Source organism: Burkholderia sp. AW33-5 (genome assembly GCF_053427615.1).
The window spans coordinates 56,885-114,555 of record NZ_JBSAXA010000019.1; the positions used below are offsets into that span (position 1 = coordinate 56,885).

Sequence of the window (57,671 nt, forward strand, 5' to 3'; positions counted from 1 at the left end):
GCCGACGCGATCGCGCTGCACCGGCAAGGCCGCGCGTGGCTGGAAGCACGGCTCGCGACGCCGTTCGACGGCCGCACGATCGTCGTCACGCATCATGCGCCGCACCTGCGCTCGCTCGCCGAGCGTTACGCGGAAGACCTGGCGTCGGCGGGATTCGTCACGGACATGGCGGAACTCGTGCGGCCGCCCGTGGACCTGTGGATCCACGGCCACACGCATACTTCATTCGATTACGTGACCGACAGCGGCACGCGCGTGGTGTGCAACCCGCGCGGCTATATCCACCGGCGCACCGGCGAACTGGAAAATCCCGCGTTTGCGTGGGACAGAGTGGTCGAACTCGGCTGAGCGCCGGGCCATCCGGCCGCGTGATGCGGCCCTTCCCGATCCGAAAGGCCGCCCGATCAGCGATCGGCGCGGCGCGATCCGTTCGCCGACGGGCGTACCCGCACCGGCGCCGGCTTCATCCGTGCCTTCATCGCGCGCAGCAGATCGCGCGTCGCCGCGGCGGCAGCAGCCGCACCAAGCAGAACTCCAAGGCCGATCATCAGTTGCGTATCCATTGCGACTCCGGGTATGGGCAGATCCAAATCTCTCTGATTTGAACAGTATCAAACTGTCCGCCGTCCGAGGGTAAAAAAATGTTGCGCGAAGGACAAATCTCGTCAGATCGGGCTCGACCGCGCGCTCATGTCGCAGCCGTGAACTGCGCGAGCGCGGCTTCGTCGGCTTCGAGCGTGGCCGGCAACTCATCGCGCAGAAAATCGACCCAGGTGCGGATTTTCGCGTCGAGATACTGGCGCGACGGATACAGCGCGTAGATGTTCATCACGTGCGACCGGTATTCGGGCATCACGCGCACGATGTGTCCGCTGCGCAGCCCGCCGATCGCCGAATAGAGCGGCAACCCGCCGATCCCCATCCCTTCCCGCACGGCCACCGCGAGCGCCTCGGCGACGTTCACGCGGAACGGCGGCGCCGTGATCGGAATCACCTCGTCGCCGTGTGGCCCCGACAGCGACCACTCGTCGAAGTGAAAGCCCGGCGCGACCATCCCGAGACAGACGTGGTGCTCGAGATCCGCGGGCGTCCGAGGCACGCCGTGCGTGTCGACATAGCCCGGCGACGCGCACACGACGCTGTAGCTCTCGCCGAGCCGCTGCGACACCAGCCCCGAATCGGGCAGGTCGCGGCCGACGACGATCGCGACGTCGTACCCCTCGTCGAGCAGGTCGGGCATCCGCTGCGCGAGCGTCAGCTCGACGTGCACGTCCGGATAGCGCTGCCGATAGCGCGCGATGGCCGGCACCAGGTAGTGCTGCCCGAGGCTCGTGAAGCAATGGACCTTCAGCTTGCCCGACGGGCGCGCGTGCGCGTCGCCCGCTTCGGCTTCGGCCTGGTCGACGTACGCGAGGATTTGCTCGCAGCGCTGCAGGTAGCGCTCGCCTGCCTCGGTCAGCGCGATCCGGCGTGTCGTCCGGTTCAGGAGGCGCGTGCGGAGGTGCGCCTCGAGATCCGACACGGCGCGCGATGCATAGGCGGTAGTCGAATTCATCTGCTGGGCGGCCGCGGTAAAGCTTCCCGCGTCGACCACACGGACGAATACCCGCATGTTTTGTAACGTATCCATCCCATTACCCGTTTGAATCCGGAGGGATTGTTGCACAGGGGCGAACAAATATTATCTCAGGATTCGTAAAAATGACTTGCACCCTTGTCCATTTATTCAGGAATCACTGAAAAATATAATCGCATCCGACTCATCTATATCCGAAAGGGAGAAAATCGTGCGGTCTCCGGCAACAAAAGGGACGCTGGCACTGGCGGTTCTTGCAGTCTCATTAATAATGGCCGGATGCGCGAGCATGGGCGACAACAAGCCGCAGTCCGCGCGCATCGAAGCGAACACACTCGATGCCGGTGCCGCCATCCGCGCGGCGGACCACGACGCGGGCTGGCCCGCGTCCGACTGGTGGCGCGCGTACCGCGACCCGCAACTCGACGCGTGGATCGCCGCCGCGCAGGCCGGCAACCCCACCCTCGCGGCCGCCGAGGCCCGCGTGCGCGAAGCGCAGGCGATGGCGCGCGTGGCCCGTTCGGCGGAACTGCCGCAGATCAACGGCAACCTGTCGCTGATGCGCCAGCACTGGCCCGACAACGTGTACTACGGCCCGGGGCCGCTCGCCGACACCGACACGTGGAACAACACCGGCACGCTCGGCCTGTCGTACCACCTCGACCTGTGGGGCAAGGACAAGAACGCGACCGAGCGCGCGCTCGACACCGCGCATGCAACGGCGGCCGACGCACGGGCGGCGAAGCTCGAGCTCGAGGTCAACGTCGTGCGCGCGTATGTCGGCATGTCGATGAACTACGCGCTGCTCGATCTCGCGCACGAAACGTTCGAACGTCAGCGCTCGCTGGCCGATCTCGCGCGCAAGCGCCTGCAGGCCGGCCTCGGCACGCAACTCGAAGTCAGCCAGGCCGAATCGACGCTGCCCGACTACGAGCGCCAGATCGACAGCTATGAAGAAGCGATCCAGCTCGCGCGCCACCAGCTCGCCGCGCTCGCGGGCAAGGGCCCGGGCGCCGGCGATGCGATCAAGCGGCCGAGCCTGTCGCTCGACGCGCCGGCCGGCTTGCCGTCCGCGATGCCGGCCGACCTGCTCGGCCGCCGCCCGGACGTCGTCGCGGCCCGCTGGACGGTCGACGCGCAGGCACGGGGCATCGATGTCGCGAAGGCCGCGTTCTACCCGAACATCGATCTGCTCGCGACGGTCGGCGGCTTCGGCGTGACCGCGCCGTTCACCGACTTCCTGCGCGCGATGAACGGCGGCTGGACGGCCGGCCCCGCGCTGTCGCTGCCGATCTTCGAAGGCGGCCGCCTGCGCGCGCAACTCGGCGCGGCCGACGCCGGCTACGACCAGGCGGTCGAGCGCTACAACCAGACGGTCGTCGGCGCGCTCAAGGACATCGCCGACCAGGTCGTGCGGATCCGCTCGCTCGATACGCAGAAGAAGGACGCCGCGCGCTCGGTAGCCGCCAACGACCGCAGCTACCAGCTGTCGCGCGAAGGCTTCCGCCGCGGCCTGACCGATTACGTGAACGTGCTGGTCGCGCAACAGCAGCTGCTGCGCGCGCAGGAAACGGCGGCCCGCATCGACGCAGAGCGCCTCGCCGCGCACGCGCAGCTGATGGCCGCGCTCGGCGGCGGCGTCGAGCCGGAAACGGACGTTCAGGCCGGCCATCCGCCGCACGACGAATCCGCCGCGAGCGCCGCCGCGCCGGCCGCCGCATCGGGTGCGAAGCCCGTCGCGGCCGCCGCTCGGCCCGCGCGGGTCGCAACCGCCGGCGCGACCGCCACGCCGGCCGCACGGTAACGCGGAGCGACCGTCATGTCCGCCTCCTCCCCCGCTTCCACACATGCCGCCGGCCCGCTCGCGGCCTGGTCCGCCGCGTTCGGCGACTGGGCCCGCAGCGACGGCGCCGCGTGGCTCTATCTGTTCAAGGCACTGCTTGCCGCGTTCATCGCGACCGGCGTGTCGATGCGGCTCGACCTGCCGGCGCCGAAGACGGCGATGACCACGGTGTTCATCGTGATGCAGCCGCAAAGCGGCGCGGTGCTCGCGAAGAGCTTCTACCGGGTCGCCGGCACGATCTTCGGGCTGATCGCGACGCTCACGTTCGTCGGGCTGTTCCCGCAGCAGCCGCAGCTGTTCCTGCTGGCCGTCGCGCTGTGGGTCGCGCTGTGCACGGCCGGCGCCGCGCGCAACCGCAACTTCCGCAGCTACGGCTTCCTGCTCGCCGGTTACACGACCGCGCTGATCGGGCTGCCGGCATCGCAACACCCGGACGGCGCGTTCATGAGCGCGATGACGCGGGTCGCCGAGATCATGGTCGGGATCGTGTCGGCAGGCGTCGTCAGCGCGCTGGTGTTTCCGCAGTACACCGGCGAGCAGATGCGCACGACGGTGCGCAAGCGCTTCAGCAGCTTCGTCGACTACGTCGCGGCGGCGCTGTCGGGCCAGCTCGACCGCGCGCACATCGAAACCATCCATACGCGCTTCGTCGCGGACGTGGTCGGCTTCGAAGCGGCGCGCAGCATGGCCGTGTTCGAGGATCCGGACACGCGGATGCGCAGCGGCCGCCTCGCGCGTCTGAACAGCGAGTTCATGAGCGTATCGAGCCGCTTTCACGCGCTGCATCAGTTGATGAACCGGCTGCGCGCGGCCGGCGCGCAGGCCGCGATCGACGCGATCGAGCCGTACTTCCGCGAGATCGCACCGCTTCTGACGCGCAATGGCGAACCGGTGCGCTCGTCGGCCGACGCCGCGCTCGCGGCCGAACAGCTGCTCGCGTGGCGCGACGCGCTGCCGCGCCGCATCCGCGCGACGCGCGCCGCGCTCGAGACGCAGCCGGATTTTCCGCTGCTCGACTTCGACACGGCCACCGAGCTGCTGTACCGCTTCATCACGGATCTGCACGAATACGCGGCGACCTATGCGTCGCTGTCGACCGCGACGCACGAGCGCGAACGCTGGATCGAGCGCTACGAGCCGCGCACCAACGTGACGGCGATGGTGATCGCGGCGATTCGCACCGCGACCGTGATACTCGTGCTCGGCTGGTTCTGGATCGAGACCGCGTGGCCGAGCGGCGTCACGATGACGCTGACGGCCGCGGCCACCTGCGCGCTCGCGTCGTCGACACCGCGCCCGACCGCGATGTCCGCGCAGATGGGCATGGGGACCGCGCTGGCCGTCTGCACGGGCTTCCTGCTGACGTTCGGCATCTACCCGCACATCGACGGCTTCCCGCTGCTGTGCGCGGCCCTCGCGCCGCTGCTCGCGATCGGCATCTTCATGACGATGAAGCCGAAGCTCGCGGGCTACGGGATGGGCTACCTGATCTTCTTCAGCTTCCTCGCCGGCCCCGACAACATCACGCACTACGACCCGATGAGCTTCATGAACGATGCGCTCGCGCTGGTGCTGTCGATGCTCGTCTCGGCGATCGCGTTCGCGGTGCTGTTTCCGCCGACCGCGCCGTGGCTCAAGAAGCGGCTGTTCGCCGACCTGCGCCATCAGGTGGTCGCCGCGTGCCACGCACGGCTGGCCGGACTGCGCACGCGCTTCGAGAGCGGCGCGCGCGACCTGATGTACCAGGCGCACACGCTGTCGGCCGACCAGCCCGACGTGCAGCGCGACGCGCTGCGCTGGATGTTCGCGGTGCTGGAGACGGGCAACGCGGCGCTCGATCTGCGCACCGAGCTGGCGACGCTGCCGTCCGACCCGCGCTATGCGCCGACGACGCCGTGGCGACGCGCGATCGAGACGATGCGCACCGCGCTGTCCGCGCTGTTCCGCCAGCCGGACGCGGCGCGCTTCGACGCGACGCTCGATGCGGTCAACGCCGCGATCGACGCGACCCGGCAGACGCTCGATGCGGTCACGCCGTCGCGCGAGGAGCGCCATCGGCTGCAGCGCATCCTGAGTCATCTGCATTTCGTACGCACGGCGCTGCTCGATCCGGAATCGCCGCTCGAGCCGCTCAACCGCAACCGCCCGGTGCGTCCCCAACAAGGAGCCTCGTCATGATGCCGCGTGAAATCGCCATTCTCGATGCCTACATGCCCACGGTGGTCCTGATGTTCGTCCTGGGCGCGCTGGCGACCTGGGCCGTCGACCGCCTGCTCGCCTACACGGGCCTCTACCGTCTCGTCTGGCACCCGTCGCTGTTCCGCGCGTGCCTTCTCGTCTGCATTTGCGGCGGACTGAGTCTTGCCGTTTACCGTTGATTCCGAACCATCATGATTCTCAGAAAACTCTTCGGCTTCGTCGCGACCGCCGTCATCCTTCTCGTCGCGATCCTGATCGGGCGCTCGCTGTGGGTGCACTACATGGACGATCCCTGGACGCGCGACGGGCGCGTCCGTGCCGAGATCGTCAACGTCGCGCCGGACGTGTCGGGCGCGATCGTCGAACTGCCCGTGCATGACAACCAGCTCGTGAAAAAGGGCGACCTGATCATGCAGATCGACCCGTCGCACTACCAGATCGCGGTCGAGCAGGCGCAGGCGGCCGTCGCCGCCCGCCGCGCGGAACTGCAGATGCGTCGCGACGACGCGGCCCGCCGTGCCGACCTCGACGCGCTCGTCGTGTCGAAGGAAAACCGCGAGAACGCCGCGCACAGCGCATCGAGCGCCGACGCGCAGTACCAGCAGGCGATCGCCGCGCTCGACGCCGCGAAGCTCAATCTCGAACGCACGCGCGTGGTCGCGCCGGTCGACGGCTACATCACGAACCTGCAGACGTTCAAAGGCAACTACGCGGTGGCCGGCCAGGCGAAGCTCGCGATCGTCGACAGCCATTCGTTCTGGGTCTACGGCTACTTCGAGGAAATCAAGCTGCCGCGCGTGAAGGTCGGCGCACCGGCCGAGATGCGGCTGATGAGCGGCGGCGTGATGAAGGGCCACGTCGAGAGCATCTCGCGCGGCATCTACGATCGCGACAACCCGCAAAGCCGCGACCTCGTCGCGGACGTGAACCCGACCTTCAACTGGGTGCGCCTCGCGCAGCGCGTGCCGGTGCGCATCCGCATCGACGAAGTGCCGGCCGACGTGGTGCTGTCGGCGGGCACGACCTGCACGGTCATCATCGATCCGGACAAGCAGAAAAAGTCGTGATGAAACGCTGGCCGGGCGGCGCCCCGCCCGGCCGCGTCATTCCCAGAAGAACCGGTAAGGCAGGAACGGCGACGGGCCGAGCCCGTACTCGCCGAGCATGTTGCGCAGTCGCATCGCGAAGCCGACGGCGCCGATCACGACCAGCGCGACGATCACGTGCCGGCGCCGGATCCCCGGCACGTGCTGCAGCGGCACGAACTGACAGCCCATCGCGAACAGCACGAGCCACTGGAAACGCAGCCCCGCATAGCTGATCCGCGCGAGCGCGAAGCTCGCGATCTCGCAGACGAACAGGAACACGAGCGTGCGCGGCATGCGCGCCAGCAGCACCCAGCCGGCAGCGAGCGTCAGCAACGCAAGCACGAGCGGCGCGCCGCCCGACATCTGCGCGGGCGGCGTGAACGCCGCATACAGGCCGACCTTCGCGAGCAACGCGTCGTGATGCATCGCGAACAGCACGCCGCCGATCGCGACCGCCAGCCCCGCATAGCGCAGCAGGCGCAACCGTCGGACCTGCAGCAGCACGACAAGCAGCGCCGCCGACACGTGCATGGCGGTCGCCGCGGCCGCGAACGCGAACGACGCGCCGTGCCGCCTGCGCGCCCATGCGTCCGATGCGAGCTTCGCGACACAGAACGCGACGCCGTAGCGCACGCCGCTCATCGCCATGTCGTAGAAGAACAGCGGAAAGATCAGCGTGGCGAACACGCATGCGTCCTCGGCGCTCCGGCCGAACGCGGCGACGCACGCGACGACGACCAGCAGCGACAGGATCGCCATCGCGATGTGCGGATCGTGCCCGAGCCACGCGAGCGCGCGCACGAGCCAGACGAAACCCGGTTCGAGCGTGCGCGGCACGACCTTCAGGTTGCCGCTCCAGATGCCGGTAATGATGTCGAGGTAGATCGCCGTGTCGGTGCCCGTCCGGCCCCGCAGCACGGCGAACGCGGCGGCCGGCGCGATGCCCGCCGCGAGCCATCGCCACGCGGCCACGCGCGTGCGCGTGCCGATCGCCGCGGACGCGAGCATCCACAGGTATCCCGTCAGGTAAATCGTCATCGTCATTGTTGTGACCCGCTCGGCGTGCGGTCGCACCGGAGTCGGTGCGCATGCGCCGCGGGTTCTGGCCCCCCGCTATGTGGAGGCGCATTGTAAGGGATTGCGCGCGGACCGACTGCCGGGTTTGTCACCGATCGACAGCAGCGCGCCAGCCTGCGCGTCGCGGGCGGCCGGCCCGCGACGGCGTGGGACGATGCGACGCTCAGGCCGCGATGCGAAAGCGTCCGACCAGCGACTTGAGCGCCTGCGCCTGCTCGTCGAGCGCGTTCGCTGCGGCGGCTGCCTGTTCGACGAGCGCCGCGTTCTGCTGCGTGCCGGCATCCATCTGCGTGACGGCGCGGCCGATCTCGTCGATCCCCGCGCTCTGCTCGTCCGACGCCGCGGAGATCTCGCCGATGATGTCGGTCACGCGCTTGACCGCCCGCACCACGTCGTTCATCGTGCGGCCCGCATCGTGCGCGAGCGCCGCGCCGTTCGCGACGCGCTCGACCGACGCGCCGATCAGCCCACGGATCTCCTTCGCCGCGGTCGCCGCGCGCTGCGCGAGCTGCCGCACCTCGCCCGCGACCACCGAAAAACCGCGTCCCTGCTCACCCGCGCGCGCCGCCTCGACCGCGGCGTTCAACGCGAGAATGTTGGTCTGGAACGCGATCCCCTCGATCGTGCCGATGATGTCGCGAATGTTCTTTGCGCTGTCGTCGATCTCGCTCATCGTCGCGACCACGCGTCCGACGACTTCGCCGCCCGCCTCCGCGACGGCCGACGCATTGGCCGCGAGCGCGCTCGCCTGCCGCGCGTTCTCGGCGTTCTGCCGCACCGTCGACGTGAGTTCCTCCATGCTGGCCGCGGTGCGCTCGAGCGCGACGGCCTGCTGCTCGGTGCGGCGCGAGAGGTCGAGGTTGCCGGTCGAGATCTCGCCGGACGCGGCCGCGATCGCCTCGGCGCTGACGGCGATCTCGCCGACGGTCGCCGCGAGCCCGGTCTGCATGTCGGACAGCGCACGCACCATGCTGTCGCGGTCGTGCCGGCCGAGCGATATCGGCCGTGCGAGGTCGCCGCGCGCGATGTCGGCGGCGATCGCCTTCGCCTCCGCGGGCTCGCCGCCGAGCTGCGACGCGAGGCGGCGCACGACCCCTTCGGCAATCGCGATCGCCAGCACGATCAGTGCGGCCGTCATCGCCGCGATCATCGCGAACGACGACGAGAAGATCGTTGCGGACGCATCGAGCGTCGCCTTCGACTTCGCGCCGCGCGTCTTCACGAGCATCGCGACGAGCTTCTCGAGCTTGCCGGTCTCGACCAGCAGCGACACGTCCTGCGTGCCGACCTGCCAGTTCATCTGCGACAGGTCGAGCGGCTGCGCCTGCACGAGCGCGACGAAATCGCGCAGATGGCCGCTCCACGTCCCGACCGCCATCGAGAATGCGCGCAGTCGCGCGGAATCGTCCGCATCGGCCGGATCCGCGTAGCGCTGCAGCGTCGCGAGCGCCTGGCCGATCGACGCGAGCCCCGCGCCGACCTCGGCGCCCAGGTCGTCGCGCTCCTTCGCGGTGGTGGCGGTCAGCAGCATCTTCTGCGCGCGGCTCGCGCGCAGCACCTCGGCGCGCACCTCCTCCGCCGCCCGGCTCGCGACGTGCCCCTGCTCGTAGACCGACGCAATCGACGCGTTCAGCCGGCTGATCTGCCACAGCGAAAACACGCCGATCGCGAGCGTGCCGGCCAGCAGGATCGCGAACGCGGCGCGCAACGTCGCCTTGACCGTCCACGGCCGGGATTCGCGCCGGGCTGCGCGCGCACGCCGTGCGGCGGGCCGGGCGGCTGCGTCGGATGCGGCGGCGGCCGCAACCGGCCGCGGATGCAATGAAGCTGCTTTCATCGATATATCCCCGTATTGATCATGCCGCCGGAAAGGTCGGTTCCGGCGGCCGGCATTCCCGCGCCGGCCCGCCATGCCGCGCGCCCTGCGCTCGCCCGGCTCGTGGCCGGTGCCGCACTGTGATGTCATTGGTCCTTCTACGGCCGCCATCGGCGCGCCTTGAGTCCGGGCAAACACCGATCCGTCCCGCGCGACCGCCACGAAAGGCAGACGCGCCGCTGCGTTATACCTGGCCAAAAAACGGCGTCATGGCCGAATCGTCACAACAATGTCCGAATTGCGACAAAACTTGGCCTGACATTCTCGATACGCCACATTAGACTTCTTTGACGCAACAACGATTCGAACGCGCCGATCCCCATCAGAGCGCGTCCCGCCACCTCAACTCGCTCAGCTCACATGGAAACCAGCCTCGATACGGGCGTCGGCGCGACAGCCGCAGCCCAGCCGTCTGCCCCACCCGCTCCGCGTACCGTCTACCCCGTGCTCGGCGCGATCAGCTTCTCGCACATGCTCAACGACATGATCCAGTCGTTGATCCTCGCGATCTATCCAATGCTCAAGAGCCAGTTCGCGCTGTCGTTCGCGCAGATCGGCCTGATCACGCTGACCTACCAGATCACCGCGTCGCTGCTGCAGCCGCTCGTCGGCCTGTACACGGACAAGCGGCCGAAGCCGTATTCGCTGCCGGTCGGGATGGGCTTCACGCTCGCGGGGCTGCTGCTGATGTCGGCCGCGCAGAACTTCCCGACGCTGCTGGCGGCCGCGGCGCTGGTCGGCTGCGGCTCGTCGGTGTTCCATCCGGAATCGTCGCGCGTCGCGCGGATGGCATCGGGCGGCCAGCACGGGCTCGCGCAGTCGCTGTTCCAGGTCGGCGGCAACGCCGGCTCGGCACTCGGGCCGCTGCTCGCCGCGCTGGTGATCATTCCGCACGGCCAGCACAGCATCGCGTGGTTCTCGGCGGCCGCGCTCGTCGCGATGGTCGTCCTCACGCAGATCGGCCATTGGTACAAGAAGCATCCGTCGATGAAGAAAAAGGCCGCGGCGGCCGGCCATCCGACGTTGTCGCAGGGCCGCGTGCTCGCCGCGATCGGCGTGCTGGTGCTGCTGGTCTTCTCGAAATACTTCTACCTGGCGAGCATCAACAGCTATTTCACGTTCTATCTGATCGACAAGTTCCACCTGTCGGTGCAGGCCGCGCAGATCCACCTGTTCGTGTTTCTCGCGGCAGTCGCGGCCGGCACGCTGATCGGCGGGCCGGTCGGCGACCGGATCGGCCGCAAGTACGTGATCTGGGTGTCGATCCTCGGTGTCGCGCCGTTCACGCTGCTGCTGCCGTACGCGAACCTGTTCTGGACGAGCGTGCTGAGCGTGATCATCGGCGTCGTGCTGGCGTCGGCGTTCGCCGCGATCCTCGTCTACGCGACGGAGCTGATGCCCGGCAAGGTCGGAATGGTCGCGGGCCTGTTCTTCGGCTTCGCGTTCGGCCTGGGCGGCGTGGGTGCCGCCGTGCTCGGCCAGCTCGCGGATGCGACGAGCATCACGTTCGTCTACAAGGTGTGCTCGTTCCTGCCGCTGATCGGCGTGCTGACCGTGTTCCTGCCGAACCTCGAAAGCAGCCGGCGCAAGAAGGCGTGACGAACCGGCCGCGGCATGTGTGCCGCGGCCGGTCGACCGATTCGAAGGGAAAGTACGACGGCGGCTTCAGGCCGCCGTCGTCGCATGCAGCGTCAGGAAACGCTTGAGGATGCCGGACGAATAGTTGCTCGCGATCGCCGACAGGAAGTGCGAGAACGACTGCGTCGCATGATCGTCGGCCGTATCGGAGATCGTGCGCACGATGGCGAACGGCACGTCGTGCTCGGCGCAGACCTGCGCGATCGCCGCGCCTTCCATCTCGACCGCGAGCGCGTCCGGCAGCGCGTCGCGCAGCGCGACGACTTCCCGCTCGCTCGACACGAAGCGGTCACCGCTGATGATCAGCCCGCCGTGCAACGTCGCACCCGCCAGCCCGAAACGCTCGGCGAACCGCGCGCCCTCCTCGGCGACGAACAGCGTGCATGCGGCCTTCAGACGAGCCGTCAGCGCCGCATCGGTCGCGAACCGCGTGATGCCGAGCAGCGGCACCTCGTAGCGCGGAAACAGCGGCGACGCATCGAGATCGTGCTGCAGCAGCAGATCGGCGACGACGACGTCGCCGACGCGCACCGTGCGCGACACGCCGCCGGCGACGCCGGTGAAGACGATGCCGGACACGCCGAACACGTGAATCAGCGCGCTGACCGTCGCGGCGGCCGCCACCTTGCCGACCCGCGCGAGCGTGACGACGCAGGCCGCCCCGTGCACGGTGCCGACGTGATAATCGCGGCGGCCGAGCGTGATCGTCTTCATCGCGCCTTCGTCACGCATCGCGGCGATCAGGTCGCCGAGTTCCTCGGGCAGCGCGGCCAGAATGCCGAGCGGGCGCGTCGAAACCGTTTCAGCCATGTCGATGCCCATCATTCCACCGCCTGCAGTTTCGCGACCGCCAGCGCGAGCCACTTCTCGCCGTGCCGTTTGAACTTCACTTGCGCCTTCGCATCGGCGCCGTTGCCTTCGAGCGCGGTGACCGTCCCCTCGCCGAACTTGGTATGGAATACCTGCTGGCCGATGCGGAAGCCGGTGTCGGCCGCGCGCTGCTTGTCCGCGAACGCCGGCAGCGGCGCGGAGACCGCCGCGTCGACGACCTGTTCGCGACTGCCGCCGCCCGGCCGCGCGAACCAGTCGCGCCCCCAGCCGGCGTTGTCCGAGCGGCCGCCCCAGCGCGAGCCCGCCTCGACCTTCGGCGTGAGCCACTTCAGCACGTGCTCCGGCAATTCGTCGAAAAAGCGCGAGCGCACGTTGTAGCGCGTCTGGCCGTGCAGCATCCGGCTTTGCGCGAACGACAGGTAGAGCCGCTCCTTCGCGCGCGTGATCGCGACGTACATCAGCCGCCGCTCTTCCTCGAGGCCGTCCGATTCGAGCACGCTGTTCTCGTGCGGGAACAGCCCTTCCTCGAGGCCGGTGATGAACACGGCCGAGAATTCGAGCCCCTTCGCCGCGTGCACCGTCATCAGTTGCACCGCGTCCTGGCCGGCCTGCGCCTGGTTGTCGCCGGCTTCCAGCGACGCGTGCGACAGGAAGCCCGCGAGCGGCGTCATCGTGTCGGGGTTCTGCGCGGGGTCGCCGAGCGGCGCCGGATCGAGCACGTCGACCGTCGGATCGTCCGCGTCCACGCCGAGCTCCGGCGCCGCGATCGCGCCCGCGCGCAGCGGAATCGAGCGGGCCGGCGCATCGAGCCCGTAACCTTCCTCGCTGACGAACGCGGTGGCCGCGTTCACGAGTTCCTGCAAGTTCTCGAGGCGGTCCTGGCCTTCGCGCTCGCCCTGGTAGAAATCGGCGAGGCCACTCGCGCGCACGACGTATTCGACCGTCTCCGGCAGGCTCATCTGCTGCGTCTCGGCACGCATCTTCGCGACGAGATTCGCGAACGCGCCGAGGCTCGTGCCGGCCTTGCCGGTCACGTACGGAATCGCCGCGGCCATCGAGCAGTCGTACAGGCGCGCGGCGTCCGCGAGCTGCTCGATCGAGCGCGCGCCGATCCCGCGCGTCGGGAAATTCACGACGCGCACGAACGCGGTGTCGTCGTTCGGGTTGTCGATCAGGCGCAGGTACGCGAGCGCGTGCTTCACTTCCTGGCGCTCGAAGAAGCGCAGACCGCCATACACGCGATACGGGATGCCCGACGTCATCAGCGTGTGCTCGATCGCACGCGACTGCGCGTTGCTGCGATACAGCACGGCAACTTCGCTGCGCGACATCCCGGTGTTGATCAGCGAACGGATCTCCTCGACGATCCAGCCGGCCTCCTGCGCATCGGTGCTGGCCTCGTACACGCGCACGGGCTCGCCGTGGCCGGCGTCGGTGCGCAGGTTCTTGCCGAGGCGATGCGAGTTGTTCGAGATCAGCTGGTTCGCCGCGTCGAGGATGTTGCCGTGCGACCGGTAGTTCTGCTCGAGCTTGATCAGGTTGCGCACGCGGAATTCGTCTTCGAAGTCGCGCATGTTGCCGACGTTCGCACCGCGGAACGCGTAGATCGACTGGTCGTCGTCGCCCACCGCGAAGATCGCGTTCTCGCCGCCCGCGAGCATCTTGAGCCACGCGTACTGCAGCTTGTTGGTGTCCTGGAACTCGTCGACGAGAATGTGCTTGAAGCGCGCCTGGTAGTGCGCGCGCAGCGGCGCGTTGTACGCGAGCAGCTCGTAGCAGCGCAGCAGCAGCTCGGGGAAGTCGACGACACCCTCGCGCTGGCACTGCTGGTCGTACGCCTGGTAGAGCTCGACGAACTTGCGGTTGAAGTTGTCGGACGCGTCGACCTTGTCGGGACGCAGCCCCTGCTCCTTCGCGTTGTTGATGAAGTACTGGACGTTCTTCGGCGGATATTTTTCGTCGTCGACATTCGCCGCCTTCATCAGCCGCTTGATCGCCGACAACTGGTCGGCCGTGTCGAGGATCTGGAAGGTCTGCGGCAGGCCGGCGTCGCGCCAGTGCGTGCGCAGCATCCGGTTGCACAGCCCGTGGAACGTGCCGATCCACATGCCGCGCGTGTCGATCGGCATCATCGCCGACAGCCGCGCCATCATTTCGCGCGCCGCCTTGTTCGTGAAGGTGACGGCAAGCACCGTGGCCGGCGACGCGTAGCCCTGCTGGATCAGCCACGCGATGCGCGTGATCAGCACGCGGGTCTTGCCGCTGCCCGCCCCCGCGAGGATCAGCGCCGGTTCGTTCGGCAGCGTGACGGCGGCGTATTGTTCAGGGTTCAGATTGGCGAGCAGATCGGGCATGGAGCGGCAGCGGACGTGCGAGAAAAATGCGGACCCGCCATTATAAGTCGGCCGCGCGATGCCGTTTCCGATCCGTTCCGACGCCTGCCGTCGCCCGCGTTGCGGCGCCCCCGCGACCTGCCCGCCCGGGCAAGCGATGGCTGGCCGATGTGCATCCATTTATAATTGTCAGATTCGGCATCCAATTCACGCATTTTTCGGCAGATTTCCAACCATGAGCGACAGCACGCTTGCGAAGAGTTTCGAGCCCCACACCATCGAGTCCCAATGGGGGCCGGAGTGGGAAAAACGCGGCTATGCCGCACCGGCATTCGATCCGGCACGCCCCGATTTCGCGATCCAGCTGCCGCCGCCGAACGTCACCGGCACGTTGCACATGGGCCACGCGTTCAACCAGACGATCATGGACGGCCTCGCCCGTTACCACCGGATGCTCGGCGAGAACACGCTGTGGGTACCCGGCACCGACCACGCGGGGATCGCGACCCAGATCGTCGTCGAGCGCCAGCTCGATGCACAGGGCGTATCGCGCCATGACCTCGGCCGCGAGAAGTTCGTCGAGCGCGTGTGGGAGTGGAAGCAGCAGTCCGGTTCGACGATCACCGGCCAGGTGCGCCGTCTCGGCGCGTCGACCGACTGGTCGCGCGAATATTTCACGATGGACGACAAGATGTCGGCCGCCGTGCGCGACGTGTTCGTCACGCTTTACGAACAGGGCCTGATCTACCGCGGCAAGCGCCTCGTGAACTGGGATCCGGTGCTGCTCACCGCGGTGTCGGATCTCGAGGTCGCGAGCGAAGAGGAAAACGGCCACCTGTGGCACATCCGCTATCCGCTCGTCGACGGTTCGGGTTCGCTGACCGTCGCGACCACGCGCCCGGAAACGATGCTCGGCGACGTCGCGCTGATGGTCCACCCGGAAGACGAGCGCTACGCGCACCTGATCGGCAAGCTCGTCACGCTGCCGCTGACGGGCCGCGAGATTCCGGTGATCGCCGACGACTACGTCGACCGCGAGTTCGGCACGGGCGTCGTGAAGGTCACGCCCGCGCACGACTTCAACGACTACCAGGTCGGCCTGCGCCACAACCTCGCGCCGATCGAGATCCTGACGCTCGACGCAAAGATCAACGACAACGGCCCCGAGCAGTATCGCGGCCTCGACCGCTTCGACGCGCGCAAGGCGATCGTCGCCGACCTCGATGCGGAGGGTTTCCTCGACTCCGTCAAGCCGCACAAGCTGATGGTGCCGCGCGGCGACCGCACCGGCGTCGTGATCGAGCCGATGCTGACCGACCAGTGGTTCGTCGCGATGACGAAGCCGGCGCCGGAAGGCACGTTCAATCCGGGCAAGTCGATCACCGAAACGTCGCTCGACGTCGTGCGCAACGGCCAGATCAAGTTCGTGCCGGAAAACTGGACGACCACCTACTATCAATGGCTCGAGAACATCCAGGACTGGTGCATCTCGCGCCAGCTGTGGTGGGGGCACCAGATTCCCGCATGGTATGGCGAAAACGGCGAGGTGTTCGTCGCGCGCAACGAGGAAGAAGCCCGCGCGCAGGCCGCCGCGAAGGGCTATGCCGGCGCGCTGAAGCGCGACGAGGACGTGCTCGACACGTGGTTCTCGTCGGCGCTCGTGCCGTTCTCGTCGCTCGGCTGGCCGAACGACACGCCTGAACTGCAGCACTTCCTGCCGTCGTCGGTGCTCGTCACCGGCTTCGACATCATCTTCTTCTGGGTCGCCCGGATGGTGATGATGACGACGCACTTCACCGGCAAGGTGCCGTTCCACACCGTCTACGTGCACGGCCTCGTGCGCGACGCGGAAGGCCAGAAGATGTCGAAGAGCAAGGGCAACACGCTCGACCCGATCGACATCGTCGACGGCATCGACCTCGAAACGCTGGTCGCGAAGCGCACGACGGGCCTGATGAACCCGAAACAGGCCGCCACCATCGAGAAGAAGACGCGCAAGGAATTCCCGGACGGCATCGCCGCGTTCGGCACCGACGCGCTGCGCTTCACGATGGCGTCGATGGCGACGCTCGGCCGCAACGTGAACTTCGACCTCGCGCGCTGCGAAGGCTATCGCAACTTCTGCAACAAGCTGTGGAACGCGACGCGCTTCGTGCTGATGAACTGCGAAGGCCACGACTGCGGCGCCGACAAGCCGGAAGTGTGCGGCGCGGGCGACTGCGGCCCCGGCGGCTACCTCGACTTCTCGGCGGCCGACCGCTGGATCGTGTCGCTCCTGCAGCGCACCGAGGCCGACATCGCGAAGGGCTTCGCCGATTACCGCTTCGACAACATCGCCACCAGCATCTACAAGTTCGTGTGGGACGAGTACTGCGACTGGTACCTCGAACTCGCGAAGGTGCAGATCCAGAACGGCACGCCGGAACAGCAGCGCGCGACGCGCCGCACGCTGCTGCGCGTGCTGGAAACGGTGCTGCGCCTCGCGCACCCGATCATCCCGTTCATCACCGAAGCGCTCTGGCAGAAGGTCGCGCCGCTCGCCGGCCGTTATCCGCAAGGCAAGGCCGAAGGCGAAGCGTCGCTGATGACGCAGGCGTACCCGGTCGCGAACCTGCAGAAGATCGACGAGGCGTCGGAGCAATGGGCGGCCGACCTGAAGGCGATCGTCGACGCGTGCCGCAACCTGCGCGGCGAGATGAACCTGTCGCCGGCGACCAAGGTGCCGCTGCTCGCGGCCGGCGACGCCGAGCGCCTGCGCTCGTTCGCGCCGTACGTCCAGGCCCTCGCCCGCCTGTCGGAAGTGCAGATCCTGGCCGACGAAGCGACGCTCGACCAGGCAGCGCACGGCGCGCCGATCGCGATCGTGGGCCCGAACAAGCTGGTACTGAAAGTGGAAATCGACGTCGCGGCCGAACGCGAGCGCCTGTCGAAGGAAATCGCGCGCCTGACGGGCGAAATCGCGAAGTGCAACGCGAAGCTCGGCAACGAGGCGTTCGTCGCGAAAGCGCCGCCGGCCGTGGTCGAACAGGAGCAGAAGCGTGTCGCCGAATTCCAGAGCACGCTGGAAAAACTGCGCGCTCAGCTCGATCGGTTGCCTGCGTAACAAACGGTAAGGTCGTTTGCGTTCACTATAATCGGAACGTGAACATAAGACTGTCTGACAAGTCGATTACAGGAATAAAGGTTCGATCATGTTGAAAGTCACCAAGGCGGTATTCCCCGTTGCCGGTCTCGGCACGCGGTTCCTCCCGGCCACGAAGGCGAGCCCGAAGGAAATGCTGCCCGTCGTCGACAAGCCGCTGATCCAGTACGCCGTCGAGGAAGCGATCGCCGCGGGCATCACGGAAATGATCTTCGTGACCGGGCGCAGCAAGCGCGCGATCGAGGACCACTTCGACAAGTCGTACGAAGTCGAGGCCGAACTCGAGGCGCGCGGCAAGGAGAAACTGCTCGAGCTCGTGCGCAGCATCAAGCCGAGCCATGTCGACTGCTTCTACGTGCGCCAGCCGGAAGCGCTCGGCCTTGGCCATGCGGTGCTGTGCGCGGAGAAGCTCGTCGCCGACAACCCGTTCGCGGTGATCCTCGCCGACGACCTGCTCGACGGCAACCCGCCCGTGATGAAGCAGATGGTCGACGTGTTCGACCACTATCACAGCTCGGTGATCGGCGTGGAGGAGATCCCGCCGTCGGAGACGAAGTCGTACGGCATCGTCGATGGCAAGGAGTGGGAAGAATCGATCGTCAAGATGTCGGCGATCGTCGAGAAGCCGGCGCCGGAAGTCGCGCCGTCGAACCTCGGCGTGGTCGGCCGCTACATCCTGAAGCCGCGGATCTTCGAACATCTGCGCGCGCTGAAGCCGGGCGCGGGCGGCGAGCTGCAGCTCACCGACGCGATCCAGGCGCTGCTCGCCGACGAACAGGTGCTGGCCTACAAGTACCAGGGCACGCGCTACGACTGCGGCAGCAAGCTCGGCTACCTGAAGGCGACGGTCGAGTTCGCGCTGCGCCACCCGGAAGTCGGCGCCGAGTTCGACGCGTATCTGCGCACGCGCGGCAACGGGCAACCGGCTGCCTGAGCGCGGCACGGGCCGGCCTCGCCTGCGCTGCGGGCCCGCCCTCACCTCACGGCCGGCGCGTCAGCGCGCGGCGGCCGACTTCACCGAGACGACGCCCGGCATCGCGCCCGCGTCGTCTTTTTTCGTCTTCACGAGCCAGCCGTCGCCCTGCTCGAACGGCAGCTTCGCGAGCGCGCTCTTCACGAGCGTCGGCGCGGCCTGCTGCGTGCCCGCATCGCGGTCGCGCATCGACGCCGACACGCGATAGACGTCGGCGCCCGACTTCGCGTCGACGAAACGCAGCGTCAGCACGTGGCGGTACACGCTGCCCGCGAACGGCAACGCGAACGGCGCCGGCCCGTCGACGGTCACGCACGCGCTGCTTGCCGCGCCGCACTGGTCGGCCGTCGCCGCGACCGACGCCGGCTGCGTCGCGTACGCGATCGACAGCCGGTAGCGCGCAGCCTGGCCAGGCTGCGCGTCGAAGCCGCGGTGCGCGAGCTCGTCGCGCACAAGCGTCTCGATCTGCCGGTATTCGGCATCGTCGGCCTGAGCGGCCGTGCGAACGAGCTCGTAGTCGTGCGAACCGGACTCGAACGCGTTCGGCTGCCCGAGCGCGCTCACGCCGGTCGTGACGCCGGCGCAACCCGTCAACAGCGCCACCGCGAGCGCGGTCGCTGCCCATTCCTTTCTCATGACTTCCCCCAAATGCCTGCCGTCGTGCCCGGCCCTGTCAGGCGGACGGCTCGTCGATCGCGGGCAGCGACACCGTCACCGCGGTGCCGACACCCACTTCGCTGTCGACCGTCACGCTGCCGCCGTGGCGCGTGACGACCGTCTTCACGAATGCCATGCCGAGCCCCGAGCCCGAAATTTCGGGCCGCTCGCCCGCATGGAATCGCTTGAAACGCTCGAACAGATGCCGCTGATCTTCCGGCGCGATGCCGTACCCCTGATCGCGAATCGTACAGAACATCCGCTTCGATGCATGCTCGACCGTCAGCGTACACGTGATCACCGTGTCGGACGGACTGTATTTGACCGCATTGTTCAGCAGGTTGACGAACGCACGCGTGATCAGCGAGCGGTCGGCACGCGCCCAGCACATGTCGGTGCCGACGTCGGTCTCGATGCGGATGCGCTTCGCCTGCGCCTGCGGCCACACTTCGTCGCTCGCGTCGATCAGCACGTCGACGAGGCTGGTCGGTTCGAGCTGGTACGCCTGCGACTCCGCGCGCGCCAACTGCACGAACTCGTCGGCGAGCGACAGCGCACGGTGCGCATACCGCTCGATCCGCGCGAGCAGCCCGCGCATCGCGTCGGTTTCGACGCGATCGCGCTCGATCTCGACGAGCGCGAGGATCGACGACTGCGGCGAGCGCATGTCGTGCGACAGCAGGTGCAGCGCCTCCTCGCGCTGCCGCTCGGCCGCGTGCAGCTCGGTTACGTCGACGAGGCCGGCGATCCAGCCCGTCACATGGCCCTGCGCATTCGTACACGGGGCGTAGCGTAACAGATGGTCGAGCCCGTCGCGATCGCGCACCTCGATGCCGCGCGCCATCGCTTCGTCTTCGGCCCCGAGCGTCGGGTCGAGCGCGGCCGGCCAGTGTTCGCGAATCGTCACGTCGTGTTCGGCGTTGCCGTCGACGGTCTTCATGAAGGTCAACTCGCCGAGCGCGGCGCGCAGCGGCCGCCCTTCCGGCAGCGGCAGCGCGAGGCGCGCCCCGTAGCGCTTCGCCGCATGGTTCGCGATCAGCACGGTCCCGGCCAGGTCGGTGACGAAGATCGGCTCCGGCATGCTGTCGAGGCTGTCCCACACGAAGCGCTTCATGTCCTGCACGCGTTGCGCGGCCTGCGCCATCAGCGCTATCTGCCGTTCGAGCACGTCGCCGCCGACGCTGCGCGTGCGCGGCGCCTCGGGCAGCAGGTGCGGCTCGTCGGCCAGCCGCTGCAGCTCACGGCGCAGGTGCGACATCGTCATTTCCAGGCGCCGCCAGTTCCAGATCGGGTAGACGGCGATCAGCCCGAAGATCGCCGGCGCGGGCGACAGCCACACGCGCGCCTCGAACAGCAGCGCCAGGCTCGCGACGACGGACAGCGCGGCCAGGCTCAGCGTCAGCAGCAGCGCGCGCCACGGCGACAGCATCAGGAAACCGCCCAGCAGCACGGCGAGCGGCAGCAGCGATGCGGCGAAGAGCCAGTCGCGAGACGCGGGCAGGATCGCGCTGCCGGTGGCCAGCATGTCGAGGACGTTCGCATGAATGTACACGCCGGCGAGCGGGCCGAAGTCCCCCGACACCGGGGTCGCGAAGCGGTCGAAGAGGCCCGATGCGGTCACGCCGACGACGACGATCTTGCCCCGCAGCGCGTCGGGTTTCACGCGCCCTTCGAGCACGTCGTCGAACGACACCGTCGGATAGGCGGGCGTATTGCGGCTGAACGGGATCAGGTAGCGGCCCTCGCCGTTCGCGTCGCGCGACAGGTCGTGCGCATTCGCGCCGGGCACACCGCCGACCGGATGCAGCCGGCCGGCCTGGATCGCACGATAGACGGGCACCATCAGTTGCGGCCAGCGCACGCGTCCGTCGCTTTCGAACAGCGCGACGCTGCGCACGATGCCGTCGGGATCGACTTCGAGATTGATGTGGCCGAGCCCCATCGTGCGTGCCGAGAGCTCCGCCACCGGCGGATCGACGGTGCGCGTGCCGTCCGCCTGCTCGGGGCTCAGCAAGACGGGCAGGAAGGTCGGCACACGGGTCATTGCGTCCGCGAACGCGCGATCCTCCGGCGACTGCTCGGTAAACAGCACGTCGTAGACGACCGCGGCCGGGTGCGCACGCGCCAGCGTGTCGAGCAGCCGCGCGTGCACGCTGCGCGGCCACGGCCAGCGGCCGAGTGCGGACACGCTCTGGTTGTCGATGTCGACGACGACGACATCGGGCGACAACGGCAGGCTGCGCAGCATCAGCAGCCGGTCGTAGATGAGCCCGTCGACGCTCGACGAGAACCGGCCGAACGCGCATGCGAGGATCACCGCGATCCCGAGGCAGCCGATCGCGATCCACTCGATGAGGAAGCGGCGGCCGAGGCGCCGCCGCGGGGAAACGGAGTCGGTTTTCATGCGCCGCGGGTCAGCGCGACAACGTGAACGCGCTGACCGGACTCGTCTTCTGATAGAACTTGCCGCCTTCGAACTCCTCGACCGTCACCGCCCAGTAGTAGTCGCCGGGCGGCAGGTGCGCGACCGTGATCCGGTGCGCCTGCAGGCCCATCTGGTCGACCACCGGCGCGCTCAGGTCCTTCGAGCGCGACAACACGAACCGATAACGCGCATCCTTGCTCGCGCCATTCGGCGACCAGCGGAACTCATAGCCGTTCGGGCCGGGCGACGCGGTTGCGTCGAGCCCCATCAGGCGCCGCTCGAACGCGTAAATGTGCGGCATGCCCTCGAGGCCGTTGTCGTCGATCGCGGCAATCCGGACGAAGTACGTACCGTTCGGCACCTCGCGGAACACCGCGCGCGACGAGACGGTGCGCGTTTCGCTGAACAGCTCCAGCATGCCCGCGTCGCGCGCGAGTTGCAGGTGATAGGCATGCGCATGCTCGAGCGGCGCGATGTCGAACGTGAGGTCGGGCTCGTCCTGCACCTTGTCGGGATGCGTGAGCGCGGGCGCCGGCAGCAGCTGCACCGGTGCGCCGACCGCGCCGGACGACGTCGAGACGCTGCCGAAGTTCGCATGCACGAGCGTCGGATCGGCCGACTGCTGCTTGCCCGCGACGCCGACGGTGCCGTCGAGCACCTCGACGCGCGTCGCCGCGTTGCCGGCGGCGTCGTAGTTCACGCGGAAGCGCGTGCCGCGCACGCCGGCCACGACCGACGGCGAGCGGATCTGGAAGCGGTCGTCGCGTTTCTTCAGGTGCGTGACCTCGCTGTCGACCGAGCCGCGCGTGAGCTCGAATACGCGATCGAGCGCGCCGGTCAGCACGGTGCGGCGCAAGGTCTTCAGGTCGAGCTGACTGTCGGGCGGCAGGCTCATGTGCGTGCCGTCGGCCAGTTCGAGCGTCAGGAAGCCGTTCGCGCCGGTGCGCACGCGGTCGCCCTCGGTGAGCGTCGCATCGCTCGCGAGCGGCGCGTACGCGTTGCCGGACGCGCGCTCGGCCGTGCCCTGCACCGCGACGACGCGCGCGGTCAGCTTTTCCTTGCGCAGACGCGCGACGGGCAACTTCAGCGCGATGCCCGGCTGCAGGCGCTTCGGCGCGGGCACGCCGTTGATCTGCTGCAGCAGCTGCCAGTCGTCCGGGCCCTGCAGGTAGCGCGCGGCGACGTCGTACAGCGTGTCGCCGGCCTGCGTGCGGTAGACAACCGTCTTGCCCACGGCAGCAGGCGGCTGCGCGACGGCCTGCCGTGCCACGAACGCGAACGCGACCGCGCACGCCGCATGCAGTGCCACCGTGCGCAAGCGCGCCGTGCGCTGCGTGATTCGCTGGGTCACTCCGGTTCTCCCTGGCCGACCCGCTCGAGCCGGTAGCCGTAGCCGTAGATCGGCGCGAGGCGATAGCCGTTTTCCGGCCGCAGGCCGAGCTTCGTGCGCAGCATCGAGATGTGCGTGTCCATCGTGCGCGACGGAATGTCGGTCGCCTGCTTCCATACGAGATCGAGAATATGCGCGCGCGACAGCGGTCGGTCGAGATGCTGGAACAGCAGCAGCGCGAGTTCGAATTCCTTCTGCGTGAGGCTCACGGCCTTGTCGCCGACGTACGCCTGCTTCAGGTTCACGTCGAAGCGGAACTGGTCGAACTCGCGAACGGTCGCCTCAGCGTTGACCGGATACGCGCGGCGCAGCAGCGAGCCGATGCGCGCGCGCAGGATCGGGCCCGACACGGGCTTGACCACGTAATCGTCGGCGCCGGCGTTGAGGATCTGCGTGATCCCCGCCTCGTCGTCGCGGCTCGTCATGAAGATGATCGGCAGGCTGTGCTCGGTCTGGTTCGCGCGCACCCACTTGAGCACTTCCTCGCCGGACATGTCCGGCACGTTCCAGTCGAGCACGAGCAGATCGAACGTCTCGCGCTGCAGACGCTTCTTCAGGGCCTTGCCTTCCTTGAACGCATAGCATGTGTGGCCAGCGGCCGTCAGCGTTTGACTGACGAAATCCGTCTGGGCCGGATCGTCATCCAGTACAGCAATTCTCATAGCACCCCGCAAATCGAAAACGATTCGTCCAGTTCAGCTCCCCGCGCTCACCCCGCGCAGCATGCGCGCGGCCTTCGACACCGGCCGGCGAGCCGTCGTTTGCCGAGCGCGCAACCTGCGCGGCACGGCCGCCCCGGGAAAAATATCTCAAAAACGGGGCACGGACGAACCGGCGATTTCATCATAGTAGTATGAAATTCGCCAAGAAATTGCGCGGACTACGGTCCTTTATTCGAATAATCCTTCCCGTCGCGCGATTGCGCGCCTAGTCAGGGCCCGCCTTGCCGGCCTTCGGCTCGGCCAGATCGTCGGTCGACAGTCGCCGCAGCCGCGCGACCGGGAACGCCTCCGGCAGCCCCAGCATCCGCTCGAGCTGGCCGCGCACGCGCTCCCACGCCGGCGCCGCGTAGTCGGGCTGGCTCGCCGCCCACGTCTGCGCGAGATCGAACACGCGCTCGATCGTTGCGCCGCAATACGTGAGGCCCGCGCCATCGTCCTGCGCGGCGCCGCGCAGCCGTTCGTCGAGCGATTCGGCCAGCCACGGCATCTCGGCCGCCGCCGAATCGGCATATGCCTCCAGCGCGGCACGCGCGTGGCGATCCCGTTGCGGGTCGAGCTCGATCCGGCTCAACCCCGCCGCGCGTGCGGGCGCGATGCATTCCGCTGCGGACGGACTTCGAATGGTCCCTGGTCTGAAGGACATGTCCTCTCCCCGTTTGTACGACGGTAGCGTCAGGCATGGCCCCCGTGCCAACCTCGTATGACGTACCGTGGCCGGCGCATCCATCCGAGACGGACGACCGGCCGGGTCAGTATACGCAGCCGACCGTGCGACGAGGTTTAAGAATTGTCAGAGGTGTCAGAGGCGCGGCCGGACCGCAACGGGCGCTGTCCGTGCGGTTGCCGCAAGCGGCGCGTGATGCGGGCCGTCAGCGGCGGCGCATCAGGAACACGAACGTCTTGTCCTGGGTCGTCACTTCGACGATCTCGTTGCCCGTCTGCTTCGCGAACGCGGCGAAATCGCGCTGCGAGCCCGGATCGGTCGCGAGCACCTTGAGGATCTGCCCGCTCTCCATATCGGCGAGCGCTTTCTTGGCGCGCAGGATCGGCAACGGGCAATTGAGCCCGCGCGCATCCACTTCCTTGTGAATCTGCATCGGCTGTCGACCTTCGAATGACGCGCCACACGGGCGCGGGAGGAAGCGGCGATTTTACCGCAGCGCGGCCACCCCTGCCCGCGCGGCCGGAGCCCGACCATACGACGCGGCGCGCCCGCCCTCGCCCGTCAGGCGCCCGTGAAACCGCCCGCGAGCCGCTCGCGCAGGTGCCTCACGAGCGCGCGCACCGCGCTCGGCACGACCGGGCTGTACGGCCGGATCGCGAAGATGTGCTCGCCGAACGCGCCCGACGGTCGCCAGCCGTCGAGCAGCGCGACGAGCCGGCCGGCGTCGAGATCGCGCCGCGCGCTGAAATCCGGCAGCAGCGCGATGCCGAGCCCGCCGAGCGCGGCCTCGCGCATCGCCTCGCTGTTGTTCGCCGCGAAGCTGCCGCGCACGGGCACGCTCACGCGCTGGCGCCGGCGGCCGTCCGGCTCGAAGCTCCACGCCGCCGGTTCGTTGTCGCGCAGGTAGCACAGGCAGCTGTGGTCGACGAGCTCGCTCGGGTGGCGCGGCGTGCCGCGCGCGTCGAGGTAGTCCCGGCTCGCGACCAGTAGCGAGCGCGTGTCGCACAGCTTCCACGCGACGTGGGTTTGCGGCGCGGTCGTCGTATGGCGGATCGCGAGGTCGAAACCCTCCTGCGTCAGCGAATGCAGCCGGTCGGACAGGTCGAGTTCGATATGCACGCCCGGATGCTGCCGCAGGAAATCGGGCAAGTGCGGCACGACCTGCTGGCGCCCGAGCGCGACGGGCGCCGTCACGCGCAGCAGCCCGCGCGGCTCGCCGGCCAGGTCCTTCACGCGCGCGAAGTGCTGGCCGATCGATTCGAATGCGTCGCGCGTGCTGTCGACCAGCGTCTGCCCCGCGTCGGTGAGCCGCACGCTGCGCGTCGTGCGCCGCACCAGCGGCACGCCGGCCGCCTTCTCGAGATCGGCGATGCGCTGGCTCATCGCGGCCTTGCTGATGCCGAGCCGCTGCGCGGCGGCGGTGAAACTGCCTGCCGCCGCCAGCACCGTCAGCGAATGGATGTGCGGCCAGAGCGCCTGGACATTTTGCTGATTCATTCGCGGATTATTCAGAATTCTGAACAGTGAATCAAGCTGCGTGGCCTTCTCCCACCCCGCCGCTTTGCCTAGACTAGGTTCCGTCCACCCCCATCTCAGGAGACACGATGAACCCGGTTCCCGCCTACACGTCCGACGCCGACGTCGGCCACTATGTCGACGGCGCGCCCGTTGCCGGCCGCAGCGGCCGCTTCCAGGACGTCCTCAATCCGGCGCTCGGCCGCGCGGTGCGCCGCGTCGCGCTCGCCGGCGACGACGAGGTGCAGCAGGCCGTCGCATCCGCCCACGCCGCATTCCCGGCCTGGGCCGCCACGCCGCCGATCCGCCGCGCACGCGTGCTGCACCGCTTCCTGCAGCTGATGAACGAACACCGCGACGCGCTCGCGGCGATCATCACGGCCGAGCACGGCAAGGTGTTCTCCGACGCGCAGGGCGAAGTCGCGCGCGGCATCGACATCATCGAATTCGCATGCGGCGTGCCGCAACTGCTGAAGGGCGACTTCACCGATCAGGTCAGCACCGGCATCGACAACTGGACGATGCGCCAGCCGCTCGGCGTCGTCGCCGGGATCACGCCGTTCAACTTCCCGTGCATGGTGCCGTGCTGGATGTTCCCGGTCGCGCTCGCGACGGGCAACACGTTCGTGCTGAAGCCGAGCGAACGCGACCCGTCGGCGGCGCTGTTCATGGCCGACCTGCTCACGCAAGCCGGCCTGCCCGCCGGCGTGTTCAACGTCGTGCAGGGCGACAAGGGCGCGGTCGACGCGCTGCTCGACCATCCGGACGTGCAGGCCGTCAGCTTCGTCGGCTCGACGCCGATCGCGGCCTACGTGCAGCAGCGCGCGGTGCAGTCGGGCAAGCGCGTGCAGGCGCTCGGCGGCGCGAAGAACCACCTCGTCGTGATGCCCGACGCGAACATCGAGCAGGCGGTCGACGCGCTGATCGGCGCCGCGTACGGCTCGGCGGGCGAACGCTGCATGGCGATCAGCGTCGCGGTGCTGGTCGGCGACGTGGCCGACAAGATCGTGCCGGCGGTCGCCGAGCGCGCGCGCAAGCTGGTGATCGGCGACGGGATGTCGCCGGAAGTCGAGATGGGCCCGATCGTCACCGGCGAAGCGCTCAAGCGTATCGAAGGCTATATCGAGCAAGGCGTCAGCGAAGGCGCGCAGCTGGTGGTCGACGGGCGCGGGCTGCGCGTGCCGGGCCGCGAGGCAGGCTTCTTCACCGGCGGGACGCTGTTCGATCATGTGACGCCCGACATGCGCATCTACAAGGAAGAAATCTTCGGGCCCGTGCTCGGCTGCGTGCGCGTGAAGGACTTCGGCGAAGCGGTCGACCTGATCAACGCGCACGAGTTCGGCAACGGCGTGTCGTGCTTCACGAGCGACGGCGGCATCGCGCGCGAATTCGCGCGGCGCATCCAGGTCGGCATGGTCGGCATCAACGTGCCGATCCCGGTGCCGATGGCATGGCACGGCTTCGGCGGCTGGAAGAAGAGCCTGTTCGGCGACATGCATGCATACGGCGAGGAAGGCGTGCGCTTCTACACGCGCCAGAAGTCGGTGATGCAGCGCTGGGCGTCGAGCATCGGCAAGGGCGCGGAATTCGCGATGCCGACCGCGAAGTAAGCGCGATGCGCATGCCGCCCGCCGGATGTGCCCGCGGGCGGCACGCATGCGCAAGGCCGGCGTCAGCCGGCCTTCGTGTCGTGGCCGCCGTCGGCGGTCGGCAGGTACGACAGCTCGAGCCGATAGGCGAGCGCCACGAACAGGCTCTGCGCGAGGCCCATCGTCGCGGTCAGCGCACGGAACCCGAACGTCGCGCTGTCCTGCACCATCAGCGTCACCTCGGCCTCCCGCGCCAGCGGGCTCATCCGGCTGTCGGTGATCGCGATCAGGCGCGCGCCGCGCTGCACGGCCTGTTGCGCGACCTGCACCGTCTCGTCCGCATACGGCATGAACGAGATCACGATCATCACGTCGCCCTCGCGCACCGACCGGATCTGCCCGAGATGCATGCTGCCGAGCGCGCTGAACAGGCCGATGCGCTTGTCGGTGTGCTGCAGCGCGTAGTCGAGATAGACGGCGATCGGAAACGCGCGGCGCGAGCCGGCGATCCAGATCGCCTGCGTGTCGGCGAGCAGGTCGACGGCCTGCGCGAGCGCCTGCGGGTCGAGCGTCTGCCGCAACTGCTGCATCCCGGCAATGCTGCCCTTGATGAATTCGTCGGCAATCTGCTCGGGTTGCAGGCTCGACGAGCCCGATTCGATCACGTCGCGCAATCGCAGGTTGTACGCGCGGCCCGGCGCGATCTGCTGGGCCAGGCCCTCGCGGAACAATCGCTGCATCTCGGAGAAGCCGGAAAAGCCGAAATGCTTCGCGAACCGCACGACGGCCGACGGCTGGACCCCGCACGCCTCCGCGAGCGACTGGATGCCTTCCAGGCCAAGCTGGTCCCGATGCGTTTCCACGTGACGCGCGATCACCTTCAGGCGATTGCTGAGGCCGTCGTACTCCTGCGTCAGATGCTGCAGGAACTGCTCGACGGTGGCGGGAGGTTTCTCGGATGAACTCATCGGATAGCGCGAAGTTGACGGCCCCGATGCGCGCGCGATACCGACGCACGCCGCCCGGGACTCACCTGTACACATGCATGAAGGGCGAATTTAATCACGTTTGCGGCACGGACCGCGCCGCACGCTCGCTCCCACGCGCTCGATCATCACCTGCACACGCTCCACGGCGGTAATGGAAACGATTTTCCAACGCGCTCGCCGTGCCGTAAAGATTAGGGCGTCTACCGACGCGGACGCCGACACCCGCCGCCGCTGGCCGATGACGCGCATCGGCCGTCCATGGCTCAACGATAGTCGACCCACACGCCGCCCGCATCGGCGGACCGCACGCAGTTCTCGACCCAGCGCACGCCTTCGACGCCCGCGTGGACGTCCGGAAAGCGGATTTGCTTCAATGCCTGCGCGTCGCCGCGGTCGGCCGCATCCATCGCGAGCGCGAAGCGCGCATACAGGTTCGACCACGCTTCGAACAGCCCTTCCGGATGCCCGGCGCCGATGCGGTCCTCGCGCAAGGCGTGCGGATGCAGATAGCCCATTCCGCGATCGAGCACCTGCGCGGGTTGCCCCTGGATTTCGTAGCGCAACTGGTTCGGATGCTCGTCCCACCATTCGACGCTCGCCCTCGAGCCGATCACGCGCACCTTCTGCCCGTGCATCGAGCCCGCGTTCACCGCGCTCGACCAGACGTAGCCGATCGCGCCCGTGTCGTATTCCATGATCGTGAACGCGTTGTCCTCGAGCGGCGCGCGACTCTTCACGAAGCTTTGCCGCGAGCACATCAGACGGCGGATCTTCAGCTCGGGCGCCATCACTTCCGAGATGTACAGCGGATGCGTGCCGATGTCGCCGAGCACGTAGCTCGGGCCCGCGAATTTCGGGTCGACGCGCCAGCGGGCGGCCGCGCTCGCGGCCTCGACGCCCTCGCTGTGGAAGCCGTGCGCGAACTGCATCTGCACGATGCGGATCTCACCCAGATCGCCGCGCGCGATCATCTCGCGCGCCTGCTCGATCATCTGGTGACCTGAATAACCGTACGCGACGCCGACGATGCGGTTCTTCTCGACCGACAGCCGCTGCAGCGTCTCGGCCTCCTCGGTCGTGAAGCACAGCGGTTTCTCGCACACGACGTGCAGCCCCGCGTTCAGCGCCGCGCGGCAAATTTCGAAGTGCGTATTGTTCGGTGTCGCGATGGACACCGCGCGAATGCCGTCGGCGCGCTTCGCCTCGGCCTCGAACATCGTCCGGTAGTCGGAATAGCAGCGCTCGGCGTCGACGCCGAGCTTCACGCCGAACTGCCGGCCGCGCTCGGCATCGATGTCGAATGTGCCTGCGACCAGCCTGAAACTGCCGTCGCGCAACGCGGCCGACCGGTGGCTGTAGCCGATCTGGCTGCCGAGCCCGCCGCCGACCATGCCCCAGGGAATCGAATGTCCGAGCAGAATCTGTCCGTCGATCATGATTGTCGTGTTCCTGTCCGTGTTCAGTGTTCAGAATGTCGGGCCGACGGCCGATTACGCGAATCCGGCCGACGCGAGGAACGCGCGGCTCGCCGCGACGTCGCGCAGGCTCGTGCCGGCATTGCGCGGATCGCGCTCCTGTTCGATCGTGATGTAGCCCGCATAGCCGATGTCGTCGAGCGCGCGACGGATCGCGCGGTAGTCGAGCACGCCGTTGCCGATCGGGCACATCACGCCGCGCGCACACGCCGCGAAGAATGCGATGTGTTCGCCCATCACCGCGTGGTACACGGCCGCGTCGATATCCTTGAAATGCACGTAGTCGAGCCGCGCCGCGTGACGGCGCAGCCACGTCTCGGGATCCATCCCCGAGTAGTACAGGTGCCCGGTGTCGAGACAGAGGCCCGCCGTATCGGCGGCGATGTCGGCGACGATACGGTCGATCTCGTCCGCGAACTCGATGTAGCCGCCCGCATGCGGATGAATCACCGCGCGCACGCCGAATTCGTCGCGCGCGATCGTCGCGATCTCGCGAATGTGGTCGACCATGCGCGCCCAGCGTTCGTCGGACAGGCGCGGCGCACGATCGGCATGGCCGGCCGCGTAGTCGCGTTCGTCGTGCCCCCAGTCCATCACGACCAGGTACGGTGCCGCATGGCGCTGACCCGGCTGCGTCGGCAGCTTCGGCAAGCGCGAGATCAGCGCGCAAATCTCGCGCGTCTGGCGCAGCAGGTTCGGCAGGTTCTCCGGCGACACCAGGTCGTCGAAGATCGTGCCGGCGGTGATACTCAAGCGCTGCCGTTCGAGCTCGGCGCTCACCACGTCGAGCTCGAGCGGGATGTAGCCGTACGGGCCGAGCTCGATGCCCGAATAGCCGGCCTCCGCAGCCTCGGCGAGCACGCGCCGCCACGGCGGCAGGTGCGGGTTCTTCACATCGTCGACGCCCCAGCAGCAGGGCGCGCAGCCAATCTTCATCGTCATGTCGGTCGGTTCATCAGGAAAGCGGCGCGCGGCCGCGAGCGTGGCCGCATGAACACGCGGCCCGGTATCAGCTTGTTCAGCCGGTTCAGCCGGTTCAGCCGCGATAAAACGCCGGACGTTCGGCCATCGCGATCGGCTCGACCGCCCCGCTCTGCTGCGCGCGCACACACGCATCGGCCGCGACCGCCGCCGCATAGCCGTCCCATGCGGACGGGCCGGTCAGCGCCCTCTGCCGCACGCCGTCGATGAACGCCTGAAGCTCGACGTCGTACGACGCGATGAAGCGCTCTTTCCAGTCGGTCATGATCTCGACCGACTGCCGCGCCGCATGCTTGAGCCCGACCGCGGGCGGATCGGGCAGCTTCGCGATGCCGTTCTCGCCGACCACCTCGCACTGGATGTCATAGCCGTACTGGCAGTTGACGAAGATCTCGACGTCGATGCGCACGCCGCTCGCGGTTTCGAGCAGCACGATTTGCGGATCGGCGAGATGCGCGCTCGCATGACGCGTCTTCTTCGGGTAGACGACCTGCGCGCTCGTGTAGTCCTCGCCGAGCAGCCAGCGCAGTACGTCGAGTTCGTGGATCAGCGTGTCGGTGATCGCCATGTCAGTCGTATAGCGCTCGCCGACCGACTGGTTGCGGTGCGCGCAATGCAGCATCAGCGGCGCGCCGATCTCGCCGCCGTCGATCACGCGCTTCAGCGCGCGATAGCCTTCGTCGTACGGCCGCATGAAGCCGACCTGCACGAGCCGCTTGCCGTGCGCGACCTCGGCCTCGACGATGCGCATGCAGCCGTCGGCCGTCACCGCGAGCGGCTTCTCGCAGAACACCGGCTTGCCGTGCGCGATCGCGTCGAGCACGAACGCTTCGTGCGTCGGCCCCCACGACGTGACGAGCACGGCCTGCACGTCGGCGGCCGCGACCACCTCGTGACCGTCGCCGTGGATTTCCGCGTCGAGCCCGTACTTCGTCACCGCGTCGCGCGCCTGCTGCGGATCGATGTCGTTGACGGCCACCACGCGCGCGCCGGACAGCGTGCGTGTGAGCCTGCGGATATGGTCCTGGCCGATCGCGCCGCAGCCGATCACGCCGATTTGCAAGGTCATCCGGATATCTCCAGTCTGTCGTTCATCAACGGCACGGCCCGTGCCGCGCCGGTCAGCAATGGTTCCAGGCGGGTCAGCGCGCGGTCGCCCGATCGAAATGGCGCTCGACGTAGCGCTGGATCGTGTCGCGCATGTAGCGCGACGATGCTTCGGCGCGGTCCTCCCACGCGAACACGCACGACGACATCACGCCGTCGAAGCCGACGCTGCCGAGTGCGCGGAAAAACACGTCCCAGTCGATCTCGCCCTGCCCGATGTCGAGATGCTGGTGCACGCGGATCTGGTTCGAGCCCGGCGGGTTCACGATGTAGCGTAGCTGGCTGCTCTTGCGGTGATCGAAGGTGTCGGCCACGCGCACGTGCGCGAGGATCGGCGCGGCGGCCGCGATCATCGCCGCCATGTCGTCGCCGTAGTAGAACGTGTGCGGCGCGATGTACGACAGTTTCAGCGACGGCGAGCCGATGTTCGTGACGACGTCGATCGCCGGCTGCAGCTGCTCGATCCAGTCCTCCGGATGCGGCTCGACCGACAGCACGATGCGTTCGCGCTCGAGGATCGGCAGCAGCTCGTCCATCGAACGGAACCACGCGGCTTCGCACAGCTCCTTCGGGTTCGCGCCCGGCCGTTCGCCGACCGAGCGCTCCGGCGACGCGCCGCGCCCGAATTCGGACACCATCAGCGGGCATTCCATCTCGAGCGCGACCTCGATCGCCTTCTTCCAGCAGCGCACGGCCCACTGCCGCTCGTCGTCGAACGGGCTGGCCCAGCGATACATCGGCTGCAGCGACGCGAGGCCCACGCCGCTTGCGCGCAACGCGTGCCGGAACGCGGCCATGCGCTCGCGCGTCGCGCGCGGCATCACCCACCAGTCGAGAAAGTCGCTGCGCGGCGACAGCTCGATCTGGTCGTAGCCGAGATCGGCGACGGCATGCGGCAGCCGGTCGAGCGGCAGGTGGCGAATCATGTAGGGATCCAGAGCGATCTTCATCTTCTTCCCGGAAGGTTGAACATTCGGACGTGGCGAATCAGCGCCGCGACTTCTTGTTGCGATACTGGTCGGCGATCACGGCCGCGACGATGATCGCGCCCTTGACCATTTCCTGGTAATACGCGTCGATCCGGATGAACGTGAAGCCCGACGTCATCACGCCGAGGATCAGCACGCCGATCACGGTGCCCGTCACGCGCCCGAGACCGCCCGACAGCGACGTGCCGCCGATCACGACGGCCGCGATCGCGTCGAGCTCGTACATCACGCCCATGCCCGACTGGCCGGAGATCGCACGCGCGGCCGTCACGGTGCCCGCGATTCCGCTCAGCAAGCCCGCGATCGCATAGACGAACACCAGGTGGCGCGTCACGTTGATGCCCGACACGACGGCCGCGTGGCGGTTCGCGCCGATCGCGTACGTGTACTTGCCGAAGCGCGTGTAGCGCAGCACGACGTGGAAGATCGCCGCCACCACGACGAAGATGATCACCGGGTTCGCGCCCGCGCCAATCGCCGCGAACTGGTCGGTCAGCATCGACACCGGCATCCCGTTGGTGAACCATTTCGCGAAGCCGCGCGCGGCAACCATCGTGCCGAGCGTCGCGATGAACGGCGGGATCCCCGTCAGCGCGATCAGCGAGCCGTTCAGGAGGCCGACCAGCAGGCCGACGCACACGCCGGCCAGCACCGGCCAGATGACCGGCAGGTCGGTCAGGTGCGGGAACACCGCGCGCGGAAAATCGGATACCTGTGCGAGGCTGGCCGACACGACGGCCGCCGCCGCGACGACCGACCCCGACGACAGGTCGATCCCGCTGGTGATGATCACGAGGTTCACGCCGACCGCGATGATGCCGATCACGGCCATCTGCAACACGATGATCTCGAGCCGCTCCGCGTTGAACAGGAAGCTCTGGCCGACGACGAGCCAGCCGATCACCTCGAAGAACAGGCTGATGCCCACCAGCACGAGGAAGATGCTCAGTTCGGGCGGCCACTTCGCGTGCCGCGTCTTGATCGTCATGGACTGTGCGTCCGCGACCGGATTCAGGTTGCCCATTTCAGTTGTCTCCATGCTTGTTGCGGCTCAGCGCGAGGCCAGGTCCATGATGCGGACCTGGTCGGCGTCCTTGCGCTCGACGATGCCGGTCATCCGGCCTTCGTGCATCACCATCACGCGGTCGCTCATGCCGAGCACTTCCGGCATTTCCGACGAGATCATCAGAACCGCGACGCCCTTGGCGGCGAGCGCGCTGACGAGCCGGTGGATCTCGGCCTTCGCGCCGACGTCGATCCCGCGCGTCGGCTCGTCGAGGATCAGGATGCGCGGTTGCGTCAGCAACCATCTGCCGATCAGCACCTTCTGCTGGTTGCCGCCCGACAGGTTCTGGATTTCCTCGTGCAGCCCCGGCGTCTTCACGCGCAGCATCCGGCTCATTTCCTCGCAATCGCGCTTCAACTGCGCCTGCCGCACGAAATTGAACTTCACGTAGCGGTTGCTGAGCACCGCCGCTTCCATGTTCGCGAGCAGGTCGAGATTCAGGAAGCAGCCGGTGTCCTTGCGGTCCTCGGTGAGGAACGCCATCCCGTGCTTCATCGCCTGCGCGGGCGTGGAAATTCGCACCGGCTTGCCGTCGATCCGGATCTCGCCCGAGGTCGCCGGCACGACGCCGAACAGCGCCTCCGCGACGTTCGAGCGCCCCGAGCCGACGAGGCCCGCGACGCCGAGGATCTCGCCTGCGCGCAGCTCGAAGCTGACGTCGCGGAACACGCCGTCGACGCCGAGGTTCTTCACGGCCAGCACGACGTCGCCGATCGGCACCTCCTCCTTCGGGAACATCTGCGTGATCTCGCGGCCGACCATCATCCGGATGATGTCGTCGCGCGTGACGTCGGTCGACGCATGCGTGCCGATGTACTTGCCGTCGCGGAACACCGAGAACTCGTCGGCGATCTCGAACAGCTCGTTCATCTTGTGCGTGATGTAGACGATGCCCTTGCCCTGCTCGCGCAGCTGGCGAATGATCCGGAACAGGTGCGTGACCTCCTTGTCGGTCAGCGCGGAGGTCGGCTCGTCCATGATCAGCACGTCCGAGTCGAACGACACCGCCTTCGCGATCTCGACCATCTGGCGGCTCGCGACCGTCAGCGTGCGCACGTCGGCTTCGGGATCGATGTCGATCGACAGCCGCTCGAACAGCGCGGCGGTGCGGCGGCGCAGCTCGGCGTGATCGATCAGGCCGAAGCGGTTCTTCGGTTCGCGGCGGATCCAGATGTTCTCCGCGACCGTCATGTACGGCATCAGGTTGAGTTCCTGATGGATCATCGCGATCCCGCGATCGAGCGCGTCGAGCGGACCGCTCAGCACGACCGGCTCGCCGTTGATCAGGATCTCGCCCTGGTCGGGCGTGTAGACGCCGGCGATGATCTTCATCAGCGTCGACTTGCCGGCGCCGTTCTCGCCCATCAGCGCATGCACGGTGCCGCGGCGCACGCGGAACTGCACGCCGTCGAGCGCGACGACGCCGGGAAACGACTTGCCGACGCCGCGCACCTCGAGCAGGCAATCGTCGACGGGCGCACCGGACGAACCCGACGCGGCGAACGAGGCGGCCGGCGCGCTTTCGCTGGCCATCGAGCGCGCCATCCTGGCTGTAAACATGGACGTTCCTCGAAAGTCACACGCGAACCCGGACGCGCCGGGCTCGCGCAGTTCAGCGGAAAAACCGGTCAGTGCTTCGCGTACTGGTTCATGTTCTCCGGCGTGACCAGCTCGAACGGCACGTTCACGTAGCGGTCGACCGGCTGCTTCTTCGCGAGCTTCAGCGCGGTCGCGACGGCCTGCGCCCCCTGCCCGGCCGCGTTCTGGTACACGGACACCTTCAGGTCGCCGCTCTTCATCGCCGCGAGCCCGTCCGGCGTCGCGTCGATGCCCGCGACGACCGTCTTCGGCGTCAGCTTGCGCGCGGCCTTCAGCGCGTTGATCGCGCCGATCGCCATTTCGTCGTTGTTCGACACGATCGCGTCGAACTTCGTCCCGGAGCTCAGCCAGTTCATCGTGATGTCCTGGCCCTGCGTGCGGCTCCACTTGCCTTCGCGCTTGTCGACGATCTTCATGCCGGAACAGTCCTTGGTCGCGATCACGTCCTCGATGTCCTTGGTGCGCGCGCGCGCCGACTCGTTGGACAGCTCGCCCATCAGCACGAGGATGTCACCCTTGCCGCCGAGCAGCTTGCACACCTGGCGCGCCTGCAGCGTGCCCGACTGCTTCTCGTCGGATGCGACCACCGCGACGCCGGCCGGCAGCTTGTCGAAATCGACCGGCTTGCGGTTCACGTAGACGAGCGGAATCTTCGCGGCGGTCACCATCTTCGTGATCTTCGGCGTCGCGTCGGTGTCGACCGCATTCACGATGATCGCGTCGACCTTCTGCGCGATCATGTTCTGGACCTGGCTCAACTGCTTGCCGACGTCGTTGCCGCCGTCCTCGATCTGTACGGTCGCGCCGTCCTTCTTCGCCGCGTCGCCGATGCTGTTGCGCAGGATCGTCAGGAACGTGTCGTCGAACGATGCCATCGTCACGCCGATCTTCTCGGCATGCGCGAGCGGCATGGCCAGGATCGCGGCGGCCGCGGCGGCCATCAGCTTGGTCTTCATGATCACTCTGTCTCCTCATCTCCGGGGGGCGGAAAACGGCGCGTTGCGCGCCGCCGGGCCGAGTCCGATAACGGACTGAAGCATCCGGATGAAACTGTAGATCACTTCGTCGAAAATTTGGAAATTTATTTCTACGTGATTTCACCTAGGGAACTGGATTTCCAAAAAGTCTAGACTCCGTTCCGTAGCCCGAGTCGTTGCGGCACGCGCATTCGCGTCGCGTCGCGACATGCGACGAAGATCCGTCGCTGGATCGGTCCCCAATCCGCCGGCAAGGTCGAACGCCGGCCGCGAGCGTGATACGTGATATGAGCCCGTTGAACTTTCCGACTGACCGCCCCATCGATCTCGCCTGCCTCGGCCGCGTCGCCGTGGACCTTTACGCGCAACAGTACGGCAGCCGCCTGGAAGACGCGCGCAGCTTCCAGATGTATCTCGGCGGCTCGTCGGGCAACGTTGCGTTCGGCGTCGCCCGGCTCGGGCTGAAGACCGCGATGATCTCGCGCGTCGGCGACGAGCAGATGGGCCGCTTCGTGCGCGAGACGCTCGAGCGCGAAGGCTGCGACACGAGCCAGCTGCAGACGGATCCGGAACGGCTGACCGCGCTGGTGCTGCTCGGTCTGAAGGATCGCGACACGTTCCCGCTGCTGTTCGTTCGCGAGAACTGCGCGGACATGGCCGTGCGCGCCGACGCAATCCGCGAGGACTTCATCGCCGGTTGCCGCGCGCTCGCGATCACCGGCACCCATCTGTCGACGCCGGGCACGCGCGAAGCATCGCTGACCGCGCTCGGCTACGCGCGCCGCCACGGCGTCGTGCGCATTCTCGACATCGACTACCGGCCGGTGCTGTGGGGGCTGACCGCGCGCGGCGCGGGCGAGAACCGCTACGTGCCGGACGCGCAGGTCACGCGCCAGTTGCAGCAGGTGCTCGGCGAGTTCGACCTGCTGGTCGGCACCGAGGAGGAATTCCTGATCGCGGGCGGCGTGCCGCACGACCTGATCGCATCGCTGCAGGCCGTGCGTCGCGCAAGCGGCGCGGCGCTGGTGGTCAAGCGCGGTGCGCTCGGCTGCTGCGTGATCGAGGGCGACATCCCCGCGCGCATCGAGGATGCGCCGACCTTCCACGGCGAACGCGTCGACGTGCTGAACGTGCTCGGCGCGGGCGACGCGTTCCTGTCCGGCCTGCTGTCCGGGCTGCTGCGCGGGCGCGACTGGGCCGAATCGACACGCATCGCGAACGCGTGCGGCGCGATCGTCGTGTCGCGCCACGCGTGTTCCGCCGCGATGCCGACGCCGGCCGAACTCGCGCACTGGTTCGGTGGCAGCCGCAATCCGCGGGTGGACGCCGATCGCACGCTCGCGCACCTGCACCGTGTGACGGTGCCGCGCCGCGAATGGGACGACCTGTGCGTGATGGCGTTCGACCATCGCAGCCAGTTCTACGAACTCGCGGTGCAGGCCGGCGCGGACGAGACGCGGATCAAGACGCTGAAGCGCCTGCTCGTGCGCGCGGCCGAACAGGTCGAGCGCGATCGCCATATCGAAGGCCATGTCGGCGTGCTGATCGACGGCGGCGCGTACGGCAGCGACGCGCTCGCGTCGGCCACCGGCCGCGGCTGGTGGGTCGGCCGCCCGGTGGAACTGCCCGGCTCGCGGCCGCTGTGTTTCGACGACACGCGCTCGGTCGGCTCGTCGCTCACGCACTGGCCGACCGAGCAGGTCGTGAAGTGCCTCGTCCACTACCACCCCGACGACGACGTCGACCTGCGCGTCGCGCAGGAGCAGCGCGTGCTGGAGCTGTGGGAAGCCACGCGCGCGAGCGGCAACGAGCTGCTGCTGGAAATCATTCCGCCGCGCGCGGTCACGCCGGCCGGCACCGAGGACGACGCGGTGCTGCGCACGGTCGCGCGCTTCTACAACCTCGGCGTGATGCCCGAGTGGTGGAAGCTCGCGCCGATGAGCGCCGACGGCTGGGCGCGGCTCGAAACGCTCGTTGCCGAGCGCGATCCGTACTGCCGCGGCGCGGTGATCCTCGGGCTGAACCAGCCGTTGCAGTATCTCGTCGACAGTTTCCGCTCGGCGACCAACCCGATCGTCAAGGGCTTCATGGTCGGCCGTACGCTGTGGGCCGACGCGTCGCTGCACTGGCTCGCCGGCCGGATCGACGACCAGGCGCTGATCGACGAAGTGGCCGGCAATTTCGCGCAGCTGGTCGACGCCTGGCTCGGCCGCCGTGCCGCCGCGCGCGCCGCGGCGGCAGCCTGATGCAGATGTCCGTGATGACCACCCGACTCCCCCTGATCGACAGACGATGACCACCACCGTGAGACTGACCGTCAGCCAGGCGCTCGTGCGCTACCTGGCCGCCCTGCGCGCCGAAGTCGTCCAGCCGGACGGCCGCACCGAAATCCTGCCGTACTGCGGCGGCGTGTTCGCGATTTTCGGGCACGGCAACGTGGCCGGGCTCGGCGAGGCGCTGCACGCCGAAAAGGACCGGCTGCCGACGTTCCGCGCGCACAACGAGCAAGGCATGGCGAATGCGGCCGTCGCGTTCGCGAAAGCGAATTTCCGCCAGCGGATGATGGCCGCGACGTCGAGCATCGGCCCCGGCGCGACCAACATGCTGACCTCCGCCGCGCTCGCGCACGTCAGCCGGCTGCCGCTGTTGCTGCTGCCCGGCGACGTGTTCGTGTCGCGGTTGCCCGACCCGGTGCTGCAGCAGGTCGAGGATTTCGAACAGGGCGACGTCAGCGCGAATGACTGCTTCCGGCCGGTGACGCGCTACTTCGACCGGATCACGTCGCCGGAGCAGCTGCTCGTCGCGCTGCCGCGCGCGATCCAGGTGATGACCGACCCCGCGCAGTGCGGGCCCGTGTGCCTCGCGCTGCCGCAGGACGTGCAGACCTTCGCGTACGACTGGCCGGAAGATTTCTTCGCGCCGCCGGTGATCCGGATGCGCCGGCCACCCGCCGACGCGCTCGAACTCGCGGACGCGCTGGACGTGCTGAAGGCCGCGAAGAAGCCGCTGATCGTCGCCGGCGGCGGCGTGCTGTACAGCCAGGCATGGGACGCGTTGCGCACGTTCGCCGACACGCACGGCGTGCCGGTCGCCGAATCGCAGGCCGGCAAGGGCAGCCTCGCGTGGAACCACCCGCTGAACCTCGGCTCGATCGGCGTGACGGGCTCGCCCGCCGCGAACCGCGCGGCCGCGCAGGCCGACGTGGTGTTCGCGGTCGGCACGCGTCTGCAGGACTTCACGACCGGCTCGCACGCGCTGTTCGGCAGCGCGACGCTGCTGAGCCTGAACGTGCAACCGTTCGACGCGGGCAAGAAACGCGGCCGGCAATTGATCGCCGACGCGCGCACCGGCCTCGGCCAGCTGTCGGCCGCGCTCGCGGGCTGGCAGGCGGATGCGGCGTGGACCGCCGCGAACCGCGACCAGGCCGCCGCGTGGAACGCGCGCGTGACCGAGCTGACCACGCGCGTGCCGAAGGACACGCTGCCGTACGACGCGGAAGTGATCGGCGCGGTGCGCGACTCCGCGGCCGACGCGGGACGCGACAGCGCGCGCGACGATCTCGTCGTGTGCGCGGCCGGCACGCTGCCGGCCGAGCTGCACAAGCTGTGGCGCAGCGGCGTGCCGGGCAACTATCACATGGACTACGCGTACTCGTGCATGGGCTACGAGGTCGCGGGCGGCCTCGGCGCGAAGCTCGCGCGGCCCGAGCGCGAAGTGATCGTGATCGTCGGCGACGGCTCGTACATGATGCTCAACGCTGAACTCGCGACGTCCGTGATGCTCGGCCGCAAGATCATCGTCGTGATCCTCGACAACCGCGGCTACGGCTGCATCGAGCGGCTGCAACTGAACTGCGGCGGTGCGAGCTTCAACAACATGCTCGACGACTGCGTGCCCGAAGGCGGCGAACGCTCGACGATCGACTTCGCGATGCATGCGCGCGCGATGGGCGCCGAAGCCGTGCACGTGCGCGACGTCGGCGAACTGCGCAGCGAAATGAAGCGTGCGCGCGCGGCGAAGACGAGCCAGGTCATCGTGATCGACACGACGCACGAGCGCACGACCACGGACGGCGGCGCATGGTGGGAAGTCGCGGTGCCGCAGGTGTCCGCGCGCGCCGGCGTCGGCGATGCGCATCGCGCGTATCTCGACGCGAAGACCCGACAGCGGCGCTGACACGCTTTCCGTTTCAATCCTCCGCCCCGCGACGACAACAATCGAACCAAGGAAGCAAGTCATGAGCTGGAACGTTCGCATCGGTATCAATCCCCTGTCCTGGATGAACGACGACCTGCCGTCGCTCGGCGGCGAGACGCCGCTCGAGACGGCGCTGAAGGAAGGCGCCGAAATCGGCTATGCGGGCTTCGAGCTCGGCAACAAGTTTCCGAAAACGGGCCCCGAGCTGAAGGCGAAGCTCGCCGAATTCGGGCTCGTATGCGTGTCGGGCTGGTATTCGGGCTTCCTCGCGGAAGTCGAACCCGGCATGAGCGATGCCGATGCGCTCGCCGCCGAAATCGAGCGCTGCCGCGCGCACATGACGAAGCTGCAGTTCAACGACGTGAAGGTCGTGGTGTACGGCGAATGCGCGGGCACGATCCAGGGCAGCATCGACACGCCGGTCGCGAAGCGGCCGCGTTTCGTCGACGACGAAGCCTGGCGACGCTACGCGGCACGCCTCGACGCATTCGGCGCGCACCTGCTCGAGACCTACGGGATCAAGCTCGCCTACCATCACCACATGGGCGCATACGTCGAATCGCCCGCCGACGTCGACCGGCTGATGGCGCTGACCGATCCGGCGAAGGTGTTCCTGCTGTTCGACACGGGCCACGCGTATTTCGGCGGCGCGGCCGATCCGGTCGCACTGCTGAAGAAACACGTGTCGCGCGTCGTGCACGTGCACTGCAAGGACGTGCGGCCGCAGGTCGTCACGCAGGCGCGCAACGGCGGCTGGAGCTTCCTGAACGGCGTGATCAACGGCACCTTCACGGTGCCGGGCGACGGCGCGCTCGATTACGAAGCGACGCTGCGCACGCTGAAGGACGCCGGCTACGAAGGCTGGCTCGTGGTCGAAGCCGAGCAGGACCCGGCCGTCGCGCCGAGCTATCAGTATGCGAAGAAGGGCTACGAATCGCTGCGCGCGATCGTCGACCGGTTGAGCGCTTAAGCCCCGTCACCCCGCTGTCACCCCATTGTGGAGCCCCGTTCCATGACGATTTCTCCCCTGCTGGTCAAGGCATCCGCCGACCGCGAAATCTGCAACGTGACACCCGAGTCGGCCGGCTGGAAACACGTCGGCTTTCGCGCGCTGCGCCTGAAGACCGGCGACACCGAAACGCTCGATACCGGCGCGCGCGAACTGTGCGTCGTCGTGCTCACGGGCACGCTGCGCGCGCAAGTCGACGGCGAAACCTACGATGCGCTCGGCAAGCGCGACAGCGTGTTCGAGGAAGTGTCGCCGGACGCGCTGTACGTGCCGGGCGGCAAGACCGTCACGCTGGTCGCGACGCGCGATGCGGAAGTCGCGCTGTGCACCGCGCCTTACGCGAGCGGCGACAAGCGCGTGCAGCGCCTCGACGGCGAACGGATGCGGCGCGCGGTGCGCGGGCAAGGCACCAACACGCGCTACGTGTGCGACATCCTGATGGGCGACAACCCGGCCGCCGATCGCCTGCTCGTCGTTGAAGTGATCACGCCCGCGAGCCACTCGAGCAGCTATCCGCCGCACAAGCACGATCGCGACGCGGCGCCGGACGAAACGTCGCTCGAGGAAACCTATTACCACCGGATCGATCCGCCGCAGGGTTTCGCGTTTCAGCGCGTATACACGGACGATCGCAGCCTCGACGAGACGTGCGCGGTCGAGAACCGCGACGTGGTGATGGTGCCGCGCGGCTATCACCCGGTGGTCGCGCCGCATGGCTACAACCTGTATTACCTGAACGTGATGGCCGGGCCGAGCCGCGCGTGGGCATTCAAGAACGACCCCGCGCACGAATGGATGCTCGACGCGGCGCCCAGGCGCTGACGCGTTGATGCGCTGAACGATCGACGGCTCGCGCGCGACACGCAGGACGAGAACGCGTGCCCGAGCCGGATTTGCGACGACACGGAGCTGCCATGGCGACCCCCTTCCCCCGCTTCGCACCCGCGCCCTTCGGCGACACCGCGTCGACTCCGACGCTGTCGCACTTCGATGCCGACGTCGCGCGCCGGCTCGGCGACATCGCCGTCAATCTCGCCGCGCGCCGCGGGCTGCCGATCGCGGTCGGCATCGTCGGCGAAGCCGCGCCGCTGTTCTACTGCGCGCTCGACGGCAGCCGCGCGAACGACAGCGACGCGATCCGCCGACGACAGAACACGGTGTTCCGTTTCGGCGTCAGTTCGCTCGAGGTCGGCGCGCGCTTTCGCCGCGCCGGCTGGTCGTTGCAGTCGCAGGGATTGTCGGAGGTCGACTATGCGCTCGACGGCGGCGGCGTGCCGTTGCGGCTTGCCGGCGGCGGCATCGTCGGCGCGATGACGATCGTGGGGCTCGACGACGCATGCGATCACGCACTCGTCGTCGAAAGCCTGCGCTGGCATGTCGGCGCGAACGCGCTCGCGATGAGCGCGTAGCCGCGCGCGCCGACTCGCGCGGTCAGTGCAGCCCGCCGCTCGCGACGAGGCGCTCGCCGGTCAGCCAGCGGGAGTCGTCCGATGCGAGGAACACGGCGACCGACGCGATGTCGTCCGGCTCGCCGAGGCGGCCGAGCGGCGTTTCGCTGAGCACCTGCTTCTCGAGATCCGAACCGATGATGCCCGCGCTGTGCGTGCCTTCGGTCACGATCATGCCCGGGTTGATCGCGTTCACGCGGATCTTGCGCGGGCCCAGCTCGAGTGCGAGCACGCCGGTGATCGCGTCGACGGCGCCCTTCGTGCCGCTGTATACGGCGCTCGCGGGCGGCGTGATGCTCGTCACCACCGAGCTGATGTTGATGATGCTCGCGCCTTCGCCGAGATGCTTGACGGCGGCCTGCGTGGTCAGCAGCACGCCGAACACGTTCGTGTCGAATTGCCGGCGGTAGTGCTCTTCGGTGATCGCCTCGATCGGCGCGAATTCGTACACGCCGGAATTGTTGACCAGCACGTCGAGACGGCCATAGGTCTCGATCGCGGTGTCGACGATGCGCTGGGCGTCCGCTGCCTTCGACACGTCGCCGCCGACCGCGACCGCGCGGCCGCCCGCCTCGACGATCGCGCTCACGACCGCGTCGGCACCGGCCTTGCTGCTCGCGTAGTTGACCACGACCGCCGCGCCTTCGGCGGCCAGCGCCTTCGCGATCGCGGCGCCGATCCCCTTGGAGCCGCCCGTGACGATCGCTACCTTGCTTGCCAGCTTGCTCATGATTTCATTCCTCAGTCGGAAGACTTTCGATGGATGGGTGCCGATCGCGCCAGTCGCGGCGCACACCGGCCTTGCTGGCAATATTGGCGGCTCGCGCGACGGCGATAAAGCGGCTCGACGCGAATTGACTGGCGGAGTTATCCGAACAATCGGCGGACGGACGGTCAGCCGGCACTCAACCATGCACTGACGACGTCGGCGCCGAGCCCGTCCAGCGGGCCGTCGTAGACGATCCGACCGCGCCCCATCACCGCGACGCGCCGCGCGAGCCGCGGCGCGAGCTGCAGCCGCTGCTCGATCAGCAGGATCGCGACGCCGTCGGCCTGCAGCGCGGCGAGACACGCGCCGACCTCGTCGACCGCGAGCGGCGCGAGCCCTTCGGCCGGTTCGTCGACGATCAGTACGCGCGGGCGGCCGGCGAGCGCGCGCACCAGCGCGAGCACCTGCTGTTCGCCGCCCGACAGCCGTCCGGCCTTCACGTCCGCCCGCGCGGCCAGCAGCGGAAAGCGCGCGAGCAACCCCTCGAGCGCCGCGCGTTCGGCCGCGCCGTGCACGCCGCGCAGCCCGAGCCGCAGGTTGTCGCGCACGCTCAGCAGCGGAAACACGTCGCGGCTTTCAGCCACGTAAGCGACCCCGCGCCGCGCGATCTCGAACGTGCGCGCGCCCGCGCATTCGGCGCCGGCAATGCGCACCGAGCCCGCTGTGCGTACGAGCCCCATCACGGCCTTCGCGAGCGTCGAGCGGCCCGAGCCGTTGCGGCCGAGCAGCGCGAGCGTCTCGCCCGGCGCGAGCGCGAGATCGACGCCGTCGAGCACGGGCTGCATTCCGTACCACGCGCGCAGGCCGCGAATGTCGAGCAGCACGCTCATGCGCCCTCGCCAAGATAGGCCGCACGCACGGCCGGGGCCGCGCGGATCGCGTCGGGTGCGCCGGTCGCGACCACCGCGCCGCGCACGAGCACCGTGATGCGCTCGGCGAAGCCGAACACCGCATCCATGTCGTGCTCGATCATCAGCACCGTGCGGCCCTGCGTCGTCGCGCGGATCAGCGCGATCATCCGCGCCGCCTGATCGCGGTTCATGCCGGCCGTCGGTTCGTCGAGCAGCAGCGTGCGCGCGCCGCTCGCAAGCGCGATGCCGAGATCGAGCGCGCGCTGTTCCGCGTAGCCGAGTTCGCCGGCCGGCGTGTCGCGCCGCGCATCGAGACCGATGTCGCTCAGCACGCGCGCGGCCGCGCGATCGACCGACGCGGATTCGCGCAGCCGGTTCCACCAGCGCCGCCGCTCGGCCGGCGCATGCAGCGCCGCGCAGCGCAGGTTGTCGAACACGCTCAATCGTGCGAACGCGCTCGTCTGCTGGAAACTGCGGCCGATGCCGAGCCGGCTCGCCACGACCGGCCCGCGCCCGCGCAGCTCGACGCCGTGCAGCATGACGCGCCCGCGCGTCGGCCGCGTCGCGCCGGCGATCACGCCGAACAGCGTCGACTTGCCCGCGCCGTTCGGCCCGATCAGCGCGTGACGCTCGCCGACCGGGACGTTCAGCTCGATGCCGTCGAGCACGGTCTGCGCACCGAAGCGCTGCACGATCCCGTGCAGCGCGATCGCGTTACCGTTCATCGCCCGTCCTCCCGCTTGCCGTGCCCTGGTTCCGGAACCGTGCGCGCCAGCCCCACAGCAACGTGCCGATGCCGGCCGCCGAGCATGCGACGGCCCAGCCCGCCGGCGCGTCGGCGTCGATGCCCCACGCGCCGAACGCGATGCCCGCGCCGTCGTCCTGCGCGAAGCGCCATGCATAGCCGAGTTCGGCCGCGCAGACGATCGCGACGGCCCAGAACGCACATGCGCCGATGCCGCACAGCACGCGCCAGCGCTCGGCGGGCGGCGCGTCGCCGCGCGACGCGTGCGCAAGCGTCTGCGCGATGCCCGCGATCCCGCGCGGCGCGGCGACGACGACCGCCACGAACAGCACGCCGAGATACAGCGCCCAGGCGCGCGACACGCCCGCGACGACGATGCTCAGCGCGGTCAGCACCACCGCGCCGGCCGCCGGCCCGAAGAACGTGCCGGTGCCGCCGATCACCGCGGCGATGAGCACGGTCGCCGAACGCGCCATCGACACGCTGTCGGGCGTCGCGATCTCGACGTCGATCAGCGTCAGCGTGCCGGCAATGCCCGCGAAGAACGACGCGCAGGTCACCATTGCGAGCCGCACGCGACGCGGCTCGGTGCCGAGCGCGGCAACGCGCGCGGGGTTGTCGCGCACCGCGTTCGCGAGCCGCGCGAGCGGCGTGCGCGTCAACGCATGCATCGCCACTGCGGAGACGATGCACCACGCGGCGATCACGGCATAGGCCTGCGTTTCCGCGCCGAAATGCCAGCCGCCCAACGGCGTGCCGCTCGCGCGATCGATCGGTACGCCGCCGAGGCCGCCGAACCACGCGTGCACGCTCCACGCCGCGGCCGCGACGCACTCGCCGAGACCGAGCGTGATCATCGCGAACACGGTGCCCGCGCGGCGTGTCGCGAGCAGGCCGGCGACGAACCCGAAGCCCGCGCCGGCCACCCCGCCGACGAGCGGCAACAGCGGCAGCGGGCCACCGACATGATTGAACCAATGCGCGGCGGCGAATGCGCCAAGGCCCGCGAACGCGGCATGACCGAACGACAGCAGCCCCGTCGTGCCGAGCTGCAGGTTGTACGACAGCGCGAGCACGACGAGCGCGGCCGTCTGTGCGAGATAGCCGAGCACCGCACCATGCGGCCACAGCCACGCCGGCAGGATCAGGCACGCGGCGAACGGCACCCAGCGCAGTGCGCCGGCCCGTGCGCGGCTAGCCATCGACACGCTCGCCGAACAGGCCGCGCGGACGGGCGACCAGCACCGCGACGAGCAGCAGGTACGGGACCAGCGGTGCGAGCTGCGCGATCGACACGGCGGCGACGCTGTCGGGCAGCGCGACGCCCGACCATTGCGCGAGGTCGCGCAACGACGTGTCGCTGGCCGCCGCGAAGGTCTGCGCGAAGCCGACCGCGAGCGATGCGACGAACGCGCCGCCGAGCGAGCCGAGCCCGCCGATCACGACGACCGCGAACACGACCGACCCGACGGTCTCGGCCAGCGCCGGTTCGATCACCGCGAGCGGCGCGCCGATCACGCCGGCCAGCGCCGCGAGCGCGGTGCCCGCGCCGAACAGCCACGTCATCATGCGCGGCACGTCGTAGCCGAGCGCCTCGACGGCCGCGCGGTGCGTGAGCGCGGCGCGCACGACGAGCCCGATGCGCGACGCGCGCAGCAGCACGCCGAGCGCGACCAGCATCGCCGTGGACATCGCCATCATGAAGAGCCGGTAGCGCGGCAGCGCGAGGCCGAACACGGCCACGGGCGCACCGTCGAACAGCGGCGGCACCGGGGCCGGCAGCGGCGCGAGGCCCCAAAAAAGTTTCGCGCCCTCGCCGATCAGGTATGCGAGCCCGAAGGTCAACAGCAGCTCGCTCGTGTGCCCGTGCGGCTGTACGCGGCGCAGCAGCCAGCGCTCGCAGCCGGCGCCGAGCAGCCCGACCGCGAGCGGCGCGAGCGCGAGCGCGGGCCAGAAACCCGCGCGGGCCGCGATGCTGTATCCGATGTAGGCGCCGAGCATGTAGAAGCTCGCATGCGCGAAGTTGAGCACGCCCTGCACGCTGAAGATCAGCGTGAGGCCGGCCGACAGCATGAACAGCAGCAACCCGTAGCTGAGGCCGTTGAACGCCTGGAGCGCGAACGCGTGCACCGCCACGCGCCCGTTAGCCGGCGAGCGGTTCGAGCGCCGCGCGCAGCGCGTCGGGCAGCGGCACCGGGCGGCGCGTGCCGCGATCGACGTACACATGCACGAAATGTCCCTGCGCGGCCGGCGCCGCCTCCCCTGCCGCGAACAGCCCGATCTCGTAGCGCACGCTCGACGTGCCGAGCTTCGCGACGCGCAGCCCCGCATCGACCGACTGCGGAAACACGAGCGGCGCGAAATAGTTGCACTGCGTCTCGACCACGAGCCCGATCGTCTGCCCGTGCTCGACGTCGAGCACACCCGCGCGGATCAGGTATTCGTTCACGACGGTGTCGAAGTAGCTGTAGTACACGACGTTGTTCACGTGTCCGTAGACGTCGTTATCCATCCAGCGGGTCGTGATCGGCAGGAAGTGGCGATAAGCGTCGCGGGAACGCGGCTGCGGCTTGTCGGACATGGCGATGGCGGTCAGGAGGAAGAAGACGAAGCGGACGGCGCGCGGTGGCCGTGCGAGACGGCGCGCCGGCGAACGGCGGATTGCCGCGTCGCGACCGTGCGCGGCGCGGCCGGTGACGTGCCGGAAGCGGCGCGGCCCGTCACTGCCCCGCTCGATCGACGAATTCGAAATCGAGGCCGCGCGCGCGCATCCAGTCGGCCAGCGCGTAGCCTGTGCCGGCGCGCCACGGGCGCAGCAACGGCGGCTCGACGAGCCGGTATTCGAGCAGCTCCGGCGACAGCGCGACGGTGCCCGATGCGCGCACGTGATACGCGATGATCAGCTCGTTCTTGCGGATGAATTCATACACGCCGACCAGCGTGACCTGCTCGGCCTTCAGCGCGGTTTCCTCGAACACCTCGCGCGCGATGCCGTCCTCGGGCGTCTCGCCGTTCTCGAGGAAACCGGTGATCAGCGCGAACATCCCCTCCGGCCAGGCCGCATTGCGCGCGAGCAGGATCTTGCCGTCGAGCTCGACGATCGCCGCCACCACCGGCAGCGGGTTGTTCCAATGGACGTAGCCGCACTCGTCGTCCGGGCAGGCCTGGCGGACACGCCCGCCCTCGTGTTCGGGATCGGCGCGCTCGGTCAGCGGACGCGCGCAGCGCGGGCAAAAACGGTAGTCGGCGATGGTCATCGATGAGAATCTGGCAAGCGCCGACGGCGGCCGGCAAGCCGCCTCGCACGCCTGCCCGGCGCGGGAAAGGCTTCATTCTAGCGAGTTTGCCCGCGTCGCTGACGATCCGGCCCCGATGATGTCAGGGTTGCATGCGCGGTTGCGCACGCCCGCGTGCGGCCGTCGCCGCGAAGCCGGCGGCACCGACGAGCAAGGCACCCGCCGCGACCCACAACGCCGGCGAGAACGACCCGAAGCGCGCGGTCAGTGGCGCCGCGACGAGCGGGCCGAGAATCTGCCCGACCCCGTATGACGCGGTCGCATAGCCCATCAGCCCGGCCGCGCGCTCGTCGTGCAGCCGCCGCGCCTCGCGCATCGCAAACAGCGTGATCGCGGTGAACGGCAGGCCGAGCAGCGCGCTGCCGATCGAGAAGCCAGCCGCATTCGGCCACACGATCCCCGCCGCGATTCCGAGCGCCTGCGTCGCGCAACCGGCGGCGAGCAGCAGCCGGTTGTCCCAGTGGCCGGGCAGCCGCGCGGCCGCGATCGCGCCGACGATCAGCGCCGCGCCGAATATCGGCCAGAACAGATCCGGCCACGGCGAGCCGGCCGGCAGCGCGGCGCGCGCGATCACCGGCAGGAACGTCGCGGTGATGATGTAGCCGAAGCCCGGCATCCCGTACAGGACGACGAGCCATGCGGCGTCGGCGCGATGGCGCCGTGCGTCGTGCGGTGCCGCGTCCGTCACCGCATGCCGGACGGGCGCGGCCGACGATACGGTTGCCGCCGCCGGCACCGGCGCGCTGCCGAACGTGCGCCAGATCGCGATCGACAGCACCGCAGACAACGCCGCGAAACCGAGCCAGCCGGGCGCCGCGCGATGGCCGGCCAGTGCGCTGCCGATCAGGCCCGTCAACACGATGCCGACGCCGGGCCCCGCGTAGATCACCCCGCTCCACTCGGGCGCGTGCAGCTCGGCGAGCCGCCGCAGCCCCCATTGCGATACGAACACGAACGTCCATGCGCTGACGACGCCCGCGACGAAGCGCACCACGAGCCACACGGGCAGCAGGTGACCGACGCCCATCGCGGCGGTCAGCAGCACGGTGGCACCCAGCCCGAAGCGGACCATTCGCGCCGGCGCGACGCGCACCGCCGCGCAGCTGACCGCGCCGACGAAATAGCCCGCATAGTTCGCCGACGCGAGCCAGCTGCCGGCCTTCAGGCCGATCGAGCCGTCGGCGAGCATCAGCGGCAGCAGCGGCGTGAACGCGAAGCGGCCGACGCCGAGCGCGACCGCGAGTCCGATCATGCAGGCAAGCGCGGCCGCGCGGGCGCGGCGGTCGGCGTCATCGGACAGGTGTACGCCGGCGGCGCTCGGGGCATCGGAACGGGACATGGCGGCATGGGCCGCGCGGGTTGCACGACGGCCGGAACGGGAATCGGATTGCTTGTATCGTAGCTTGACCGAATGTTCTCTAAAAATGAATAATTGAGAATCCATCCATCGCATGGAGAGAATCATGGACCTGGCGGCGCTGGCGATTTTCCGGGCCGTCGTGCGCGAGAACGGCATCACGCGCGCGGCGGCGAAGCTCAATCGCGTGCAATCGAACGTGACGACGCGCATCAAGCAGCTCGAGGAGGAACTCGGCGCGGCGCTGTTCGTGCGCGACGGCCGCCGGCTCGTGCTGACGCCGGCCGGGCACACGCTGCTGCCGTACGCGGAGCGGCTGCTCGAGCTTGCCGACGAGGCGCGCGATGCGGTGCGCGAGGACACGCCGCGCGGGCGGCTGCGGCTCGGCACGATGGAAAGCACGGCCGCGAGCCGGCTGCCGACCGTGCTCGCGCGCTATCACCATGCGTGGCCCGACGTGTCGCTGGAGCTCGTGACCGGCACGACCGGCTGGCTGATCGACAAGGTGCGCGACTTCGAGATCGACGCGGCGCTGTTCGCGCGGCCGCCCGAGCCGGACACGCTGCCCGACACGTTCGAGACGGTGCCCATCTTCCGCGAGGATCTGGTGCTGCTGACGCCGCGCGGCCATCCGCCGGTGCGCACGCCGCGCGACGTGATCCTGCCGACGCTGATCGCGTTCGAGCGCGGCTGCACGTACCGGAAGTATGTCGAGCGATGGTATGCGGCGCACGGGATGAAGCCCGCGCGCGTGCTCGAACTGGGTTCGTATCACGCGATCGTCGCGTGCGTCGCGGCCGGTGCGGGCATCGCGGTCGCGCCGCGCTCGGTGCTCGAGCTTCAGCCCGAGACCGGCAACGTCGCCGCTCATACGATCGCGGAACTCGAAGGGATCGACACGCTGCTCGCGTGGCGGCACGGTTACGCGTCGGCGGCGCTCGCCGCGTTGCGCGATGCGCTCGGCGATGCTGCGCGGGAATCGGGGGATGCTGTGAAGCCGAGCGTGGCGACGCCGGTTTGAAGCGGTCAGCATTGCCTGCCGTGCCGACTGCTCGCAACCCGCAGTTACTGCGTTTGCCTGGAACCGGGGTTCGTTGAAAGCGCCAGCGACGTCGCGGCGATGCTCAGGCTCTGCACGTTACCGTCCCACTGCAGCCGCATATTCACCCCGCGCCCGTCGTCTCATCGCCGTTGCTGCGCTCCTCTGACTACACACTGATCGTGCGGATACCTGGAATTCCGGTTTCGTCGTTCGGGTTACCCAGATACGTCCATTGGACCTCTTCCATCGCAATATCGATGAAGCGGTCACTCGGGGCAGGGAAAGGGCTTCCCTGCTCGATGAAAGCTTGTTGATCCCAGCGGTTATAGAGGTTGGCCATGGGATGAGCCTCGGCAATCCGGCCTTCCCATATGCCAGTTTCCGGGCATGACCGTTCTCCAGCACATCGCACTCGCGACGGCTGCCCGGGAATTTCCCGCATCATTCCGGCACCGACAAGATGAGCAATGAAGTCAGCTCGTTGCGGCGGCAACTGGAAAGCCTCGCCAAGGTAATGCCAGTGCACGCGATCCGACGACAACCAGTCATGAGTCGCGAGTTCGAACTGCTCCCCGGCCTCGAAACGCTCCGGATGTCCGGCACGCGCTGCCAGCCAAGCATCAGACTCAGCCGACGAACCGTACAACGCCAGCCAGTAGCCTGTTTTTGGTACACGTTGGTCGCCGGTGACGGTCAGCCCATTACCATCTTCCAATCGAGCAACGGCAGAGCCATCCGGGACAAATGCGCGGCCACCAAGCGCTGCGGTCTTTTGCGACTTGGGCGATGGTGTAACGGCCTTCGCAGCATCGAGCAACGTTTTGGGATTGCCGTCCCACTTGGGAAGAGCTGCTGGCGGCAGCGGCAAGACTTTATCAAGATTAGGGAGCCTCATACGCCCTTGATAACGCTCCAATGCGGCCTTTAGTGCGCGATACCTATCAGCGCGCGCTTTGTCAATGCTGCCCGGAAGATTTCGACCATTAGTCAGATTGAACCCGTCAAATTCAATAGACAGCTTCGTTGCACATTTTGCGCTTCCCAGCTTTACCCCTTCTTGAAGCATCGTCAGAGCGCGTCGTTTTGCGTCTGTCGTTCTTGGACGTGCATAAACAAAAGACAACTCTTCGGCGGCGTCTCCGTAACCTTGCGCAACAGCGCACTCAAGCATCTGAGTCGCGATCGGCAAATTGCCCCAAAATTCCCCATCGGAATCGTCATACGTTGCGTCGAGCTTTTCTCCGAGAAATGCCATCGCCGACGGACTACCCATGTCTGCCGCACGCTGGAAGAACGCATAGGCGGTGGTCGCATCACCGCCCTTGACCAAGCCATTCTGGTGATAGACACCCATCATGTCATAGGCGTCCGGCACACCCAGCTTCATCGCCTTTTCAATCCATTCAATCGCAATCTCAGGATCGTGCTGAGGCACGCCAGGATAGTTACTCCGAATCAGCGAGGCAACATTGAGCATGGCCTTCCAATGCCCGCGTTCAGCCGCCTGGACGTACAACTGATAGATCTTCGCGTAGTCACGCTTCTGGTAATACAGGTCGGGATCATCGAGCGCAAGCACTTGCTGAAACCACAACTCCGCCTGCGGATCGATCGGCGGCACATGCTGTGCTTGATAAGTACATGTGAAGCTCTTTCGATGCGGATCGAACAGCGGCAGTTTTTCGTAGCGCGGAAGATCTGACATGGCAGTAGTTGACTTGATGTTCGATGGAGTTGACGTCTCTGCCTGCACATTGATCGCAAACAGGCATATGGCAATCGGAACAATTCTGAGAACAGCTATTATCGACATCAGATGGCCTCGATCACACAGTCGTGGAAGCGTTGGTTGACGACGGTACATCGATCTGAGCGTGCAACACCGTCTCGGCACGGCGATCGATGAACGGCAAAATGAACCCTTGCAAATTCTCGGTGCCAGCTTTTTGGATATCGCGATTGTCTTTCATTCGCCCCTCCCAAATATCAAAAACCACCGGCACCCGATCTCGGTCGCCACTACCTGAAGTAGCCCCTCCAGAAAGCAACGAAAACACGCGTCCGCGAAGCTTCGAAGCCCACTCGTGTCCCGTCGCCGCGATGTTGATCTCGCTGTCGACGGACATACTGCGCTGATTCATGTTCGCACTGCCCACCGTGACGAAGACATCATCGATAAGCATCAGCTTCGAGTGAATGTAAATTTCGCGGTAGGCCATCTGGTGATTCACCACGCCACTGGTCCGCAAGCGGGCGATGCTGACTGAGGCTGCCCCCCTCCTGTCAAGAATTGCAAACATTAAGCGACAACTGCCCAAGCGCCGTAAACGCAAAACGACCCGACCGGCACAACGTGCCGATCGGGTCGTTTTTGATGCGAAGCGATGTGTGATGCGGCGAGGTTAGTGCGACCGCACCGCGTCATCAACCATACCGATCAAAGACGCTCTTCGATCCAGCCCTTGACGCCTGCCAGCGCGCCCGGCAGGTTCGCCGGTTCCGTGCCGCCTGCCTGCGCCATGTCCGGACGGCCACCGCCCTTGCCGCCCACCTGCTGCGCGACGAAGTTCACGAGTTCGCCGGCCTTGACCTTCTTGCTCGCGTCCGGCGTGACGCCCGCGATCAGGCTGACCTTGCCGCCTTCGACGGCCGCCAGCACGATCGCCGCGCTCTTCAGCTTGTCCTTCAGCTTGTCGACCGTCTCGCGCAGCGTCTTCGCGTCGGCGCCGTCGAGCGTCGCGGCCAACACGAACACGCCGCCGATTTCGACGGCCTGCTGCGCGAGTTCGTCGCCCTGGCTCGACGCGAGCTTCGACTTCAGCGCGCCCAGTTCCTTCTCGAGCGACTTCACCTGGTCCTGCACCTGCGCGATACGCTGCGTGAGCTCCGACGGCTGCGCCTTCAGCGCGGCCGCGGCTTCGTTCACGCGGGCGTCGAGCTCCTGCACGTAGCGCACCGCGTTGTCGCCGGTGATCGCCTCGACGCGACGGATGCCGGCCGCGACGCCGCCCTCGACGACGATCTTGAAGAAGCCGATGTCGCCGGTGCGGTGCACGTGCGTGCCGCCGCACAGTTCGCGCGAGAAGCCGAGGTCGAGCACGCGCACTTCGTCGCCGTATTTTTCGCCGAACAGCGCCATCGCGCCGCCCTTCACCGCTTCGTCGTACGGCATCACGCGCACGATGCCCGGCGCGTTCGCGAGGATTTCGTCGTTGACGATCTGCTCGACGCGACGGATTTCGTCGTCGGTCATCGGCGCGTTGTGCGCGAAGTCGAAGCGGGTTTTCTCCGCGTCGACGAGCGAACCCTTCTGTTGCACGTGCGAGCCAAGCACTTCGCGCAGCGCCTTGTGCATCAGGTGAGTGGCCGAGTGGTTGCGCTGCGTGCGCGCGCGGCGGTGCGCGTCGATTTCCGCGCGCAGCACGTCGCCGATCTTCAGCGTGCCCTGTTCGAGCGTGCCGTGATGGCCGATCACGTCGGCCTGCACCTTCAGCGTGTCGGCCACCGCGAAGCGCGTCGCGGCGTTCGCGAGCACGCCCTGGTCGCCGACCTGGCCGCCCGATTCCGCGTAGAACGGCGTGTGGTCGAGCACGACGACCGCATCCTGGCCGTGCTTCACTTCGTTGACGGCCGAACCGTCGACGTACAGCGCGACGACCTTCGCGTCGTCGAACGCGATTTCCTCGTAGCCGTGGAACGTGGTCTTCGCGCCCGAGTATTCGAGGCCCTGCGTGGCCTTGAACTTGCCGGCCGCGCGCGCCTGCTCGCGCTGGCGCGCCATCGCGTCGTCGAATGCCGGCTCGTCGACCGTCATCCCGCGCTCGCGGCACACGTCGGCCGTGAGGTCGAGCGGGAAGCCGTAGGTGTCGTGCAGCTTGAACGCGAGTTCGCCGTCGAGCACCTTGCCGCCCTTCGCCTCGACCTCCGCCAGCGCGGCCTCGAGGATCGACATCCCGTGCTCGATCGTCTCGAAGAAGCGCTCTTCCTCCTGGCGCAGCACGTCCGTCACGCGCTGTTCGGCTTCCTTCAGTTCCGGATACGCGGCGCCCATCTCGGCGACGAGGTCGGCGACCAGCTTGTGGAAGAACGAGCCCTTGCGGCCGAGCTTGTAGCCATGGCGGATCGCGCGGCGCACGATGCGGCGCAGCACGTAGCCGCGGCCTTCGTTGCCGGGAATCACGCCGTCGACGATCAGGAACGAGCACGCACGGATGTGATCGGCGATCACCTTCAGCGAGTTGTTGTTCAGGTCGCTGATCTCGGTCACGCGCGCGGCGGCCTTGATCAGGTTCTGGAACAGGTCGATCTCGTAGTTGCTGTGCACGTGCTGCAGCACCGCGGCGAGACGCTCGAGGCCCATGCCGGTGTCGACCGACTGCTTCGGCAGGCGCGTCATGTTGCCCTGCGCGTCGCGGTTGAACTGCATGAACACGAGGTTCCAGATCTCGATGTAGCGGTCGCCGTCTTCTTCAGGCGACCCCGGCGGGCCGCCCCACACGTCCGGGCCGTGGTCGTAGAAGATTTCCGTGCACGGGCCGCACGGGCCGGTGTCGCCCATCGTCCAGAAGTTGTCCGACGCGTAGCGCGCGCCCTTGTTGTCGCCGATGCGGATGATCCGCTCGGTCGGCACGCCGACTTCCTTCGCCCAGATGTCGTACGCTTCGTCGTCTTCCTGGTAGACGGTGACCCACAGCTTTTCCTTCGGCAGCTGGTAGACCGTGGTCAGCAGCTCCCACGCGAACTTGATTGCGTCGTGCTTGAAGTAGTCGCCGAACGAGAAGTTGCCGAGCATCTCGAAGAACGTGTGGTGGCGCGCCGTGTAGCCGACGTTCTCGAGGTCGTTGTGCTTGCCGCCCGCGCGCACGCTGCGCTGCGCCGTGGTGGCGCGCGAGTACGGACGCGGGTCCGTGCCGAGGAACACGTCCTTGAACTGGACCATGCCCGAGTTCGTGAACATCAGCGTGGGGTCGTTACCGGGCACGAGGCTCGACGAGCGGACGATCGTGTGGCCCTTCGATTCGAAGAATTTGAGAAATTTCTCGCGGATTTCGGCAGCTTTCATGGCGTGCGGGGAATGTCTGGCTGAGACGGCTTCAAACGCCGGCCGTCCTCGCGGACGCACGGCGGGCAAATATCGTAAACGGTCGATTATACGATACAGATCGGCGCCCCAGACGGCAGCGGCCCGGCGCGGCGGACGACCGGCCTGGGCCACCCATGCGGCCGATTCGCCTTAAGATGCTCGGCATGCCAATCCGCCTTGCCCCGGCCGGGCGAGCCATGAAAGGAGACGATTCGACGATGGGTGCCCTGAGCCATATCCGCGTGCTTGACCTGACCCGCGTGCTCGCGGGCCCGTGGTGCGCGCAGACGCTCGCCGACTTCGGCGCGGACGTGATCAAGGTCGAGCGCCCCGGCGCGGGCGACGACACGCGCCACTGGGGGCCGCCGTACCTGAAGGACGCGAACGGCGACGATACGGCGGAGGCCGCGTATTACCTCGCGGCGAACCGCAACAAGCGCTCGGTGACGGTCGACATCGCGACGCCGGAAGGCCAGCAGATCGTGCGCGAGCTCGCCGCGCAGAGCGACGTCGTGCTCGAGAACTACAAGGTCGGGCAGTTGAAGAAGTACGGGCTCGATTACGAAGCGCTGCGCGCGGTGAAGCCCGATCTCGTCTACTGCTCGGTCACGGGCTTCGGCCAGACGGGCCCGTACGCGCACCGCGCGGGCTACGACTTCATCGTCCAGGGAATCGGCGGTTTCATGAGCATCACCGGCGAGCGCGACAGCGAGCCGGGCGGCGGCCCGCAGAAGGCCGGCGTCGCGATCGCCGATCTCGCGACGGGCCTCTACTCGACGATCGCGGTGCTCGCCGCGCTCGCGCACCGCGACCGCACGGGCGAAGGCCAGTACATCGACATGGCGCTGCTCGACGTGCAGGTCGCGCTGCTCGCGAACATGAACACCAACTTCCTCGCGAGCGGCAAGCCGCCGGTGCGCTGGGGCAACGCGCATCCGAACATCGTGCCGTACCAGACGTTCCAGACGCGCGACGGCTGGATCATCGTCGCGGTCGGCAACGACGGGCAGTTCCGCAAGTTCGTCGAGGCCGGCGGCCGGCCCGAGCTGGCCGACGACGAACGGTTCGCGACCAACCCGTCGCGCGTGCGCCATCGCGACACGCTGGTGCCGATCCTTGCGGAGATGGTGAAGACGCGCGGCAAGGCCGACTG

The 57,671-nt window shown here is 68.0% G+C and carries 48 protein-coding genes (2 of these 48 running past the window's edge); 16 read left to right on the plus strand and 32 right to left on the minus strand.

The window, feature by feature from the left end; all coding sequences use genetic code 11:
• A protein-coding gene (locus ACV22V_RS24950) for a metallophosphoesterase (RefSeq protein WP_059690907.1) crosses the window boundary here: on the plus strand, positions 1-348 show its final stretch. 480 nt of this gene lie to the left of the window's left edge; only the last 348 of its 828 coding nucleotides appear in the window; its start codon lies off the left edge, out of view; its stop codon occupies positions 346-348.
• 56 nt (positions 349-404) lie between these two features.
• Here the strand turns inward: ACV22V_RS24950 and ACV22V_RS24955 are convergent, their stop codons facing one another.
• The gene (locus tag ACV22V_RS24955; RefSeq protein ID WP_175908214.1) at positions 405-563 is read right to left on the minus strand and encodes a hypothetical protein; all 159 of its coding nucleotides are present in this window, start codon (positions 561-563) and stop codon (positions 405-407) included.
• 125 nt (positions 564-688) lie between these two features.
• Positions 689-1,630, minus strand: a complete 942-nt coding sequence (locus tag ACV22V_RS24960; RefSeq protein ID WP_059524150.1) for a LysR family transcriptional regulator — start codon at positions 1,628-1,630, stop codon at positions 689-691.
• Positions 1,631-1,787: 157 nt separating this feature from the next.
• Between ACV22V_RS24960 and ACV22V_RS24965 the strand changes: the two genes are divergently transcribed.
• From ACV22V_RS24965 to ACV22V_RS24980, 4 genes are read left to right on the plus strand one after another with little or no spacing between them, the layout of a single operon-like run.
• Entirely contained in the window at positions 1,788-3,380 is a 1,593-nt protein-coding gene (locus ACV22V_RS24965) for an efflux transporter outer membrane subunit (RefSeq protein ID WP_448015797.1), read from the plus strand.
• 15 nt (positions 3,381-3,395) lie between these two features.
• Positions 3,396-5,597: an FUSC family protein gene (locus ACV22V_RS24970; RefSeq protein ID WP_059524146.1), complete on the plus strand. Its 2,202-nt coding sequence runs from the start codon at positions 3,396-3,398 to the stop codon at positions 5,595-5,597.
• Positions 5,594-5,797 (plus strand): DUF1656 domain-containing protein, encoded by a 204-nt coding sequence (locus ACV22V_RS24975; RefSeq protein ID WP_011351756.1) that lies wholly within the window; start codon positions 5,594-5,596, stop codon positions 5,795-5,797. Before ACV22V_RS24970 ends, ACV22V_RS24975 begins: the two co-directional genes overlap by 4 nt.
• A 12-nt stretch (positions 5,798-5,809) precedes the next feature.
• Positions 5,810-6,685: an efflux RND transporter periplasmic adaptor subunit gene (locus ACV22V_RS24980; RefSeq protein WP_448015798.1), complete on the plus strand. Its 876-nt coding sequence runs from the start codon at positions 5,810-5,812 to the stop codon at positions 6,683-6,685.
• Between the two features lie 36 nt (positions 6,686-6,721).
• Here the strand turns inward: ACV22V_RS24980 and ACV22V_RS24985 are convergent, their stop codons facing one another.
• The gene (locus ACV22V_RS24985) at positions 6,722-7,750 is read right to left on the minus strand and encodes an EpsG family protein (RefSeq protein ID WP_448015799.1); all 1,029 of its coding nucleotides are present in this window, start codon (positions 7,748-7,750) and stop codon (positions 6,722-6,724) included.
• A gap of 196 nt (positions 7,751-7,946) precedes the next feature.
• Positions 7,947-9,620 (minus strand): methyl-accepting chemotaxis protein, encoded by a 1,674-nt coding sequence (locus tag ACV22V_RS24990; RefSeq protein ID WP_448015800.1) that lies wholly within the window; start codon positions 9,618-9,620, stop codon positions 7,947-7,949.
• A gap of 399 nt (positions 9,621-10,019) precedes the next feature.
• On the opposite strand from ACV22V_RS24990, the gene ACV22V_RS24995 reads away from it, so the two are divergent.
• On the plus strand, positions 10,020-11,258 hold the full coding sequence (locus ACV22V_RS24995; protein ID WP_223965131.1) for an MFS transporter: 1,239 nt from the start codon (positions 10,020-10,022) through the stop codon (positions 11,256-11,258).
• Between the two features lie 66 nt (positions 11,259-11,324).
• Here ACV22V_RS24995 and ACV22V_RS25000 read toward each other — a convergent pair whose 3' ends face one another.
• Together ACV22V_RS25000 and ACV22V_RS25005 are read right to left on the minus strand one after the other, a co-directional pair.
• Positions 11,325-12,122 (minus strand): 5'-methylthioadenosine/adenosylhomocysteine nucleosidase, encoded by a 798-nt coding sequence (locus ACV22V_RS25000; protein ID WP_059690901.1) that lies wholly within the window; start codon positions 12,120-12,122, stop codon positions 11,325-11,327.
• Positions 12,119-14,482, minus strand: coding sequence for a UvrD-helicase domain-containing protein (locus tag ACV22V_RS25005; protein WP_059524132.1), 2,364 nt, complete (start codon positions 14,480-14,482; stop codon positions 12,119-12,121). The genes ACV22V_RS25000 and ACV22V_RS25005 overlap by 4 nt, the downstream gene beginning before the upstream one ends.
• 214 nt (positions 14,483-14,696) lie before the next feature.
• On the opposite strand from ACV22V_RS25005, the gene ACV22V_RS25010 reads away from it, so the two are divergent.
• Together ACV22V_RS25010 and galU are read left to right on the plus strand one after the other, a co-directional pair.
• Positions 14,697-17,564, plus strand: a complete 2,868-nt coding sequence (locus tag ACV22V_RS25010) for a valine--tRNA ligase (protein ID WP_059524130.1) — start codon at positions 14,697-14,699, stop codon at positions 17,562-17,564.
• An 88-nt stretch (positions 17,565-17,652) separates the two neighbouring features.
• Complete coding sequence (gene galU, locus ACV22V_RS25015) at positions 17,653-18,537, plus strand: UTP--glucose-1-phosphate uridylyltransferase GalU (RefSeq protein WP_059524128.1); 885 nt, start codon at positions 17,653-17,655, stop codon at positions 18,535-18,537.
• A gap of 60 nt (positions 18,538-18,597) precedes the next feature.
• On the opposite strand, the gene ACV22V_RS25020 is transcribed toward galU, so the two are convergent.
• From ACV22V_RS25020 to ACV22V_RS25050, 7 genes are all read right to left on the minus strand, one after another.
• Positions 18,598-19,212, minus strand: a complete 615-nt coding sequence (locus ACV22V_RS25020; RefSeq protein ID WP_059818000.1) for a DUF4136 domain-containing protein — start codon at positions 19,210-19,212, stop codon at positions 18,598-18,600.
• Between the two features lie 37 nt (positions 19,213-19,249).
• Positions 19,250-21,637, minus strand: coding sequence for a CHASE2 domain-containing protein (locus ACV22V_RS25025; protein ID WP_448015801.1), 2,388 nt, complete (start codon positions 21,635-21,637; stop codon positions 19,250-19,252).
• 10 nt (positions 21,638-21,647) lie between these two features.
• Positions 21,648-23,009, minus strand: coding sequence for a FecR domain-containing protein (locus tag ACV22V_RS25030; protein WP_448015802.1), 1,362 nt, complete (start codon positions 23,007-23,009; stop codon positions 21,648-21,650).
• Positions 23,006-23,710: a response regulator transcription factor gene (locus ACV22V_RS25035; protein WP_006402120.1), complete on the minus strand. Its 705-nt coding sequence runs from the start codon at positions 23,708-23,710 to the stop codon at positions 23,006-23,008. Before ACV22V_RS25035 ends, ACV22V_RS25030 begins: the two co-directional genes overlap by 4 nt.
• Before the next feature lie 265 nt (positions 23,711-23,975).
• A complete protein-coding gene (locus ACV22V_RS25040; protein ID WP_059817993.1) occupies positions 23,976-24,413 on the minus strand; it encodes a hypothetical protein in 438 nt (145 codons plus the stop codon).
• 226 nt (positions 24,414-24,639) lie between these two features.
• Positions 24,640-24,867, minus strand: a complete 228-nt coding sequence (locus ACV22V_RS25045) for a sulfurtransferase TusA family protein (protein WP_006753156.1) — start codon at positions 24,865-24,867, stop codon at positions 24,640-24,642.
• 128 nt (positions 24,868-24,995) lie between these two features.
• Positions 24,996-25,931 (minus strand): LysR family transcriptional regulator, encoded by a 936-nt coding sequence (locus ACV22V_RS25050; RefSeq protein ID WP_059817991.1) that lies wholly within the window; start codon positions 25,929-25,931, stop codon positions 24,996-24,998.
• 107 nt (positions 25,932-26,038) lie between these two features.
• On the opposite strand from ACV22V_RS25050, the gene ACV22V_RS25055 reads away from it, so the two are divergent.
• Positions 26,039-27,559, plus strand: a complete 1,521-nt coding sequence (locus ACV22V_RS25055) for a CoA-acylating methylmalonate-semialdehyde dehydrogenase (RefSeq protein WP_059697791.1) — start codon at positions 26,039-26,041, stop codon at positions 27,557-27,559.
• A gap of 62 nt (positions 27,560-27,621) precedes the next feature.
• On the opposite strand, the gene ACV22V_RS25060 is transcribed toward ACV22V_RS25055, so the two are convergent.
• From ACV22V_RS25060 to ACV22V_RS25095, 8 genes are all read right to left on the minus strand, one after another.
• Positions 27,622-28,506, minus strand: coding sequence for a MurR/RpiR family transcriptional regulator (locus tag ACV22V_RS25060; RefSeq protein ID WP_059524114.1), 885 nt, complete (start codon positions 28,504-28,506; stop codon positions 27,622-27,624).
• A 284-nt stretch (positions 28,507-28,790) separates the two neighbouring features.
• A complete protein-coding gene (locus ACV22V_RS25065; protein WP_448015803.1) occupies positions 28,791-29,963 on the minus strand; it encodes a Gfo/Idh/MocA family protein in 1,173 nt (390 codons plus the stop codon).
• A 54-nt stretch (positions 29,964-30,017) separates the two neighbouring features.
• Positions 30,018-30,944, minus strand: coding sequence for a TIM barrel protein (locus ACV22V_RS25070; RefSeq protein ID WP_059690894.1), 927 nt, complete (start codon positions 30,942-30,944; stop codon positions 30,018-30,020).
• A 94-nt stretch (positions 30,945-31,038) separates the two neighbouring features.
• Entirely contained in the window at positions 31,039-32,052 is a 1,014-nt protein-coding gene (locus ACV22V_RS25075) for a Gfo/Idh/MocA family protein (protein ID WP_448015804.1), read from the minus strand.
• Between the two features lie 73 nt (positions 32,053-32,125).
• Positions 32,126-33,040 carry a sugar phosphate isomerase/epimerase family protein gene (locus tag ACV22V_RS25080; protein ID WP_448015805.1) on the minus strand — a complete coding sequence of 305 codons (915 nt, stop codon included), beginning with the start codon at positions 33,038-33,040 and terminating at the stop codon, positions 32,126-32,128.
• A gap of 37 nt (positions 33,041-33,077) precedes the next feature.
• Entirely contained in the window at positions 33,078-34,103 is a 1,026-nt protein-coding gene (locus ACV22V_RS25085; protein ID WP_040143986.1) for an ABC transporter permease, read from the minus strand.
• 27 nt (positions 34,104-34,130) lie between these two features.
• Positions 34,131-35,705, minus strand: coding sequence for a sugar ABC transporter ATP-binding protein (locus tag ACV22V_RS25090; RefSeq protein WP_059697793.1), 1,575 nt, complete (start codon positions 35,703-35,705; stop codon positions 34,131-34,133).
• 68 nt (positions 35,706-35,773) lie between these two features.
• Positions 35,774-36,700, minus strand: a complete 927-nt coding sequence (locus tag ACV22V_RS25095) for a sugar ABC transporter substrate-binding protein (RefSeq protein ID WP_059690890.1) — start codon at positions 36,698-36,700, stop codon at positions 35,774-35,776.
• A 308-nt stretch (positions 36,701-37,008) separates the two neighbouring features.
• Here ACV22V_RS25095 and ACV22V_RS25100 point away from each other — a divergent pair, with 308 nt between their 5' ends.
• The 5 genes from ACV22V_RS25100 (at position 37,009) to ACV22V_RS25120 (ending at position 43,336) form a co-directional block, all read left to right on the plus strand.
• A complete protein-coding gene (locus ACV22V_RS25100) occupies positions 37,009-38,967 on the plus strand; it encodes a bifunctional 5-dehydro-2-deoxygluconokinase/5-dehydro-2-deoxyphosphogluconate aldolase (RefSeq protein ID WP_059524098.1) in 1,959 nt (652 codons plus the stop codon).
• 46 nt (positions 38,968-39,013) lie between these two features.
• Positions 39,014-40,897 carry a 3D-(3,5/4)-trihydroxycyclohexane-1,2-dione acylhydrolase (decyclizing) gene (gene iolD / locus ACV22V_RS25105; protein WP_448015806.1) on the plus strand — a complete coding sequence of 628 codons (1,884 nt, stop codon included), beginning with the start codon at positions 39,014-39,016 and terminating at the stop codon, positions 40,895-40,897.
• Between the two features lie 61 nt (positions 40,898-40,958).
• On the plus strand, positions 40,959-41,888 hold the full coding sequence (gene iolE / locus ACV22V_RS25110) for a myo-inosose-2 dehydratase (RefSeq protein ID WP_059467705.1): 930 nt from the start codon (positions 40,959-40,961) through the stop codon (positions 41,886-41,888).
• Between the two features lie 42 nt (positions 41,889-41,930).
• Positions 41,931-42,749, plus strand: coding sequence for a 5-deoxy-glucuronate isomerase (gene iolB / locus ACV22V_RS25115; RefSeq protein WP_448015807.1), 819 nt, complete (start codon positions 41,931-41,933; stop codon positions 42,747-42,749).
• 92 nt (positions 42,750-42,841) lie between these two features.
• Positions 42,842-43,336, plus strand: a complete 495-nt coding sequence (locus ACV22V_RS25120; RefSeq protein ID WP_448015808.1) for a heme-degrading domain-containing protein — start codon at positions 42,842-42,844, stop codon at positions 43,334-43,336.
• Positions 43,337-43,358: 22 nt separating this feature from the next.
• Here ACV22V_RS25120 and ACV22V_RS25125 read toward each other — a convergent pair whose 3' ends face one another.
• The 8 genes from ACV22V_RS25125 to ACV22V_RS25160 form a co-directional block, all read right to left on the minus strand.
• Complete coding sequence (locus ACV22V_RS25125) at positions 43,359-44,105, minus strand: glucose 1-dehydrogenase (RefSeq protein ID WP_059524088.1); 747 nt, start codon at positions 44,103-44,105, stop codon at positions 43,359-43,361.
• Between the two features lie 164 nt (positions 44,106-44,269).
• Positions 44,270-44,974 (minus strand): ABC transporter ATP-binding protein, encoded by a 705-nt coding sequence (locus ACV22V_RS25130; protein WP_448015809.1) that lies wholly within the window; start codon positions 44,972-44,974, stop codon positions 44,270-44,272.
• Positions 44,971-45,720, minus strand: a complete 750-nt coding sequence (locus ACV22V_RS25135) for an ABC transporter ATP-binding protein (protein ID WP_448015810.1) — start codon at positions 45,718-45,720, stop codon at positions 44,971-44,973. Before ACV22V_RS25135 ends, ACV22V_RS25130 begins: the two co-directional genes overlap by 4 nt.
• The gene (locus ACV22V_RS25140; protein ID WP_448015811.1) at positions 45,710-46,942 is read right to left on the minus strand and encodes a branched-chain amino acid ABC transporter permease; all 1,233 of its coding nucleotides are present in this window, start codon (positions 46,940-46,942) and stop codon (positions 45,710-45,712) included. The genes ACV22V_RS25135 and ACV22V_RS25140 overlap by 11 nt, the downstream gene beginning before the upstream one ends.
• A complete protein-coding gene (locus tag ACV22V_RS25145) occupies positions 46,935-47,870 on the minus strand; it encodes a branched-chain amino acid ABC transporter permease (protein WP_448015824.1) in 936 nt (311 codons plus the stop codon). Before ACV22V_RS25145 ends, ACV22V_RS25140 begins: the two co-directional genes overlap by 8 nt.
• Positions 47,871-47,883: 13 nt before the next feature.
• Positions 47,884-48,321 (minus strand): acyl-CoA thioesterase, encoded by a 438-nt coding sequence (locus tag ACV22V_RS25150; RefSeq protein ID WP_059606502.1) that lies wholly within the window; start codon positions 48,319-48,321, stop codon positions 47,884-47,886.
• A 139-nt stretch (positions 48,322-48,460) separates the two neighbouring features.
• Positions 48,461-48,997, minus strand: coding sequence for an NUDIX domain-containing protein (locus ACV22V_RS25155; RefSeq protein WP_059524079.1), 537 nt, complete (start codon positions 48,995-48,997; stop codon positions 48,461-48,463).
• Positions 48,998-49,118: 121 nt separating this feature from the next.
• Complete coding sequence (locus tag ACV22V_RS25160) at positions 49,119-50,375, minus strand: YbfB/YjiJ family MFS transporter (RefSeq protein WP_448015812.1); 1,257 nt, start codon at positions 50,373-50,375, stop codon at positions 49,119-49,121.
• Positions 50,376-50,499: 124 nt separating this feature from the next.
• On the opposite strand from ACV22V_RS25160, the gene ACV22V_RS25165 reads away from it, so the two are divergent.
• Entirely contained in the window at positions 50,500-51,414 is a 915-nt protein-coding gene (locus tag ACV22V_RS25165) for a LysR family transcriptional regulator (protein WP_175916860.1), read from the plus strand.
• 187 nt (positions 51,415-51,601) lie between these two features.
• Here ACV22V_RS25165 and ACV22V_RS25170 read toward each other — a convergent pair whose 3' ends face one another.
• The 3 genes from ACV22V_RS25170 to alaS form a co-directional block, all read right to left on the minus strand.
• Complete coding sequence (locus ACV22V_RS25170; RefSeq protein WP_448015813.1) at positions 51,602-53,248, minus strand: DUF6396 domain-containing protein; 1,647 nt, start codon at positions 53,246-53,248, stop codon at positions 51,602-51,604.
• Between the two features lie 13 nt (positions 53,249-53,261).
• Complete coding sequence (locus ACV22V_RS25175; protein WP_415877892.1) at positions 53,262-53,654, minus strand: phospholipase D-like domain-containing protein; 393 nt, start codon at positions 53,652-53,654, stop codon at positions 53,262-53,264.
• A gap of 218 nt (positions 53,655-53,872) precedes the next feature.
• The gene (gene alaS / locus ACV22V_RS25180; protein ID WP_448015814.1) at positions 53,873-56,497 is read right to left on the minus strand and encodes an alanine--tRNA ligase; all 2,625 of its coding nucleotides are present in this window, start codon (positions 56,495-56,497) and stop codon (positions 53,873-53,875) included.
• A gap of 239 nt (positions 56,498-56,736) precedes the next feature.
• Between alaS and ACV22V_RS25185 the strand changes: the two genes are divergently transcribed.
• Positions 56,737-57,671, plus strand: the 5' portion of a protein-coding gene (locus ACV22V_RS25185) for a CaiB/BaiF CoA transferase family protein (protein WP_448015815.1). Its footprint extends 286 nt past the window's final position; only the first 935 of its 1,221 coding nucleotides appear in the window; the start codon lies at positions 56,737-56,739; its stop codon lies beyond the right edge, outside the window.

Bases quoted from the DNA above. Each gene is read 5' to 3' on its own strand.
- ACV22V_RS24955 (WP_175908214.1), bottom strand. From the start codon at position 563: ATGGATACGCAACTGATGATCGGCCTTGGAGTTCTGCTTGGTGCGGCT.
- ACV22V_RS24960 (WP_059524150.1), bottom strand. From the start codon at position 1,630: ATGGATACGTTACAAAACATGCGGGTATTCGTCCGTGTGGTCGACGCG.
- ACV22V_RS24970 (WP_059524146.1), top strand. From the start codon at position 3,396: ATGTCCGCCTCCTCCCCCGCTTCCACACATGCCGCCGGCCCGCTCGCG.
- ACV22V_RS24975 (WP_011351756.1), top strand. From the start codon at position 5,594: ATGATGCCGCGTGAAATCGCCATTCTCGATGCCTACATGCCCACGGTG.
- ACV22V_RS24980 (WP_448015798.1), top strand. From the start codon at position 5,810: ATGATTCTCAGAAAACTCTTCGGCTTCGTCGCGACCGCCGTCATCCTT.
- ACV22V_RS24985 (WP_448015799.1), bottom strand. From the start codon at position 7,750: ATGACGATGACGATTTACCTGACGGGATACCTGTGGATGCTCGCGTCC.
- ACV22V_RS24990 (WP_448015800.1), bottom strand. From the start codon at position 9,620: ATGAAAGCAGCTTCATTGCATCCGCGGCCGGTTGCGGCCGCCGCCGCA.
- ACV22V_RS24995 (WP_223965131.1), top strand. From the start codon at position 10,020: ATGGAAACCAGCCTCGATACGGGCGTCGGCGCGACAGCCGCAGCCCAG.
- ACV22V_RS25000 (WP_059690901.1), bottom strand. From the start codon at position 12,122: ATGATGGGCATCGACATGGCTGAAACGGTTTCGACGCGCCCGCTCGGC.
- ACV22V_RS25005 (WP_059524132.1), bottom strand. From the start codon at position 14,482: ATGCCCGATCTGCTCGCCAATCTGAACCCTGAACAATACGCCGCCGTC.
- ACV22V_RS25010 (WP_059524130.1), top strand. From the start codon at position 14,697: ATGAGCGACAGCACGCTTGCGAAGAGTTTCGAGCCCCACACCATCGAG.
- galU (WP_059524128.1), top strand. From the start codon at position 17,653: ATGTTGAAAGTCACCAAGGCGGTATTCCCCGTTGCCGGTCTCGGCACG.
- ACV22V_RS25020 (WP_059818000.1), bottom strand. From the start codon at position 19,212: ATGAGAAAGGAATGGGCAGCGACCGCGCTCGCGGTGGCGCTGTTGACG.
- ACV22V_RS25025 (WP_448015801.1), bottom strand. From the start codon at position 21,637: ATGAAAACCGACTCCGTTTCCCCGCGGCGGCGCCTCGGCCGCCGCTTC.
- ACV22V_RS25035 (WP_006402120.1), bottom strand. From the start codon at position 23,710: ATGAGAATTGCTGTACTGGATGACGATCCGGCCCAGACGGATTTCGTC.
- ACV22V_RS25040 (WP_059817993.1), bottom strand. From the start codon at position 24,413: ATGTCCTTCAGACCAGGGACCATTCGAAGTCCGTCCGCAGCGGAATGC.
- ACV22V_RS25045 (WP_006753156.1), bottom strand. From the start codon at position 24,867: ATGCAGATTCACAAGGAAGTGGATGCGCGCGGGCTCAATTGCCCGTTG.
- ACV22V_RS25050 (WP_059817991.1), bottom strand. From the start codon at position 25,931: ATGAATCAGCAAAATGTCCAGGCGCTCTGGCCGCACATCCATTCGCTG.
- ACV22V_RS25055 (WP_059697791.1), top strand. From the start codon at position 26,039: ATGAACCCGGTTCCCGCCTACACGTCCGACGCCGACGTCGGCCACTAT.
- ACV22V_RS25060 (WP_059524114.1), bottom strand. From the start codon at position 28,506: ATGAGTTCATCCGAGAAACCTCCCGCCACCGTCGAGCAGTTCCTGCAG.
- ACV22V_RS25065 (WP_448015803.1), bottom strand. From the start codon at position 29,963: ATGATCGACGGACAGATTCTGCTCGGACATTCGATTCCCTGGGGCATG.
- ACV22V_RS25070 (WP_059690894.1), bottom strand. From the start codon at position 30,944: ATGACGATGAAGATTGGCTGCGCGCCCTGCTGCTGGGGCGTCGACGAT.
- ACV22V_RS25075 (WP_448015804.1), bottom strand. From the start codon at position 32,052: ATGACCTTGCAAATCGGCGTGATCGGCTGCGGCGCGATCGGCCAGGAC.
- ACV22V_RS25080 (WP_448015805.1), bottom strand. From the start codon at position 33,040: ATGAAGATCGCTCTGGATCCCTACATGATTCGCCACCTGCCGCTCGAC.
- ACV22V_RS25085 (WP_040143986.1), bottom strand. From the start codon at position 34,103: ATGGGCAACCTGAATCCGGTCGCGGACGCACAGTCCATGACGATCAAG.
- ACV22V_RS25090 (WP_059697793.1), bottom strand. From the start codon at position 35,705: ATGTTTACAGCCAGGATGGCGCGCTCGATGGCCAGCGAAAGCGCGCCG.
- ACV22V_RS25095 (WP_059690890.1), bottom strand. From the start codon at position 36,700: ATGAAGACCAAGCTGATGGCCGCCGCGGCCGCCGCGATCCTGGCCATG.
- ACV22V_RS25100 (WP_059524098.1), top strand. From the start codon at position 37,009: ATGAGCCCGTTGAACTTTCCGACTGACCGCCCCATCGATCTCGCCTGC.
- iolD (WP_448015806.1), top strand. From the start codon at position 39,014: ATGACCACCACCGTGAGACTGACCGTCAGCCAGGCGCTCGTGCGCTAC.
- iolE (WP_059467705.1), top strand. From the start codon at position 40,959: ATGAGCTGGAACGTTCGCATCGGTATCAATCCCCTGTCCTGGATGAAC.
- iolB (WP_448015807.1), top strand. From the start codon at position 41,931: ATGACGATTTCTCCCCTGCTGGTCAAGGCATCCGCCGACCGCGAAATC.
- ACV22V_RS25120 (WP_448015808.1), top strand. From the start codon at position 42,842: ATGGCGACCCCCTTCCCCCGCTTCGCACCCGCGCCCTTCGGCGACACC.
- ACV22V_RS25125 (WP_059524088.1), bottom strand. From the start codon at position 44,105: ATGAGCAAGCTGGCAAGCAAGGTAGCGATCGTCACGGGCGGCTCCAAG.
- ACV22V_RS25130 (WP_448015809.1), bottom strand. From the start codon at position 44,974: ATGAGCGTGCTGCTCGACATTCGCGGCCTGCGCGCGTGGTACGGAATG.
- ACV22V_RS25135 (WP_448015810.1), bottom strand. From the start codon at position 45,720: ATGAACGGTAACGCGATCGCGCTGCACGGGATCGTGCAGCGCTTCGGT.
- ACV22V_RS25140 (WP_448015811.1), bottom strand. From the start codon at position 46,942: ATGGCTAGCCGCGCACGGGCCGGCGCACTGCGCTGGGTGCCGTTCGCC.
- ACV22V_RS25150 (WP_059606502.1), bottom strand. From the start codon at position 48,321: ATGTCCGACAAGCCGCAGCCGCGTTCCCGCGACGCTTATCGCCACTTC.
- ACV22V_RS25155 (WP_059524079.1), bottom strand. From the start codon at position 48,997: ATGACCATCGCCGACTACCGTTTTTGCCCGCGCTGCGCGCGTCCGCTG.
- ACV22V_RS25160 (WP_448015812.1), bottom strand. From the start codon at position 50,375: ATGTCCCGTTCCGATGCCCCGAGCGCCGCCGGCGTACACCTGTCCGAT.
- ACV22V_RS25165 (WP_175916860.1), top strand. From the start codon at position 50,500: ATGGACCTGGCGGCGCTGGCGATTTTCCGGGCCGTCGTGCGCGAGAAC.
- ACV22V_RS25170 (WP_448015813.1), bottom strand. From the start codon at position 53,248: ATGTCGATAATAGCTGTTCTCAGAATTGTTCCGATTGCCATATGCCTG.
- ACV22V_RS25175 (WP_415877892.1), bottom strand. From the start codon at position 53,654: ATGGCCTACCGCGAAATTTACATTCACTCGAAGCTGATGCTTATCGAT.
- alaS (WP_448015814.1), bottom strand. From the start codon at position 56,497: ATGAAAGCTGCCGAAATCCGCGAGAAATTTCTCAAATTCTTCGAATCG.